The organism is Brevundimonas sp. (assembly GCF_044336875.1).
In the GTDB taxonomy this organism is placed as follows: Bacteria; Pseudomonadota; Alphaproteobacteria; order Caulobacterales; family Caulobacteraceae; genus Brevundimonas.
Window position 1 is genome coordinate 1 of record NZ_JBIIOP010000020.1, and the last position, 57,671, is coordinate 57,671.

Below are 57,671 nucleotides of genomic sequence, written 5' to 3' on the forward strand. Positions count from 1 at the left end.
GAATGGACCGGCACCCCGGCCGGGGCCAGATTATAATAGGAGACCGGCTCCATCCCCATGACGGCGAAGGCGCGGGCGATGGTCGCCAGTTCCGCCGCCGTGCCGACGCGGATGGCGCCGTGGCGTTCTTCCGACAGGCGGGCCAGTTCGCCCGAGGCGGCCAGGCGGTCGGCCCCGGCGGCGTCGGCCTTCAGGGTCTTCGCATTGATGTCGGCGACCAGGGTCAGCAGTTCGCCGTACTGGGGCACCTCGGCCCGGTACATCGCGGACAGGGCGGCCGAGAACCGGCTGCGGATCTCATCGGGATGGACGAAGGCGGACATTTTCACTCCCACTTTTCGTCGCTGCATAGGCCGGTCGGCCGCCGGGCGTAAAGCCGGCGGCCGTTTCACACCTCAGGCCGTGACGCCGACGCCGATCGGGCAGACCACGCCGGTGCCGCCGATGCCGCAATAGCCGGCCGGGTTCTTGGCCAGATAGCCCTGGTGATAGGCCTCGGCGTAATAATAGGGGCCGAGGGGTTCGATCTCGGTGGTGATGGCGCCCCGCCCGGCGGCGGTCAGGGCCGCCTGATAGGCGTCGCGCGAGGCCTCGGCCTCGACCCGCTGTTCGTCGTTCAGCGTATAGATGGCCGAGCGGTAGGTGGTGCCCACGTCATTGCCCTGGCGCATGCCCTGGGTCGGATCGTGGTTTTCCCAGAAGGCCTTCAGCAGTTCGGCGTAGGAGATTTCCTTCGGATTGAAGACGACCTGGACGACCTCGGTATGGCCGGTGCGGCCGGTGCAGGTCTCCTCATAGGTCGGGTTCGGGGTGATTCCGCCGGAATAGCCGACCGAGGTCACCCAGACGCCGGGCAGGCTCCAGAAGATCCGTTCCACGCCCCAGAAACAGCCCATGCCGAAGACGGCGGTCTGGAAGCCTTCGGGATACGGACCCTTCAGGGGGCGGCCGTTGACGAAATGGACCTCGTCGGTGGCCAGAGGCTGGGCGCGGCCGGGCAGTGCGGTTTCGGCGGTGGGCAGTTCGGCGCTCTTCTTGAACAGCATCCGGGGGGCTCCTTCACAAGGACAATGGCGTTGGCCCCTATATGGGGATGTCGGAGGCGCTTGCCGAGGGGGCGGGGCGCGCGTCGGCAGGACGGACCACGAGGCCGGAGCCGGGGCGGGGCGATCACCCGGACGTACAGCCTCTGTCGATTATGTGGAAATGCCCTGTTCAGCGGCTGTCAGGTCGGAATTTTTCGGTGAAATGCACGAAGATATCCTGACGCCTGTAACCTAGCGTGATCGGGTCGCGGGTTTGGCGCGACCAAGCAACAAGCCAGCCACAGGCCGGTCACTGGATAGGGACGACCATGGATACGCCGATCGCGGCAAACACAGCCGATTCACGCCTGGGCGGCGTGTACCGCAAGAACATGTTGCGGCTGATCCCCTTCATCTTCGTCTGCTATCTGTTCAATTATCTGGACCGGGTGAACGTCGGCTTCGCCAAGCTGCAGATGCTCGACGACCTGGGCATGAGCGAAGCCGTCTATGGTCTGGGCGCCGGCATCTTCTTCCTCGGCTACATCGCCTGCGGCGTGCCCAGCAACATGATGCTGAAGAAGATCGGCGCGCGGCGCTGGATCGCCATCATCATGGTCCTGTGGGGCGCGCTGTCGACGGCGCTGATGTTCGTGCGCACGCCCGAGGCCTTCTACGGCCTGCGTCTGCTGACCGGGGCGGCCGAGGCCGGCTTCTTCCCCGGCGTGGTCCTGTATCTGACCCAGTGGTTCCCGTCGGATCGCCGGGGCCGGGTGATGACCCTGTTCATGGCCGCCATCCCGATCTCGGGCGTGCTGGGCGGCCCCTTCTCGGGCTGGATCCTGAGCCATTTCGCGGCCGGGCAGGGCGGGCTGGCGGCCTGGCAGTGGCTGTTCCTGCTGCAGGGGCTGCCGACGGTGCTGCTGGGCGGCGCCGCCTTCTTCGTCCTGAAGGACGACCTGGACAGCGCGCCCTGGCTGGATCCCGAGGAACGGGCCGCCGTGCGCGCCGACCTGGCCGCGGACGAGGCCCGCACGCCCGGCCGCGTCGCCGGCGCCTTCGGCGAGGTGGTGCGCAATCCCATCGTCTGGATGCTGGGCGCGATCTATTTCTGCATCCAGTCGGGAGTCTATGCGGTCAATTTCTGGATGCCGTCGCTGATCAAGGCGAGCGGCTTCACCGATCCGTCGGCGATCGGCTGGCTGAGCGCCATTCCCTATACGGCGGCGGCGGTCTTCATGATCGCGATGGGCCGGTCGTCGGACGCCCGCAAGGAGCGGCGCTGGCACGTCGCCGCGCCCCTGCTGATGGGGGTGGCCGGCCTGGTGACGGCCGCGAGCTTCGCCGGTGATCCGGTGATCGTCATCGCCGGCCTGACCCTGGCCACCATGGGCGCCCTGACGGGCCTGGCCCTGTTCTGGCCCCTGTCGGCGGGCGTGATGGGCGCGGGCGCGGCGGCGGTCAGCGTGGCCCTGATCAATTCGGCCGGTCAGATGGCCGGTTTCGCCAGTCCCTATTTCATCGGCTGGATCGCGGATGCGACCCGGAGCACCGATGCGGCCCTCTATATCCTGGCCGGCGTCATGGCCCTGGGGTTCGTGCTGGTGGTCCGTTCGCGGATCGCCGGCCAGAGCCGCTGAAGCGCCGCCGATCAGTGAGAGCATAACCAGATGAAGATCGTCATCGCCCCGGATTCCTTCAAGGAAAGCCTGTCGGCCGCCGAGGCCGTCGACTGTATCCGCGCGGGCTTTCTCGCCGTCTTTCCCGACGCCGAGATCGTCGGCGTGCCCGTCGCGGACGGCGGCGAGGGTACGGTCGACGCCCTGGTGGCGGCCACGGGCGGACGACTGATCCGCCGCACCGTCACGGGGCCTCTGGGCGCGCCGGTCGAGGCCTTCTTCGGCGTGACCGGCGACGGGCGCACCGGCGTGATCGAGATGGCGGCCGCGGCCGGCCTGATGCTGATCCCGCCGGCGGACCGGGATCCCCTGGCGGCGACCAGTCGCGGGGTCGGGGAGCTGATCCTGGCGGCTCTGGACGAGGGGGTCGAGCATCTGATCGTCGGCCTGGGCGGCAGCGCCACCAACGACGGCGGCGCGGGTCTGATCCAGGCCCTGGGCGGCCGCCTGACGGACGCCGACGGCGCGGACCTGGGCGCCGGGGGCGGCGCGCTGGACCGGCTGGCGCATGTCGACGTCTCGGGGATCGATCCCCGGATCGGCGGCTGCCGGATCGACGTCGCCTGCGACGTCGACAATCCTCTGGTCGGGCCCGAGGGCGCCTCGGCCGTGTTCGGGCCGCAGAAGGGGGCGACGCCGGAAATGGTGGCGCAGCTGGACCGGAACCTGAGACGTCTCGCCGAGGTGCTGAGGCGCGACCTGGCGATCGACGTGGCGGACCATGCCGGGGGCGGGGCCGCCGGCGGCCTGGGGGCGGCCCTGTTCGGCGTGTTCGGCGGGCGGCTGAGGCCGGGCGTCGAGATCGTGACCGAGGCGGTGGGGCTGGACGCCCTGGTGCGGGACGCCGACCTGGTGGTGACCGGCGAGGGACGGATGGACGGCCAGAGCGTTCGGGGCAAGACCCCCATGGGGGTGGCCCGTGTCGCCCGGGCGAACGGCAAGCCGGTCATCGGCGTCGCCGGCTGCCTGGGCGAGGGAGCGGACCGTCTGCACGCCCACGGGGTCGAGGCGATCTTCAGCGTCCTGACCCGCGCCTGCACCGTCGAGGAGGCGCTGGCCGAGGCGCGCGACAATCTGCGGGACTGCGCCCGCAATATTGCGGCGACGCTGAAACTGGGGCTTGGTCTGTCGGGATCGGCGGTCGGCGCCGTGTCGCCGCCGGACCGCGAGAATGCTGCAGCTTGACCGTTCGATCGCCCAGTCCATCGTCGACCGGGCGATGGAGATCGTCGGCGGCAACGTCAATGTCATGGACGCCCAGGGCGTCATCGTCGCCAGCGGCGACCGCGACCGCATAGGCCAGGTCCACGCCGGCGCCCTGCTGGTGCTGTCGCGCGGCCGGTCGGTCGAGATCGACGAGACCCTGGCCGGGCAGCTGGAGGGCGTGCGTCCGGGGGTGAATCTGGTGCTGCGGGCCGAGGGGCGGATCGTCGGCTGCGTGGGGCTGAGCGGGGCGCCGGACACGATCCGGGTCTATGCCGAACTGGTTCGTCTGGCGGCCGAATCCATGCTGGAACAGTCCCAGCTGCAGCGGCGGCTGGCGCGGGACGCGCGCCAGAAGGAGGAGCTGACCCTGGCCCTGGCGCGGGCGGAGACCCTGTCGCCCGAGATCGTCAGCTGGGCCGAGAAACTGGGCGTCGACCCGCGCCTGCCGCGCGTGGCCGCCGTGATCGAGGTCGAGGGGGGCGTCCTGGAGCCCGAGGCCGTGCTGGGCGAGCTCCAGCGGCTGCACGCCCTGCTGTCGACGTCCGAGCGGGACAGTCTGGCGGCGACCCTTTCCCTGAACGAGATGGTGGTGCTGAAGCCGGCCCTGAACCGCAAGGGCGACTGGGATCCGGCGGCGCACCGGCGCCAGGCCGAGGCCCTGCTGGCGCGGATGCGCGAGAGCAGCCCGCTGCCGGTCCGGTTCGCCCTGGGCCGGTATTTCCCCGAGGCGGGCGGCCTGGCCCGATCGTTCGAGATCGCCCGCGCCACGCTCAAGGCCGGCAAGGCGAGCCAGCCGGACGGGGTCCTGTTCGTGTTCGAGGACCGGGTCCTGGCCGTGCTGCTGGACGGGCTGGGAGAGGGCTGGCAGGGGGCCGAGCTGGGCCGGCCGCTGGCGCGCCTGGCCGCCCAGGACCGTCGGGGACAGCTGCGGGCGACCCTGGCGGCCTGGTACGCCAACGGCATGCGCCTGGGGGCGACGGCGCGCGCGCTCGCCATCCACCGCAACACCCTGGACTATCGCATGCGCCGGATCGAGGAGATCTGTGCGGTCGATTTCCAGAGGAGCGAGGACTGTGTCCGCCTCTATCTGGCCCTGAACATGCGGGGGCGGGACGAGGGGGCGCCGGCGGCGCACGCCGACGACGGTGCATGAGGCGGGCAGGTGCCAAGCCGTCGCGAACAGATCAAATTTCGACGTGAGCCCTATTGGCGATCACAGACGCTTGCTCCGGCCGCCCGGGTGTTCTATCAGGCCCGCCTCCCGTCGGATCGACCTCCGGCGGCGCGCACGAGGCGGCGTGAAACGGACAGGTGGCGGAGTGGTCGATCGCGCACGCTTGGAAAGCGTGTGTAGGTGAAAGCCTACCGAGGGTTCGAATCCCTCTCTGTCCGCCACTCGCGTTGTTTAAAAGATTTTTTGATGTTTTCCGGTGGTTACCCACCAACGAACCCATCAACGGCGTTGCGCTTGAATTTGTGCTTAGCTGGCTTGTTCGGGACGCTTCACGCTTGTTAAAGCGCGGTGAGCTGACAGATGAGCTACGCGTGGCGCTTCAAGTTGACTGTGAAGCCCAAGCTTCCCGGTCGTGGAACCTGAGACCGCCTTATCCGTAGCGATAAGCCCCTGAGGGCGTTGAAAAAGCTCACCACCACCGTGGAGCCAACTAGACCGTGGTCACCATATGGTTGCCACGTCGGCGGAAATCGCGGGCGATCGTCCACGCGAGGCTTGCCGTTACTCTTGGGGAAATAGGGTTCCAGCCAAGCCATCTGCTCGTCCGTCAGCCAGTACAGGTCGCTCGCATCCAATCTCCGCGCAGAGCCTGAATCAGATCGAGCGCGTCACATCAATGGGCCCTGAGCCTAAGGCTGAGACTGTCTGATCTGAGGCTCGTGAGGACGCGTCCAGATCACGTTCAGGCGATCCGGCGTGAACGATGAAACCGGTTGAAACCGCCTGAACAGCAGTGAAACGGCCCGTCCGTGATCGGCGGATTCCGACGCATTGACGCCCTGTGGGTAATCCCGCTCGCTTGTCTCTCGTAGACAAGGAGTTCCCAATGACCACCCATTCCCTAAAGCCTTTCGAAGACCGACTGCTGAACCGCAAGGAAGCCTCTTGCGAGCTCGCCCGGCTCGGCATCCGCCGCGCGCCCTCCACTCTGGCCAAGATTTTTTGCACCCGATTGGACGGCCCGCCTTGCGTCCATCTAGGCCGGACGCCCTACTATCCGCTTAGCAAGCTGCACGAGTGGGCGAGGAGCCAGCTGACCGATCTCCGCTCGTCCTCGCGTCAGCCTCGTAAGCCTGGCGGCTGGAGCGAAAGCATCGGGCGCTGAGGTCTCGACCACGACAGCGCGAGCCCGAAAGGAAGGGCGGATGGGGCGCTCCGATTGGGAGCGGTTGGAGACCACTGCCATGAAAGCCCTGTACGACGCTCGGACGGACGCCGATGACACCCTCGCCGATCCAGTCTCTGACCCGCTCGTCGCCCTCGACGATCCCACCTTACTCGCGCGCCTGCTGCGGCGGAGCGATCCCAGCCGGGATATGCACGCGGTGGCAAAGGCCGCAGAGCATGCGTGGGCGCCCGCCACCCTCTCTTGGACGGCGTCGCCGGAGGCGCACGCCCCGACGTCCGGGGGCGAGGATGGTCGGGGCGAGGACGCGGAGGCGCCTGGTCTGGACGGCGCCTCCGCCTTCGTCGTTACGCCGGCCGGCGAGGCCGGCCTGACGCCGTCTGCAGTCTAATCTCGAACCGTGCCCGCTTCCGGCAAGGCCCGGAAGCGGGCCAGGAGGAGAGGCGGGAGGGCGGTCTTGGGTGAAGCGGGATCGGGGAGATCGGCTCTCCGGCGGCTTCGGATCATGAGGAGACTGAGATGCAGACCATGGTGTTCACCGGCCGCCTGGCGGCCGATCCCCAGATCAGCCCCGACTTCGCCAAGGCGGTGTTCCGGCTGATCGAGAAGCGGGGCGTCGATGCGGGCGGCAAGGACCGGCTCGTCGGCGTCAACTGCGTCAGCTGGTCGAAGGGCCTCAACGAGAAGGTCATCGCCCGCGGGCTGGCGCAGGGCTGCGAAGCCGTCGTCGTCGGCGCCTTCATCGACACCAAATACACGGCCAAGGACGGTGCGGAACGGATTGCCAAGGAGCTGGTGGTCAACAGGCTGACGGTCCTGGACTGGGCCGAAGACCGCGAACCCGTCGCCGACCGCGCGGCGGCCTGACCCCCAACCCTGATCAAGAAGGAGACTGACCATGCAGACCCTGACCCTCGAAGGCTATCTGAGCGCCGATCCGTCCATCCTCTTGGCCCAGGGCTCGGGCAAGAAACGGGCGAGCTTCCGTGTTCTGGAAACCACCCGGTTCCGGCGCGGCGACGGCACGCCCGGCGAGCGCACGACCGGGTTCAACTGCCTGTGCTTCAACGAGGCGACGACGGAGAAATACATCGAACCGTTCGCCAGGATGGGCAGTCGCGTCGTCATCCAGGGCCATGTCGAGAACGACAGCTGGACTGGCAAGAACGGCGTCGAACACTAAGACCTGCGAGTGGTCGTCGCCGACATCCGGCTGAAGAGCCGGCGTGAACCCAGCGGCCAGGGGGGAGGCGCCGACACGCCGCGCCAAGTGCACGAGACCGGCGGCGGCTACGATCTGAACGACGACATCCCGTTCTGACCTGAGGCTTTGGTCGAAGGCGTCCCCGGCGTTCCGCGTCGGGGCCGTCGCTGTATTTGGCCGCTGGAGGACAGGGAAGGGCGGGGAGGGGCGAGCCGATAGGGCTCGTTACTCAGGAATGATCATCATGACCTCCTCTCCCTGGACGAAGGACCGGGTTCGACGTCTGGCCCGGCATTGGCGGGACGGACGTAGCGCCGCCTGGATCGCGCGCGATCTCGGCGGCGGCGCGTCGCGCTGCAGTGTTCTCGGCAAGGTCTATCGGCTCGGGCTGAAGCGGCCGCCTTCGACGCCTTCCGTCGTCTCGGCCCCGGCGCGCCATAGGGTTTCGCCCGCGCGAACGGCTATGCCCGTGCACCCGTCGACTGCGGTCCGGCGGATCGATCGAAGTGGTCTCCCGCCTGTTCCCACGGCCACCATCCTGACCGTCGGAGCCGGCCAGTGCCGTTGGCCGTATGGCCAGCCAGACCATGCGGCGTTCGGCCTGTGCGGCAGGTCGATCGGTCGGGGCGCCTTCTGCCTCGACCATGCGGCGGTTGGTTATCAGCGCCGCACCTTTCGCGTTGAGAGCCTTTTGGATGAAGGCGTGCCGGATTGAGAGCATGGGCGCCCCGGGCGGCTGGACGACGGCGCGGCCGTCGTCGGGCGGGCTGTCGTCCGTGCTCTTCGACGGCATCGGCGCGCGGCGCCGAGACGGGTCGGCGTCGTGAAGGGCGACGCCGACAGGCCCCCACACAACGCCTTCTGATCTTGTCACGTCACCCCGGACGTCAACGGCTGCGCCGTTCCCCTGCGCGCCCCGCAAGGGGCGGACCGCTCCGGTGACGTCCGGGGACCCCGACGTGGCCAAAATCCTCGTCGTTGCGCATGGGGCGCTCGACCTCATTCAGAGGATGACTGCAATGCAAACTTCGATCACCCACACCGCCTTCGTCCAGAAGTCCGACTCCGCCTTCGACGATCTCACGGCGGCGCTGGACGACCAGCGGGCGCACCCCGCCGAGGAGGCGCTGGTCCAGCTCGGACGCGCCTTGATGACGGAACTGCTCGATGTGATCGCCGACACTGCGCTCGAGGATTACCAGACCACCCTGGGCGAGGCGCTGATCGGCGCCTTCCATTCGGCGGCCGGACGGATCGAGCGGGAGGCCGACCGGGCGCGTGACACAATGCGCAGCCTGGACCGCGACTTCGACGGCTCCGAAGCAGCGGACGCCGAGCTGCAGGAGGCCACGGCGAGGGCCCGGGCCGGCGATGCGGCGACGCAGGCCTGCGAGTTGGTGCGCGACGCGGCGGCGCAGACCTGGACCGTTTCGACCGGCGAGGTCTGGACGGCCTGGCGCGGGTCGCGACGCGGCACGCATCTGACGGCGGCGCAGCTGGAGGCGAAACAGGCGATCCGCACGATCCGGGCGCGACGCGCGAGCGACGGTGATCCGGGCGGTCCGGTCATCGCCTTTCGGGGGGCGCCGACGGCCGACGCGGCGGTCGATGCGGGTCGCATCTTCGACGCGCTCAATTGGGCGAAACAGGAGTGGCCCGACATGGTCCTGGCGACGACCGGGGCGAAAGGGGCGGAGAAGCTGGCGATCAAATGGGCCCAGCAGAAGGGCGTCAAACTGATCCTCGCTCGCGCCGACTTCGACGCCCACGGCAAGGCCGCCCCGTTCAGGGCGAACGACGACCTGATCGCCCTGGAACCGAGCTGCTGCCTCACCCTGGTCCATTCGGTGGATCGGGATCGGTCGGGCGATCAACGGCCGTTCGGACCGGCGCTGAACTTCGGACAGAAGGCGATGGAGCACGGATTGCGGCATGTGCCGATCCGCGCACGGCCAGCCTGAGAGATATCGCAAGTAAGATCAAACCCCGCTCGGCTTTGGCCGGGCGGGTTTTCTTGTGTCGATTGGAGGCGGTGGGGCGGTCGGCTCCGCGGCAGGGGCGGCAAAAGGGGCGACCCTTGTGTGATCGCCAAGGATGAGGACCGGACGACGGTGATCGCCCAACATGAGGCCTGGCTACGGGATCAGCATGACTGCGCCCGTGCGGCCGACCTGAGAATTTGCTGGTGAGATTGGCCTATGGATTGCGCGACGCGATGATCGCGTGGTCGCGCGCCCGTCCGGGATCAGTCGCGACTGCGCTCGTCTGGCGAGTTCTGCGGCGGCGGTTTCGGAATACGGGGAGGGCATTGATCGGTTTTGATAGGGGCGGGCCACATATGATCGGCGTGGCTTGGAATCTGCTCTGAAGGGGGGAGGGCAAGATAAAAGGAGGCGATCGGCGCTCCGCTTTTCGGGTATCTTCCCGGCAGCTTAGCGGGTCCGGGGACGATGCTGAACGACTTGCTCCAAGTCGCGGCGATTATCCTCCGGGGAACGGTCCGAGTGGAGGTGTCGATGCTGGTGCGTGACCGCGTGTCAGAACAGATCGAGGCATGGCGCGAGCGCGGCGGCGGCGACGGTCTGGTGCGTCTTCCGAACACCCTCAAACGCGACGCCGCCGATGTCCGAACGGCGATGTTTATCCGACTTGCGGCTTCGCGGACCTTCGCTCTCGGGGATCGGTCCGGCGTCCTGCGGACGGCGCAGAACCGGTCCGGGCGCCCATTTCGGCTCGATGTGCGTCAGCGTGTGATCATCAAGGCGATGGTGGTGCGTCATGCCGGAAAATTCGCGGCGCGAGGCGCGGCCCTCGCGGCGCACGTCGGGTATCTGGGTCGGTCCGGCGCAGGCGACGACGGCACGCGGCCCAAGTTCTTTGATCGAGACTTCGACGATGTGGACGCCCCGGCGGCGACGCAGCCGTGGGCGGCCGACCGGCATCATTTCCGGTTCATCGTCTCGCCGGAGCATGGGGATCGGATCGCCGATCTTCGGGACTATGTCCGCGATGTGATGGGGCGTGTCGCGAGCGATCTGGGCGAGCCGGCCCTCAACTGGCTGGCGACCTGTCACTACGACACCGACCAGCCGCATGCCCATGTTCTCGTTCAAGGCAAGCGCGCCGACGGCCGCGACCTCGTTATTCCCCGCGACTATGTCGCGTACGGATTCAGGGCGCGGGCGCAGGAAGCAGCCCAGGAACGGCTCGGCGATCTGGCGCGGATCGATGCAGAGCGCAGGGTCTGGAGGGAGACCCAGGCGGAGCGGTTCACAGCCCTGGACCGAAGGCTGATCGCGGCGACGGATGGCGCTGGACTGGTGGAGGACGGGGTCGGGGGGACAGACGCCTGGGCGGCCTTGACACGTGGTCGGTTGCGCACGCTGGAAGGTCTGGGATTGGCGACCCGGGCAGGGCGGAAATATAGGCTGAATGATGAGATCGAGCTTCGTCTGCGTCAGCTTCAGATTCGGCGGGACATCATCCGCACGCTCAACCAGAGGCGCCTGCAGGGTGTTCGCGCCGTGCGTATGGCGAGACCGGGACGCGTGCAGGGTGTCGCGGTGAAGGCGGGGTTCCATGACGAGTTGGGCGCGCAGCCCTATGTCATCGTCAGGGGAGCGGACGGCGCGGAGTCCTATGTTCGCCTCCGGCCCGGTTCAGCGGTGCGAGCCGGACAAGATGTTGCTTTGGAGGTGGGGGCGAACGGGATGGGGCAGGTGATGAGGGGGAGGGCGCGCGGCGTCGAGCGGTGACAGGAGCGCAGATGACGGGCCGCTTCGATCACACCCGACCGCGTCGATGGGGGGCGCGGAGCCGCGACGGGTTCAGGTGCTCGAACCTCCGGCTCAGGTCTTGGTCGGGATCGCCGTCACCAGGGTGAAGCCCGCCGTAAACAAACCGACCAGGAGCATGAGCGGATGCTGGGCGAAAACGCGATGAGGCGGAGGGCCGCCAATGTGGCGCAGAAGCCGAGCAACATGCTCCTGAAGGGCAGCAAGCCTCTATGATCTGCGACCATCAATCGATTGAGCGATTTTTTGGGCGGAGCGCTGATCATTCATGTTTTGTGATCATAAGTCTATGCCGGGTAGTCGTCCTACTGCGTTCCTTCGACAGGGCGTAATTGCACAGGACGGCGTTCAACCTCACGCCGGATCATTGTCGCCAAGGAGAGCGGATTATGGAAGTCGTTGTCGTTATAGGCGCCGGATCGATCGGCCAGGCGATCGCCCGACGGGTGAGCGTTGGCAAGCATGTAGTGTTGGCGGACCTGTATGCCGCCAACGCCGAGGCTGCGGCCAAGGTCCTGAATGATGCGGGTTTCGAGGTCAGCACGGCTGAGGTCGATGTCGCGTCGCGAGCTTCGGTCGAGGCGCTGGTGGCGACCGCCACCGCGATCGGTCCGGTGTCGGGCCTGATCCACGCCGCCGGCGTTTCGCCCAGTCAGGCCCCGCCGGAGCTGATCCTGAAGGTCGATCTATACGGCACGGCCCTGGTGCTGGAGGCCTTCGGCGCGGTGATCGCCGAGGGTGGTTCCGGCGTGGTCATCGCTTCCCAGTCCGGTCACCGTCTCGGGGCGTTGACGGCCGAGCAGGACAAGGCCCTGGCGACGACGCCGGTCGAGGACCTGCTGTCGCTGCCGATGCTTCAGCCCGACAAGGTCACAGATCCGTTGAACGCCTACCAGCTGTCCAAGCGCGGCAACGCTCTGCGCGTCATGGCCGAAGCGGTGCGCTGGGCCAAGCGCGGCGCACGGATCAACACTATCAGCCCCGGCATCATCATGACGCCGCTGGCCAACGACGAGCTGAGCGGACCGCGGGGCGAGGGTTATCGTCGCATGTTGTCCCTGTCGCCCGCCGGACGGGCCGGCACGCCGGACGAAGTCGGCGTGCTCGGCGCCCTTTTGATGGGGCGCGACGGCGCCTTTATCACGGGCAGCGATTTCCTGATGGATGGCGGCGTCACCGCCTCCTACTTCTACGGCGAACTGGCTCCCAACTAGGGAACGCCCGCCGGACGGATCACGACCGTCCCTGCGCCTGGCTTTGGGCGGCGGGGGCGGCGATTCGAACTTCCTGGCCCGTCGTGATGGCGCTGGAGGGGTTGTCGATGATCCGCTCCTGCCCTGTCAGTCCGCTCGCGATCACCAGTTCCCGACCATTGTCGCGCGCGATGACGATCGGGCGGATGGCGACCCGATTGTTTGCCGCAAGGATCGCCACCGCCGGCCCCTCCTTGCGGAAAAGAAGGGCGCTGACCGGTATACGCAGTTCCCGCGTAGCGTTTTGGGGGTTCGCCGTCTGGAGAGAGACTCGGGCGTAGCCGCCGGGACGCAAGGTCCCCTCGGTGTTGTCCACGCCGAGTTGCACGGTCATGGTCCCGGTTTGCGGATTGACCGCATCGGCCGAGGCCGCGAGACGGGCGGTGAACTCCCGACCCGGTTGATCGGGCACGGTAAAGCGCGCCGTGGCGCCCGGTTGCAGCAGGGCGCTCTGGTTTTCGGGAAGGCTCACATAGAGGCGCAGACGCCGGTCGTCGGCGATGGTGAACAGAGGTTCGGCGGTTGCTGAGCCGGCGACGACCAGACCGCCGATGTCCGCCGTGCGGCCGGTCACCACGCCGTCAAAGGGCGCCACGACACGTTTGAACCCGGTCAAGGCGCGCAGGCGGCGAACCTCGGCCGACGATTGATCGCGCAAGGCCCGGCTGGCTTCATAGGCGCCGATCCGTTCTTCTGCCGCCTGCTGGGAGACGGTGCCCATCTCCAGCAGCCGGCGCCAGCGGTCTGCGGTCGTCTGGGCCAAATCCATCTGCGACTGGGCGACGCCCAGCGCCGCCTGGGCGGCCGCCAGTTGCTGGTCGACCTCAGGCGCGTCGATGTCCGCCAGGACCTGACCTGCCCGGACATGGGCGCCGATGTCGACATGCCAGGCGCGGATGTAGCCGCTGGTGCGCGCATAGACCGGGGCCTCGGCCCAGGGTTGCAGACGACCGGGTAGGGAAACCCCTGCGCCGGCGCCCTGTTCGGGCCGGATCAGAACCACGCTCGGCACGGCCATGACCTGGGTGTCGGCGTCGAGCGCGCGTGCGGACAGGGCGCGGGTCGTCGCCCCGGCGACGAGCACGACCGCCAGAAGGGCTGCGCCGATCATGGCCGCGCGTTTCAAATGGGCGGGATTGGCGGCGGGCAGATCGACGTCATTGTGGGGGGCGGACATCATTCAGCTCCTTGGGGAACGGCGGCGACGGGCGAAGGGGATCGGCTTTCGCGGCGGTGGTGGGCCATGGCGAAGACCACGGGCACGAACAGCAGCGAGGCGCAGGTGGCGAAGATCAGGCCGCCAATGACGGCCCGTCCGAGCGGGGCGTTCTGTTCCGCGCCGGCGCCGAGCGCCAGGGCCATGGGCGCCATGCCGATAATCATGGCCAGGGCGGTCATGATCACCGGCCGGAAGCGCGCAACGCCGGCCTCGAAGGCGGCCTGGACCGGATCGCCGACAAGGGCGAGACGTTCACGCGCGAAACTGACCACGAGGATGGAGTTGGCGGTCGCCACCCCCATGCAGAGGATGGCGCCAGTCAGAGCCGGGACGGACAGGGGCGTACCTGTGGCGAACAACATCCAGACGATGCCAGCGAGCGCTGAAGGCAGGGCGGAGATGATGACCAGCGGATCGGTCCAGGACTGGAAGTTCACCACGACCAATAAATAGATCATCAGCACGGCGCCGAGCAGACCGAAGCCCATGCCGCTGAATGCGGTGTTCATGGTCTGATACTGGCCCCGCAGGGCCACCCGCACCGTTTCGGGCTTGCCGGTCTCCAGCCTTTTGAGGATTCGTTCGACGTCGGTGGCGACAGCGCCCAGATCGCGGCCCTGGGTGGCGGCATAGACATTGATGGTCGACTGGATGTCGTACTGGCTGATCACGGCCGGCGCGGCCGTGCGCGAAAAGGTCCCCAGCGCGCCAAGAACCTGGCTCTGGCCGTTGGCGCCAGTCACCGGCAGGTTGGCCAGCTTTTCCAGATCGTCGACCAGATATTCCGGCGCCTGGGCCACGACAGGATAGGAGACGCCGTTGTCGGGGTTCAGCCAGAAGACCGGCGCGGTCTGCGACGATCCGGCAATCGAGCCCGCAACGGCGTTGGTGACGTCCGCCTCGGTCAGGCCTAGGGCGCTCATCCGGGTTCGGTCGGCCTCGAAGCGAAGCTCCGGCGTCCCCAGCGGCTGCTGGATGCGGGCGTCGACCAGACCGTCCACGCCGCGTACGGCGGCCAGGATGCGCTGGGCATAAGCCATATTCTCGGCCGCCTTGCCCCCGGTCACCTGAATGTCGATCGGCGACGGCGATCCAAAGTTGAGGATCTGGCTGGTGACGTCGGCGGGCAGGAAGGAGAAGGTGGCTTGCGGGAAGGCCTGAGGCAGCCGACGCCGCAACTCTCGGACATAATCGGCGGTCGGCGCATGGCCGTCTTTCAAGCCGATCAGGATGTCGCCGTCCTGCGGTCCGATGGTGCCGGACGCATTGTAGATGCTGTTGATGGACGAAACCGGCAGGCCGATGTTGTCTACCATCGTCTCGATGTCCTCGGCGGGGATGACCTGACGGATCTGTTGTTGGACCTGGTCCATCAGGGCAGCGCTTTCCTCAATGCGCAGGCCGGTCGGTCCGCGGACGTGCAGGGCGATGGAGCCGGCGTCGACCTCGGGGAAAAAGTTTCGCCCCAGGAAGGGGGTGAGGCCCAGGCTGGCCACGGCGAAGATCAAGACGCCTGCGGCGAAGGCGGGCCTACGCCGCATGAAGAAGCCCAACACGCTCGCATAGCCGTCGCGAAGCCGATTGAAGCGGCGCTCGAAGCCGCGCTGGAACCGCACCAGCGGGTTGCGCGACACAGGCCGTTCGCCGTCGTGATGCGTGTGCGGCCGCAGCAGGTACAGGGCCACGGTCGGCACGAAGGTGCGCGACAGGATGAAGGAGGCGACCATGGCGAAGATGACCGACAGGGCCATGGGCACGAACAGGAAACCGGACACGCCGGGCAGGAAGAACATGGGCACGAAAACGATGCAGATGCAGAGCAGGCTGACGAAGGCCGGCGCGACGATCTGCGACGCGCCGTCCAGAATGGCGGTGCGGACGTCCTTGCCCTGCTCAAGGTGTGACTCGATGTTCTCGATGGTGACTGTGGCGTCGTCGACGAGAATGCCTACGGCGAGCGCCAAACCGCCCAGCGTCATAAGGTTCAGGGTCTGGCCGAAGGCCGACAGGGCTGCGATCGCGGCCATGACCGCTAGGGGGATCGAGGCGGCGATGATCACCGTTGAGCGCCACGAGCCCAGAAACAGAAGGATCATCAACGAGGTCAGGCCGGCGGCCAGCACACCTTCGTGCATGACCGCTTCGACCGCGTGGCGGACGAAGACCGACTGATCGTTCAAGGGGCGGACGGTCATGCCGTCAGGCAGGTTGGGTTGAAGCTCGGGCAGCATGGCGCGCACGCCGTCGACCACGGCGATGGTCGAGGTCGCGCCGTTCTTGAACACCGTCAGCAGGGCCGATCGAGCGCCGTCGACGTGGACGACGTTCTGCTGGGGCGCCGAGCCATCGCGGACATGGGCGACGTCGCCGATACGGATGGTGGTTCCGTCGACGGTGCGCACCGGCAGGTCGTTGAGGCTCTCGACTGAGCCGGGAGCGTTGTTGAGGCGCAGGCTGTACTGAAATTCGCCGATCTTTGCGAAACCGCCGGGGGTGATCTGGGTCTGGGCGGCGATGGCGGCCGAGACGGTGGCGGCGGACAGACCTCGCGCGGCCAGGGCCTCGGGATTGAGGTCGATCTGGATTTGGCGGCTGCGGCCGCCAAAGGGCAGGGGGATGGCGGCGCCGGATACAGTGACCAGGCGCGAGCGGATGATGTTGGTGCCGGCATCGAGCAATTGCTGCTCGCTGAGTCCCTGACCGGCCAGAGCCAACTGCAGCACCGGCACGGTCGAGGCGCTGTAGTTGATGATCAGGGGCGGGGTGACGCCCGGCGGCATCTGCCGCAGGAGGGTCTGGGACACGGCTGTAATCTGCGCGTTGGCCAGACGGATGTCCGCGCCGGGATGGAAGAAGATCTTGACCACCCCGACGCCGGGATAGGAGGTCGCCTCGATATGTTCGATATCATTGACCGAGGTGGTCAGGGCCCGCTGATAGGGGGTGATGATCCGGCCGGACATGTCTTCCGGCGGCAGGCCGGTATAGCTGAAGGCCACGGCCACGACGGGCACGCCGATGTTCGGGAAGACATCCGTGGGCGTACGCACGGCGGCGATCGCGCCGATGATCAGGATGGCCAAGGCCATCACGATGAAGGTGTAGGGCTTGGCGAGTGCGATCCGGACGATAGCGAGCATTGAGGTCTCCGGGCCGCCGCGAGCGCGACGCCGATCTGGTCGATAAATTAGAGCGTGTTCGAACCGTCGAGCGGTTGCGGATAGTCATCGGAAGACCGACGACGAGGCCAGAGATTGAGCAGATGGGCGACGGCCAGGGCCGATCCGCCCGACAGGGTCAGCAAGGTCTCGCCCGCACGTGTCAGGGGGCGCACGGCTGCGTCAAACAGGAGGAAGAGGCCGATGATCGCCAGGCCGGCGACCAGCGGCCGCGCCTCTCCGCTGAACAGCCCCGCGGCGGCGGCGAGAGCGGCGACCGCAAACGCCCAGTGCACCCAGGCGGCTTCCCCGGCCGAAAAGGCCGGCAGAAAGCTCGCGATGATCGGCAGGAGCAGGCAATGCAGCGCGCACAGGGCTGACAGGCCGACACCGGCGGCGTCCGCCAGACCCGCCGTCCGGGTCGCCGGAACGGTCTCGCAACTCATCGCGCTGCTTCGTCCCGACGCCTATAGACAACGTCGACGGCGTTGACGGCGGACATGGCGCGTGGCCAGCCGGCGTAAAAGGCGAGATGGGTGAGGGTCTCTCCGACTTCGACCCGGGTCAGGCCGTTGTCGAGCGCGCGGTCGAGGTGGAAACCGATCTGCTCCGCCTGGCCGTTGGCGGTCAGGGCGACGAGAGTCGCCAGACTGCGGTCCCGTGGGCTCAGGTCGGTTCGCAGCCACAGATCTTCGAACAGCACCTCATTGGTGTAGGCTGCGAGGGCCGGCGCGACGGGGCCGACGCCGCCGGTCACCGCATGGGCGCGGGGCGCGTCGGCGACCCGGTCGAAGGCAAGGCGGGCGTCGGGGGTCTGAACCGGCGTCAAACCTCGTTTCTCGAGAATGCGATTGGCGACGCCGACAGCCGACATGGCGCGGGGCCACCCCGCGTAAAAGGCCAGATGGGTGATGACGCCGGACAGTTCGGACGGGGTCACGCCGTTGTCGATTGCGCGATCAAAATGACCGGGCATCTGTTCGACGCCGCCCGTCGCAATGAGGGCGGCGATGGTGACGAAGCTGCGATCACGCTTGTTCAGTTGCGGGCGTTCCCAGACGTCGCCGAAGAGGACGTCGTCCGTATAGGTCGCCAGGGGCGGCGCCACGGCGTGGACGGCGGGAGGGGCGACGCTTTCGCGGCGAGCGGAGCCTCGGTCGTCCTGCGGCGCAGAGACCGAGACGGCGGCGAGGGCGGCGGCGAACAGTTTCATTGCGGATATCCAGGCGTCGGGAAAGCGCCGTGTCGCGAAGCGATCGGCGCGAGCGGACGTCCGGCGCCGCCGGGAAGGGCGCGGCGCCGAACTAAGGCGAGCATGACCGTTCATGAGGAGGTCGGGGTGAACCGCCATCCTCGCCGAGCCGGAACTCTAAGGCAGGGCGGCCCGGTCGATTAGCGGGCCGAGCCCGCATGTCCCTATGGCGAGGATTCATGAATGCGGCGTCGCCGTTCGCGGAAAGGGCAGTTCGTCAGGCGGATGCTGGTGACGTCGGCCGTCCACGAGCAGGACGAAGGCTGGCGCGGCGGCCTGGTCCTTGGGATCGGCCGGGCGCTTCACTCATAAAGCCCTCGCATAGGCCCATTTTGATCTTGGCGGCAACTGAAGCCGCAGCGATCCGCTCAAATCTCCTCCTCGCGTGCGCGCCGTTTTACCGCTCGGACGGCGAGCGCCGGCAGGACCAGGAGGGTCAGGGCCGTGGCCGTCAGCAGACCGCCGATGACTACGGTGGCCAGAGGCTTCTGAACCTCGGCCCCGGCCCCATGCGCCAAGGCCATGGGAATGAAGCCGACAATGGCCACCAGGGCCGTGGTCAGGACGGCGCGAAGACGGCTGGATGCTCCCTCGATCGCCGCCCGCACCGGCCCGTACCCGGCCTGGAGCCGGTCGCGGATCGCCTGCATCAGCACCAGACCGTTCAAGGTCGCTACGCCGGAGACGGCGATGAAGCCGACCGCCGCCGAGACCGAAAAGGGCATGCCCCGCAACAGCAGGGCCAGCACCCCGCCCACCAGGGCCAGCGGCACGCAGGCGAAGACCAGGCCGGCCTCGGCGAATGAACCCAGAGCCACGAACAGCAGGATCCCGATCAGGACGAAGACGACCGGGATAACCAACCCCAGTCGCTGCTCCGCCCGTCTCAGGTTCTCGAACTGGCCCCCCCAGGTCAGGGAGTAGCCGGTCGGCAGCTTGACCTGCTCCACAACCCTGGCCTGGGCGTCGGCGACGAAGCCGCCCAAATCGCGGCCCCGCACATTGGCCTGGACCACCATGCGGCGGCTGCCGTCGTTGCGGCTGATCTGGTTCTGGCCTTCCGCTACCTGGATCCGAGCGACAGACGACAGGGGCACGGTCATGCCGGCCGCCGTGGTGATCGGCAGGGCCGCCAAGGCCGCCGGATCATTGCGAGCGGCGTCGGGCAGGCGAACGACCACATCGTAACGCCGGTCACCCTCGAAGATCTGCCCGGCTGCCTGACCGCCGATGGCGGCCGAAACGGCTTCGGAGACATCGGCCGCCGACAGGCCGTAGTTGGCCGCCGCAAACCGGTCGACGCGGACTGTCAGGGTCGGCAGGCCTGTGGCCTGTTCCACACGCACATCGGCGGCGCCTTGCGTCCGGCGCAGGACCTCGGCGACCTGGTCTGCCGTCGCCTGCAACTGACCGAAGTCGTCGCCATAGACCATGACGGCGAGATCGGTGCGAACGCCCGAGATCAACTCGTTGAAGCGCAGTTCGATCGGTTGGCTGAACTCGAAACTGTTGCCGATCTGCTTGGACGAGACCTGCTCGAGCCGCTCCAAAAGGTCTTGTTTCGACAGCTTGGGGTCGGGCCAGTCCTTGCGGTCCTTCAGCACGATCACCGCATCGGAGATGTTGGGCGGCATCGGGTCGACCGCCGCCTCCGCCGTCCCCGTTCGTGAAAACATCGTCTTCACCTCGGGCTGCGCCTTGATGGCCCGCTCCAGCGCCATCTGCATCGCCAGGGATTGCTCCAGCGAGGCGGAGGGCACGCGCAGCGCCTGCATGGCGATGTCGCCCTCGTCCAGGGTCGGAATGAACTCGCGGCCCAGGGTGGTGACACCGGCCACGCCCACGGCCAGGGCGCCGAGCGCCGAGATCAGGACGATCTTCGGGCGCGCCACAGCGGCGCAGATCGCCGGTTCGATCCATTGGCGCGCAAAGCGCAGGAGGAGGGTCTCGTGCTCTTCGGCCTCGCCCTTCTTATTGACGTGAACCGTCTTCGGATCGCGCACGATCAGGGCGGTCATCGCCGGCACGAAGGTGAAGGAGAAGATGAAAGCGCCGACCAGGGCCAGCATCACTGTCGCCCCCATGGGAATGAAGGTCTTGCCCTCGACGCCTTCCAGCATCAGCAACGGGGTGAAGACCAGCAGGATGATCAACTGACCGAAGGCGGCCGGCTTGACCATCTGCCGCGCCGCCGCACCCGCAACCTCGAGACGTTCGCGACGGGTCAGCATCCGGCCCAGATCGGCGCGACGCTGACTCAGCATCAGAAGCGTGTTCTCGACCACGACCACGGCGCCGTCGACCAGCAGGCCGAAATCCAGCGCCCCCAGGCTCATCAGGTTTCCGCTGATGCCGAACCGGTTCATGCCGATGATGGCGAACAGAAAGCTGATCGGAATCATCAGGGCGGTGATGGTCGCGGCCCGGATATTCCCCAGCAGCAGGAACAGGATCACGATCACCAGCAGGGCGCCTTCGATCAGGTTGCGAGCCACAGTGGCGATGGTCTTGTTGACCAGGGCGCTGCGGTTCAGCACCGGCTCGGCGACCACGCTGGGCGGCAGACTGGCGGAGACCTCTTCAAGGCGAGCAGCCGCAGCCTGAGCCACGGTGCGGCTGTTGCCGCCGGCCAGCATCAGGGCCGTGCCGACGACCGCCTCATGGCCGTCGCGGCTGGCGCCGCCCAGACGCGGGGCCTGACCGATCTCGACCGTGGCCACATCCGCCACCCGCACGACCAGGCCGTTGCGGTTTCTCACAGGGGCCTGGGCCAGATCCGGAAGGGTTTGGGCCAGGGCTTCTGTGCGCACTGTCAGGGCCTCGCCCGCCCGCTGGACATAGCCGGCGCCGGCCTGGGTGTTGGCCCGCTCCAGAGCGACGATCAGGTCGTTCAGGCTGAGGCCGTAGCCGGCCAGTTTCGCCGCGTCGGGGCGCACGGCGTATTCCTTCACATAGCCGCCGTTGACGTCGACGCCGGCGAGCCCATTGGCCGTGCGCATGCGCGGGGCGATGATCCAGTCCTGGACGGTGCGCAGATAGGTGGCGCGCGCCTGGGGCGTGGTCAGCAGCTCGCCTTCGGGCGTCAGATAGGCGCCGCCCGGCTGCCAACCGGGCTGGCCCGCCGTGACGATATTGGCGCTGTTGAACGGTTTGAAATCCACCGTCCACATCAGCACCTCGCCCAGACCTGTCGTGATCGGGGCTAGGCCCGGCTCCACGCCGTCAGGCAGGTTTTTCCGCGCCTGGGCCATCCGTTCGGCCACCTGCTGGCGCGCGAAATAGATGTCTGTCGGATCGGTGAAGATGACCGTGACCTGGCTGAATCCGTTGCGGCTCAGCGAGCGGGTCGACTGCAGGCCGGGAATACCCGCCATCGCGGTTTCCAGCGGATAGGTGACCTGGCGCTCCATCTGCTCCGGCGCCAGGGCCGGGGCGACGGTGTTGATCTGGACCTGCCGGTTGGTGATGTCCGGCACGGCGTCGATGGGCAGTCTGGTCAGTTCGAACAGGCCGACGGACGCCACCAGCGCCGTGGCCAGGACGATGAACCAGCGGAAGCGGACCGACGCCTCGATGATGAGTTTGAACATGATCGCCCCCTAGTGACCGTGCTCGGCTTCGCCCTTGGCCATTTCGGCCTTGAGCAGGAAGGCGTTGGCTGCGGCGATCCGTTCGGATCCGTTCAGGCCGTTGACGATCTCGATGCGCCCCCCGGCCTGACGGCCTGGCAGGACCTGGGCAGCGCGGAATCCGCCCTCGATCTGAACAAAGACGACCGTCTTGCCGTCGACGGTCTGGACCGCCTCGCTGGGCACGGAGAGCCCCTGGTCGCCGTCCCCCGTGACGAGCGATCCGCTCACGAGCGAACCGGCCGGCGGCAGCCTCGCGCTTTCCGGCCGCGCGCGGATGACCGCAGCGCCGCTGTTCTGCTGACCGGCGTCGGCGGCGACGCCGGTGATGATCGCGTCGAACTCCCCGTTCGGCCCGGCCACCCGCATCCGGGCGCCCGCGTGGGCTTCGGCGGCCAGTTGCGGCGGCGCGTTGAACACCAGTTCGATCCTCGACGGATTGGTCACTTCGGCGACCACCCCGCCTTGGGGCACGAAGCCGCCCGGTCCGACCTGCACGCTGGTCACCACGCCGGAGATCGGGCTGACGACGCTCAGGCGACCCGCACCATCGGGAGCGCCGGCGGCGGACACCCGTGCCCTGGCGGCGCGGGCCGACGCCTGGGCGCTCAGGGCCTGAGCGTGCGAGACCTCGGCCTCGCGCCGCGCGACGACGCCCTGGTTCGCCAACTCCTCGTCGCGACCGTGGGCCTGTTCCGCGGCCACATAGGCGGCCTCGGCCGCGTCGGCGTCGGCGCGCAGGGCCGCCGCGTCCCCGCTCACCAGGTTGACCAGAGCTTGGCCCGCCCGCACGGTCTGTCCCGGCGTCACCAAAATCCGCTCGACACGGCCGCCGACCGTCGCGCCTACGGAGGCCCGCCCATCGATCATGGTCTCGACCCGACCTGACAGACGGGTTTCCCCACCCCCGCCTCGCGAGACGGCCGCCACTTGGATTCCCGTCGCTCGCAGTTGCTCGGGCGTCAGCAGCACGACGCCTTCTGCGGCCGCAGCGGCTTCAGAGTCCGCATGACCGCCCTCTTTTGCGTGCTCTCCTTCGGCTTTCGCCGTCGCGGTCGTTTCCGTCGGCGGGCTAAGCTGACCCTTGGCGACATAGAGCCCGCCCGCGCCGATCATCACAAGGGCGGCGACGCCGACGAACAGCAGCGTCTTGGTGGACCTGGATTCACGCATCAGAGATGTCCTTCGAACGGGGCGCGGCCTTCCAGGCGCGCGAGGTCGATTTCCGCGCGGACCCGCGCAAGGCGGGCGTCCACGGCGGCGTTGCGGGCGTTGATCAGGGCGGCGCGGCTGGTGCGCAGCTCCAGTTGCGAGATGCGGCCGGCGTCGAAGCCGATCCGGGACAGGCGATAGGCCTCCTCAGCCGCCATCACTCCGGCGTCTGCAGCCGAAACACGACTGGTCGATGCGCCGAGGCGTGCGTTGGCGGCGGCCCGGTCGGCCCTCGCATCCTGTCTGGCCTGGGCCAATCGGGCGTCGGCCGCGCGGTATTCGGCCCGGGCCGCGTCGATATTGCCGCGGTTTCGATCGAACAGCGGCAAGGGCAGGCTGACGCCGAAGGTCAGGGCCGTCGCGTCCTCCGCCTCGAAGCGGCGAAGTCCGATACTGGCCGTGACGTCGGGACGAGCGTTGATCCGTTCCACGTCGATGCGCCGTTCCGCCGCCGCCAGACCGGCCTCGGCCACGCGCACGGTCGGGACCCTATCCGTGGCTGTGATGATCGATGCAGGGGCCTGATCCAGCAAACTGTCTGCGATCGTCGTAACCGGCGCGGGCAGGAGGGCGACCGCCGTCAGCCGCGCGAACGCCGCATCACGTTCGGCGACGGCCTCGTCCAGTGTCGCCCGGGCCGAGGACGCCTCGCTCTCGGCCTGAATGCCCCGCAAGACCGGTTCGCGTCCTTCCTCAACGAGGGCCAATGCGGCCCGTGCGTCGGCGACGGCGAGGGTCAGGGCTTCGCTCGCGAGACTCGCCCGCCGCTCGGCGGCCTCTGCCTCGGCATAGATGAGAGCGAGACGTCCGGCCGTATCAATAACGGCGAGGTCGCGTTCGACCACGGAGGTCTTCGCCTCGGCCGTGGCGACGGCGACGCGGGCGCGGCGGCGTCCCCACAGCTCGAGATTCTGGGAAACAGCCAGACTCGTTTCCGCATTGGCGTAGCCGCCGAAGGGCTGGCCGCCGAAGGCGTTTTCCGCCTCCAGCGAGGCGACGGGGTTGGGACGGACGCGCGCCTGGCGAACGCGCCCTTCGGCGGCGTCGACGCGGGCGTCGGCCTCGAGCGAGGCCGGGGTCTGGCCGAGCTGCGAGAGGAGAGCGGCATAGGTGGGGGCCGGCTCAGCCCAAACAGGACTGGCCAGGATCGCCGCGATCGCGGCGAGCGCACAGCCGACCGCGAGACGCGGTCGCCGGCGTGATGAGGCGAGCATGATTCATATCCAAGGTTTCGAACGGGACGAGTGCGCACGCGGGCGCGGGTCTCCGTTCAGACCTTGGGCGGTCGCTTCAGTCCGTCGGGCGTGATCGAGGTTCGGAAATCATCATGACGGCGGCCTTCGAGCGGCGGACGGCCGAACTCGAGCGCGATGACGATATGGCTTTCGGGCCTGGGCGAGCCCGCATGGTGACAATGGCCATGCGAACACAGGCCGTGAGTGTCGCCGCTGTCGCCATGGTCGCCGTCCTGTGGCCGATGATCCGCCGTTGCATGGGCGGCGGGCGCCTCTGGCGTGCAGGCGGCGGCGTCCACGGCAGGCGTTAGAAAGAAGCCGGCGAAGACCAATGTCATCGCCGCCAGCATTTTCGCCCATGTCGCCATCGACCAGGTCATGCGGCGTTGGTTACGTGCGATCGGCAAACTCGGCAATGTGTTACAAGGTTCGCACGCCTACCTCTTCCTTTTTGCGTGTCTGGGCGATGAGGCCCGTCACAGCGTCGCCAAGGCGCTCGAAGCTGCGGGGCTGGCGGTGAAGCGTGCGATCAGGATGAAGGGTTCAGTCATGCGGCGCCTGTCCGGCTGATTGAGGACCGATGAGCTTTGGATGCTGGCGCAAAGCCGTATCGGCGAGCCGCCCAGACAACGAGGAGGGTTGGAATGAGCAGGGCGATCAGGGCCGGAGCGAAGGCGCGGACGCCAAAGGCGTCCAGCAGGAGCCCTCCGATGACGCCGCCGCCGGCGATCGAGGCGTTCCAGGCGGTGACCAGCATCGACTGCGCCAGGTCGGCTGCATCGCCGGATGTCTTGGCGATCGCCGTCTGGAAGAGCGTCGCGGCGCCGCCGAAGGCCAGGCCCCAGACGCCGATGGAGATGTAGACGACCGCCTCGCTATCGCTCCAGAAGACCAGGGCGGCCGCCGCGAGGCCGAACAGGACAGTGCTGACGAGGGTCAGTTCGCGCAGAAGATGATCGATCAGAACGCCGGTCACCCAGATCCCGGCCAGGGCGGCGACGCCGAAAACGAGCAGGACAAGATCGATCCGCTCGCCCAACCCGACATCGACGAGGAACGGGGCGATGTAGGTGTAGAGGATGTTGTGAGCGAGAACGAAGGCGGCCACGACGAACAACACTGCCCGGACGCCCGGAATCTTCGCCACCTGGATGAGCGACAGGCGCTTGTCCGTCGCTTGACCCGGGAAAGCCGGAATCTTGGCGAGCACCCAGATGATGAGGATCAGGGTCAGCACGCTCATGACGCCAAAACAGGCGCGCCAGCCGATGGCTCCACCGACGAAGGTCCCGGCCGGAATGCCGAGCGACAGGGCCAGGGGCGTGCCGACCATGGCCACCGCGATGGCGCGCCCCCTCATGGCTTCCGGGACCATCCGCGCCGCATAACCGGCGAGCAACGACCACAGGAGGCCCGCCGCGACGCCCGCGAAAAAACGGAAGGCGAGGGTCAATCCGTAGGCGCTCGACAGGGCGGTGACCGTATTGGCGACGGCGAAAACGGCGATGGAGGCCAGAAGGACCTGACGGCGCGGCAGATGCTGGGTCGCCGCAGTCAGGGGGATTGCGGCCAGGACCGCCCCGGCCGCGTAGACGGTGACGAGCTGGCCCACGAGCGATTCCGACACCGACAGACTGGCGCCGATCTCCAGGAGAAGACCGGCGGGCAGGGCCTCTGTCAGGATGCAGATGAAGCCTGCCATCGCCAGCGCGAGGAGCCCCGGCCAGGGCATGCCGGGTGTTTGATCCCGCCCTCTGTCATCAAACTGATCCGTCATTGCAAGCTCCCGGTTTCGAAGGGAGACACCTCCCAGTCCGGCGAGAAGGTGGGGGCTTGCCGGCCGGACCATAATGGGTGCAGATCGCCTTACAGTCTGAACCTCTGGTTCGTAATGACTCTTGGTTTGCGGAGTGCGCGATGGCCCGGTCGAGCATGCTGAGCGATCTCACAATGCGGGAGCTGCAGACACAGCTGCCCGGCCTGCTGACGTTTCGGTGCGTTGCTGCGCATTTGAATTTCGCACGCGCCGCAGAAGATCTGAAAATCAGTCCGACGGCGGTCTCGAAATCGATCAAAGGGCTGGAAGAACAACTCGGCGTGCGATTGTTCAATCGCAATACCCGCAGCACGGCGCTCACCGAGGCCGGAGCCAAACTTCTGACCAATCTCAAGCCGGCCCTGGAGCAGATCAGGCTCGCGGTCGAATCCGCGACGAGCGATACGGACAGGCCCGCCGGCCTTCTGAGGCTCAACTGTCCCTATGTGGCCTACGCCACTCTGATCGAGCCGCATCTGCAGGGGTTTCTGTCCGACCATCCGGAGATCAATCTCGAGATTTCGGTCGACAATCGCCTCGCCGACATCATCGACGGAGGCTTCGATGCCGGAATCCGTCTTGGCCACGCGGTGCAACGGGACATGATCGCCACCCGCCTGGGACTGGCGCAGCAACAGATCGCCGTGGCGTCTCCCGACTATCTGGCCCGATACGGTGCGCCAGCGGACCCGCAGGCCCTGCTGGCGCATAACTGCATTCGACAGCGTCTGGCGGTGCAGGGCCGCTTTCTGGACTGGACCTTCAAGGTCGGCGGCAAGCCGGCCGTCGTCGATGTCGCTGGCCAGTTGGTTGTCGACGAGATGCGGCTGGCCGCGACGGCGGCGCGCAACGGTGTCGGCATCGCCTATGTGTTTCGGCAGTTCGTGGAGGCCGAACTCGCGGGCGGGGCGCTGAGCCCCGTACTCGAGACGTTCAGCGTCGATCGTGGGGTGTTCCACATCTACTATCCCAGCAATCGCCAGATGCCGGGGAAGCTTCGGGCCTTCATTGATCACATCCGTGCGGAAAACCGGACAAGGCTGCGGTGATCCCTGATGCAAGACGTTGGGACTTTCTGGTGTCCACCCAGGTCGTCGTCAGGCTGCTTGGTCCTGATCGCGACCAAGCCCAATCTGAAGGTCGCGATCGAGTAAGCTTCACCCTTTGGCCTCAGTTTCGCAGAGTGTCGGATTCCGGGCGTGACGCCAATGGCCGCTTGTGGCGCGTTGCAGCCTACCTGGTCGGGCGAGAGAAAGGGCTTTGCGATTAGGCGGCAGTCATCACTTTTAGGGCGGAGCCTAACCATACTCGCCCGCCATACGAGTTCTCAGGATCGCCCTTCGGCAAACTGACACGAAACTTCGGGGTTCTCGTTACGCAAGGCTTCTAGAGGGAGGCCTTGTTTTCGGGGAAGACGCGCGTGGTCAGTCATGAGCAGGAGGTTGGGCGCGCGCTCGTCGCGCATAACCGCACGCTCCTCGCCTATGTGCGACGCCGCCTGCGCTCTGCTGTCGATGCGGAAGACGTCGTTCAGGAAGCGATGACCAGGGTGCTCACGCGTGCGCGGGTCTCGCTGATCGCGGACCCTCTTTCCTATGCGATGCGGGCGGCTAGGAACATCCTGATTGACAAGAGCCGCGCGACACGCCCGCCGGTCTCGTTGGATGATCTGGACAGCGGAGATACGCCGATCGATGCGGCGGCGACGCCCCTGGAGGCGCTGGACATGACTGAACGTCTTCACCTCTTCCAGGCGGCGCTGGAGGCGATGCCCAGGCTTCGTCGGGAGGTTTTCATCCGGCGAAGGGTCGAGGAACAGGCCTATGACGTCATTGCACGAGACCTGAAGTTGTCGACCGAGGCGGTCCAGAAACACTACAGCCGCGCCGCGCTGATGCTGCGGCAAGCCGTTGAGGACCGCCATGTCGACTGAACGGAGCCATCGGACGGATGACCGCGCGGCGGCCCTGTGGGCTGATGCGCGTCTAGCAGGAGGGTTGGCGCCTTCACAGCAGGCGGCGTTGGAGGCCTGGCTGTCCGGTCGGCCGGATCGTCAGGCCCTGCTTGAGCGCCACGAGCGACTGCTTGCCGATCCCGCCATGCTGTTGGCCGCCAAGCGCGTGTCGAGACAAGGTGAAGCCGGGCGCCCGGCCAGGCGCGCTCCGCTCTTTCCTTGGGTCACCGCCTCGGGCCTTGTCGCGGCGAGTCTGGCGTGCCTGGTCCTTGTCGACTCCATGCCTCGGGGAGAACGGATTAGGGGCGAGCAGGGCCGCGTCGAGGCGATCACCCTCGGCGACGGGTCAACCGTTCGCCTGAACGGGACCAGTGAGGTTCGCGCCGATCTGCGCCGGCGCGCACGGGCCCTGCATCTCAAGGGCGAAGGATTCTTCGAGGTGGCGGCGGACAAGAACCGTCCGTTCACCGTCGATGCAGGCGATGTCCGCGTCACCGCTGTCGGCACCCGCTTCAACGTCGAGCAGCATGACACGCCGGACGGTCCCCTGGTCGAGGTCGCCGTGCTCGAAGGCGTGGTCGAGGTGGTCCCGAAAAAGGGATCGGTCACACGCGTCAAGGCCGGTGAGAGGGTGCGGGTTCTCAAGGGCGCCGTTCAGCACGCCGTGCTCGACCGGGCTGAGGACGAAACGGCGCTGCCGGCCTGGACGCAGGGGTGGCTGGAATTGGACGAAGCTAGCATGCTCAGCGTGATCGACGATCTGAATCGTGCGACCGGCGTCAAGGTCGAACTGACCAGCAGGGCCATGGGACAGGCGTTGGTCAGCGGGCGTTTCGCCTATGGCCAGCCTGAAAACGCCCTGGCCGCGATCGCGCGCCTGCATGGCTACAAGCTGACGCGTCAGGGCCCTGATCGCTACGTCATGTCGGAAGGTTAGGCGACGATAAGAGCAAGTTTTTGCGACGGCTGTCAGGTTGGGCGACAGCGTCGTCTTCCTCCTTGACGGTCATTTTCGGCCTCGGGGGATGTTTCAATGTCGTATCGTAAAACCGGGCTGCTCGCCGCAGCGGCCGTGGCCGTTCTCGCGTCTGCAGCAGCGCCGGCCCAGGCCTGGCAGGCCACGTCAGCGGTCGAGGCCCGCGTCGCCATCAATGTTCCGGCCCAGGATCTGGATCAGGCCGTCCGCGCTCTGTCGCGGCAGACCGGGCTGCAGATCGTGCACGATCCCAGCGTCACCCGCGGGCTGAACTCCCGGCCAGTTTCAGGGTCGATGACGCCGCGCGAGGCCTTACGCCGCATGATCGCCAACTCCGGCGTCGAAGTTAGAGATATTCGAGGCGTTCTGACTCTGGTTCGCCCGTCGGCGGCTCTCTCGACCGCGAGCCAGGACGCGGTCGTCGTCGATGACGTGGTCGTCGTCGGCTACGCCGCCGGCCTGCGCCGTTCGCTGGACGCCAAGCGCGACGCCGACTTCATCTCGGACGTGGTCAGCGCCGACGACATGGGCAATCTGCCCGCCAACAACGTGGCGGAATCCTTGTCGCGTCTGCCGGGCGTCAACGCCGTGCGCAACCACACGACGGGCGAGGGCGACCGGATCACCATCCGCGGCCTGTCGACCGAGCTGAACAACTATACGATGAACGGCGTCCGCATCGGCGGCACGGGTTCGCCGGGCGACAGCTTCTATCGCGGCGTCCGCCTCAGCTTTCTGCCGCCCGACGGCATCGACTCCATCACGGTCATCAAGAGCCTGACCCCGGATCGCGACGGCGACGCCCTGGGCGGTTCGATCGACATCAAGACCCCGACCGCCTTCGATCACGATCCGACCTACGCCGTTCTGTCGGCCTCGGCCGGGATGCTGGACAAGTTCGACGACCGCAAGTCGGGCGAGCTGTCCGCCTCGTTCGGGCGTCAGTTCAATGACAACTGGGGCGTCTTCGTCACCGCCAGCTGGTCGCGCCGCAAGTCGCAGTTCGAACAGAACGGCGTCGACGGCGATAATCAGCCCCCGGTCTGGTACGACGACAGCGAGAGCCTGGGCTGGGACACCGAGAGCTTCGTCCTGCGCGGCATGGATCTGGCCTTCGGCGAGACCGAGGTGGAGCGCAAGGGACTGAACGCCAGCCTGGATTATCGCGGCGCCGACCACGACTTCCACTTTCGCGGCAACTACAACGAATACACCCAGGACGAATTCGGCAACCGCCTGAACTTCCGTAACGACACGGCCCGGAACTCGACCCGCCTGACCCAGGTCGACACCAGCCAGACCGGCCTGGCCAGTCCCGACGACGCCATCATCGGCTCGGGCGCCAAGGGGAATATCTACTCCTATACGACGGCGCAGATCGTCGACCGCGACGGCGACGGGATCATCACTGACGCCGATCGTTCAGCCCGGTCGTATTATACGCTGAACGGCGCCTCGGGGACCTGGGACCCGCAGGGCTTCCGCCTGCGCCGCTTCTGGGAAGGCTCGCGCGAGACTGGTACGGTCCTTCAACTGAACCTGGGCGGCGTCAGCCGGCTCGGCGACTTCACCGCCGACTACGACCTGTCCTACGCCCAGTCCGAGGACAATACCGACGACAGCTATGAGATGGAGTTCCGCAGCGACAAATACGGCTGGCTGGGCAACGAGGGCGTCGATGTCGTCAACTTCGGCGACAGCCGTTTCCCGAAATGGGTGCTGAACGACGCCGGCATGGCGGCGGTGCAGGATCCCAACGAATACGACTACGCCGGCCTGTCCGGCGAGGTCGGGGGCGCCCAGGAAGACCTGTGGCAGGGGCAGTTCAACGTCGAGTGGAGACCGGCCTCGCCCTGGCTGGAGTCGGTCAAGGCGGGGGCGAAATTCTATTCGTCCGAACGCTCGACCTATAATGGCGAGTTCCTGGATCTGGACGCCGACGGCACCCTGGCCGATTTCTCGTCCTTCTACGGGAAAGAGGTCACCGACCTGTTCGACGGCGAATACACCGGCCTGTATCGGCTGGGCGTGACGATCGACAACCAGGCCATGCTGGCCGAGCTGCAGCGCGCCATGGCGGGGAACAGCGCCTTCTTCGAAGGCTTCGCCACCGATCCGTCGCAGGCGCAGCTGAGCGGCGAGGACAGTTTCACCTTCAAGGAAGACATCCTGGCCGCCTATCTGATGGGCACGGCCCGGTTCGGGAACGCTCAGGTCATCGGCGGCGTCCGCGTCGAGAGCACCCGCAACGACATCGCCGCCTATGCGCTGGATCCGGTGCAGGGCGAGGGCTACGCCAACGACAAGAGCGACTTCGTCAACGTCCTGCCGTCGATCCATCTGAACTATGCGCTGGATCGCAGCACCAAGGTCCGGGCCGCGATCTGGACCAGTTTCGCCCGCCCAGATATCGCCCGGATGTCGTCATCGCGTGAATACGGCTACGATGCCGATCCGGACGGCGACGGCGTCGAGAACCCGACCTCGGACTGGGTGCTGATCGCCATCGAACAGGGCAACCCCGACCTGAAGCCGATGCGGGCGGTCAACTACGACCTGTCGATCGAACGCTACAACGGCAATACGGGCGCCTATTCGATGGGGTTGTTCTACAAGGACATCCGCAACTTCCTGTTCCGCTCCTCGTCCAGCAACATCCGCGACGGGACGGCGGGCGTGAACGTCAGCCCGGACGGCGTGACCATCTCGATGCCGAACAACGGCAAATGGGCGAAGGTCTATGGCGTCGAGATGAGCGCCCAACAGGTCTTCCACTGGTTACCGGGCGCCCTGTCGGGCCTGGGCGCCAGCGTGAACCTGACGCTGCAGAAGTCGGAGGCCGAGACCGGCATCTCCTGGCACCCCGCCGGTTACACCCTGCCGCTGATGGAGACGCCGGAAGCGATCGCCAACGTCCAGCTGTTCTGGGAATATTCGGGCTGGGAAGCCTATGCGGCCTACAGCTACCAGTCGGAATTCCTGGAGGGGATCCAGGACTTCGGCAACAACCCGTATGAGCAGGACTATGAGTTTGTCGACCTGAACGTGCGACGCAAGCTGTGGGGCGGGGCCACCGCCTCGCTGCAGGTGCAGAACCTGTTCGACAACCACACCTACTGGTACACGGCCGGGTCCGGCACCAGCTCCAGCCGCGCCTATATCAAGAACGGCCGGTCGATCTCGCTGGGGGTCAACTATGTCTTCTAAGGTCGTGAAGACGCTGATGCTCGGGGCCGCGTTCGCGGCCCTAAGCGGCGGACCGGTGCTGGCCCAGGCCGAGCAACGTCCCGAGCCGGCGCCGGTCCAGGCCTCGGACCGGCCCATCCCGCCGGCGACGGTTCAGCCGGAACGGATCATCCTGAACCTGACCGCCGATCCGGCGCACCAGATGGCCGTGACCTGGCGCACCGCGCCGGGCCAGACCGGGCAGGTGCAGTACGCCGAGGCGCTGGACGGGCCGGATTTCATCGCCACGGCGACGCGCCTGGACGCCGTGACCGACGACGCCGTCCTGACCGTGCGCGAGGCGGACCAGTTCCGCGCCGCCTATCATTCGGCGGTGATGACCGACCTGAAGCCGGCGACCACCTATGTCTATCGGGTGGGGGCGGGCCAGACCTGGTCGGAGTGGCTGCAGTTCCGCACGGCGGCGGAAACGGCCGAGCCCTTCACCTTCCTCTATATGGGGGACATGCAGAACAACATTCTCAGCGAGGCCTCGCGCACGCTGAGAATGGGCTTTCGCAAGGCCGGGGACGCCGCCTTCGTCATCCACGCCGGCGACCTGATCAACCGGCACGACAGCGACAACGAATGGGGCGAATGGTTCGCCTCGGGCGGCTTCCTCTATGGGCAGACGCCGCAGATGCCGACGCCGGGCAATCACGAATACGGCCGCGGCCCGGTGCTGAACCCGCAGTGGCGGCGCCAGTTCACCCTGCCGGAGACCGGACCGGAGGGCGTGGAGAAGCTGAAGGAGACGGCCTGGACCGTCGATTATCAGGGGATGCGGCTGATCTCGATCGACGCCCCCCTGTTCCACGGCGACGCGGCGATGCGGGACGAGATGGTGCGCTGGCTCGACGGCCTGCTGGCCGACAATCCCAATCGCTGGACGGTGATGTTCCTACACTTCCCGCTGTTCTCGATCGATCCTGATCGCGACAATTCGCGGGTTCGCGACGCCTTGAAGCCGCTGATCGACAAATACGGCGTCGACCTGGTGCTGCAGGCCCATGATCACGGCTATGCACGCGGCGCCATCGGCGCGGGCGCGATGGACAACAAGGGGCCGGGCCATGTCTCGGATCACGGCTCGACCTATGTGGTCTCGGTCGCTGGTCCCAAGATGTATCCGATGGCCGCACTGACCTGGGCCGACCGCACGGCCGAACGGACCCAGACCTTCCAGACTCTGGACGTGTCGCCGGAGGCGGTGATCTATCGCGCCTTCACCGCCACCGGTCGCGAACTCGACGCCTTCCGTCTGACCAAGGGCGAGGACGGCGTGTCGCGACAAGAGGCCTTGCCGATCGGAGCTGAATAGGTCGAACTGAGGCTTAGCCCCGGTTCCCAAACGGTCTTGCCGTCGTCTGGAGCATTTTGCTTCAGGCGACGGCGAGCGACGACAGCCCGTTCCGAACTTTTCTAGCTACGGGGCGGGCTGTCGGATGCGGCCAGTCGTCTGCTTGCAAGACCTCCAAATTCCATCGCCCCGTGTCGCATTGTCGGTGCAGCCGAGATGACCGGTTTTGGCGCTTCTCAGACTTGCCGCCAACGGCTGCGGGTGACTCATGTCCGCCTTCTGGAACGTTCGCTTTGCGCTTGAATCCTGGCTTTGAAGTCAGGCGCGCCGTCTCGCCCTTGTCGCATCCCTGTCGCGAGCGCGGAGGCAGGGTGTCATGCGGCTGTGGCATGGGCGGCCCATGCAGCCCCCCTCGCTAGATCGCAATCGTTGGCTGGCGGCCGAGGTGCTGCCGCATGAGGAGGCGCTGCGAGCGTGGCTGAAGGGCTTTGGCGGCGCCGCATCGGCCGAGGTCGACGACCTGATCCAGGAAACCTATGCGGTCCTGGCCATGCGGTCGACGGTGACGGATATCGTCGACGGTCGGGCCTATGCCTTTCAGGTGGCCCGTTCACTGCTTCTGCGGTCGGTTCGCCGCGCCAAGATCGTCTCCATCCACGCGGTGGCCGACATCGGTGAGTTGGAGACGCCGGACATGGCGCCGTCGCCCTTTCAGCATGTCGCCGGGCGTGAAGATCTGCGACAGGTGATGGAGGTCATCGCCGCCATGCCGCCCCAGACGCGGCGGGCGTTCGAACTGCGCCGGCTACACGGCCTGTCGCAAAGGGACATCGCCCGGCGCATCGGCGTTTCAGAGAACACAGTGGAAAAACACATCGGACGCGGTATTCGGCTGCTGATGGAAAAATTCGGACGTGGCGGAAAACACCCGCGCGCTGCATCTACTCATCAGGAGACGGATCGAACCGTCTCGACGTCCACCGAGGAAGGCTCACTGAATAATGCCGCAACGCGAGACAGCCGACGCTATAGCTGAGGCGGCGTCCGACTGGGCGGCGCGGCTGGATCGTGGATTGTCGCAGGCGGAGCAGGTCGAACTCGAAGACTGGCTGGACGGCGACAATCGTCGTGTCGGCGCCCTGGCGCGGGCTCGGGCGCTTATGCATCACGCCGAGACCGCCCTGACGGAAAGCGCGCCAATGCAGGCGTCCACCAGGCGGCTTCTGACGACCCGGCGCGGTCTTCTGGCGGGCGGGGGCGCCCTGGCAGCCAGTCTGTCGGCGGGTCTGTGGGTCGCGACGCGACCGAAGGTTGTCGCCAGCGAGATCGGCGAAATTCGACGTGTCTCTTTGGAAGAGGGTTCGTCCGTGACCCTGGGGGCCGATACGCGGATCATCCCCCGTTTTTCGCCGGCTGAACGCCTGGTCGAACTGATCGCCGGCGAGGCCTTTTTCGACATTACGCCGGACGTGGCGCGACCCTTCGTGGTTCTGGCGCAGGGGCTGCGTGTGCAGACCGAGGCGGCGGCCTTCGGGCTTCGCGTGATCGCCGGGGTCGCCCCTTCGGTCCTGGTGGAGCGAGGCAGGGCGCAGGTGCGGACCCGCGACGGCCAAGACGTCTTACTGCAAGCCAGCGAGCGCCTGGCCCAAGTCGATGCTTCGGCGCCGCTGGTGGAGCGACTGACGCCCGACGCCGTACAGCGTGGTCTGGCTTGGCGCGTCGGTCAGCTGGCGTTTGAAAGCGAACCCTTGGCGCGGGTGGCGGACAGTTTCCGCCGCTACGGCCCGGTGCGGATTGAAATCGACGACCCGGCCTTGGCGCGCGAGCCTGTGACGGGGCTGTTTTCCGCGTCCGACCCCAAGGGATTTGCGACCGCCATCGCCGCCAGCCTGGGCGTGCGGGCGCGGATCGAAGGGGATGTGGTCCACCTCGAACGCGCCGGCTGAGATTTCTTTTCGGCCGGAAGGGCGGAAGCGACCGCGTCCTGCATCTAGTCCGTGAAGCCGACGATCGTCGGTCTCCGCAGGGGTGTAAAATGCAGTTCAAGATGATGTGCGGCACGGCGATCGCCGTGGTGATGGCGTGCGCCTGGCAACCGGCCCAGGCCCAGGTGCGGTCCTTCGATGTGCCCGAGCAGTCGGCGTCGACCGGCGTCCTGGCGTTCGGACGTCAGGCCGGCCTGCAGATCGTGGCTCCGGCCGCCGATCTGGCGGGCAAGCGGACGCGCGCGGTTAAGGGCGAGATGAGCGTGGATGCGGCGCTGGCGCGTCTGATCGACGGCGTGGGTCTTCAGGTCGTGGCGCGCAACGGCGCGATCGTCAGCCTTGCCGCCGCTCGACCGGCTGCGGCGAACGAGACGGCCGACATCGGCGATGTGGTGGTGACAGGTTCGCGCCTGGGGCAGAGCGCCCGTGACGCCGCCACCCCGGTCGCCGTCGTCAGCGCCGAGGAAATCCGCCAGTCGGGTGCGCTGAACATCGAGGAGTTGTTCAACGACTCGCCGCAGTTCGTGCCGTCCACCAACGGCGGGGCTTATGGCAATGTGGTGCCGGGAGGCGCGGCGGACGCCAATCTGCGCGGCTTCGGCGCGACGCGGAACCTGGTCCTGGTCAACGGCCGTCGTTTCACCCTGTCCGGTGCGGAGCAGGTCACGGATCTGAACACCATCCCCTCGACCCTGATCAGGCGGACCGAGATCGTCACCGGCGGTTCGTCGGCGGTCTATGGTTCTGACGCCATCACCGGCGTCATCAACTTCGTGATGCGCGACGATTTCGACGGCGTGGAGTTGAACGCCCAGGTCAATGTCGACAGCCCGACGACCACCCCGACCTATAACCTGGACCTGACAGCCGGCCGGAACTTCGCTGGCGGACGGGGCAATATCACCCTGGCCGCCAACTATCTGGATCGCGGCGCGGTGACGCGGGCGATGCGGGGCGACTTCGCGCCTCAATGGCTGGTCAACGGCTGCGTGACCCCGGAAACCCATGACCCGCGTGGGGCCGGAACGCCTGTGACTGTTCCGGGCAATCAGACCTGCCGCGAGGCCGGCGGCGTGCCTGGCCTGGTCGCCAGCGGCAGCGGCGATATTCCCAACGGCCGTTTCACCGGCGTGCCCACGGTCGGCTCCTCAGGCTCCAACGCGGGTCTGGACGCCGCCCTTGTCGCAGCGGGCCTGGGTGGACTGGGTTCGCGCGGTTTCACCTTCGATGACGCCGGGGCCAGCGCGCGGCCGGCGCTGAATCCTGAGGACAATTACAATCTTCAGCCGCCCAACTATCTGATCCTGCCGCAGAAGCGCTGGATGCTGAACGGCTTCGGCCACTACGCCGTCAACGACCGCACGACCGCCTACGCCGAACTGCACTTCAGCCGCAACGAGGTGGACGTCCAGATCGCGCCCGCCAGCATCGGCGGCACGGCGCTGTTCGACGTGAACAACCCGTACCTCAGCCCGGCCATGCAGGAGGTCCTGCGCCAGCTGGACCTGAAGGAGACCGCGACCACAGCGACGAACCGGCCCGGCGATGGTCTGGCCAGCCTGACCTACGCCCGCCGCCTGGAGGAGGTCGGTCCCCGGATCAACCGCGGCCGTCGCGACGTGGCGCGGGTTCTGGGCGGCGTGCGCGGGGAACTGGGAGACGTATCCACCTCGTACCTTCGCAACCTGTCCTATGACGCCTACTACAGCTATGCGCGCACCGAACAGGTCGACACCCAGCACGGCAATATCTCCCGCAGCCGGTTCAATGCGGGCCTGCGCTCGCAGAACGGTCAGGCGCCGCTGATCAACATCTTCGGTCAGAACATGTCGGACGAGGCGGTCGCCGCTATCATCGGCGACGCCACCAACCGCACCGAGAGCAGCCTGCATGTCGCCTCGGCCGTGCTGAAGGGCGACCTGTTCGACCTGCCGGCCGGAACGGTTCCGTTCTCGCTGGGCGTGGAATGGCGCAGGTCGGAGGTTGAATACACCCCGGACGACTTTCTGGCCTCGGGCGATGCTGTCGGCTTCCCCGCTACCCTGCCGACCCAGGGCGAGGTTTCCGCGCGCGAAATCTTCGGCGAGGTGAAACTGCCGATCCTGGCCGATCTGCCGATGGTCCAGCGCCTGGGTCTGAACGCAGCCTTCCGTTACTCGGACTATGACCTGGAAGGCGTCGGCGGGGTCTGGACCTATTTGGGCGGCGCCGAGTGGCGCCTGAACGACGATCTGGCCTTGCGCGGCCAGTATCAGCGGGCGGTGCGGGCGCCCAACGTCGGCGAACTGTTCGGCGGCCTGCGCCAGAGCGGCGAAGCGGCGGTCGATCCCTGCGGCCCGCAGCAGCCCGTCGCCGGTCGCACCGCAACGGTTCGCGCCCTGTGTGTCGCCAGCGGGGTTCCGGCCGATGTCGTCTTCACCGACGTGGTCCAGCCGAACAACACGGTCACGGCCGTCTATGGCGGCAATCCGGATGTCGGGGTCGAACAGTCGGACACCTACACTTTCGGCGCCGTGTTCACGCCTAGCGCTGTGCCGAACCTGTTCCTGTCAGCCGACTATTTCGACATCACCCTGGACGGCGCCATCGCGGCCCTGGGCGGCGGTCTGAACAACACCCTGAACCTCTGCTATAATGTCGTTCAGGATCTGGGCAGCGAGTTCTGCCGCGCGGTTACCCGCAATCCCACAACCGGCGAGATCGGCAATGGTTATTCGGCCCAGGTGCTGATGGCCAACACCGGCGCGCTGGAAACCTCGGGCGTGGATCTGGCCGGCCGCTACGGTCTGGACCTGCCGTTCGGTCTGCCGGGGCAGGGTCGTTCCAGCCGTCTCAGCCTGTCGTCGAACTGGACCTGGACGCAGGACCTGACCACCACGCCGGTGGCCGCCATGCCGAACATCCGCAACGAATGCGCCGGCGCCTATGGCAACACCTGCGGCGAGCCGATCCCCAAATGGCGCGGCGTGACCCGTCTGACCTGGAGCGACGGTCCGCTCGATCTCAGCCTGCGCGCCCGCTACATCGGCGCGGTCACGGTGGACACCTATCTGCTGCCTGTCCGCAGCGGAGCGGCGGCGCCGGCCATGGCTGATCTGGTCAATCCCCGCATCGGCTCTCAGACCTATTTCGACCTGTCCTTCGCCTATCAGACGCCGAACGGCATGCGTCTGTACGGCGGGATGAACAACCTGCTGGATCGCGATCCGCCGATCGTGGCCAACCCGCGCGCCAATACCTATCCCACCACCTATGACGCCATGGGCATGGGCTTCTTCCTTGGCGTGACCGCCGCCTTCTGATCCCCACAGACGGTCACGCCGGACCGCCGGACGGATGATCTCCGTCCGGCGGTATTGACGCCTGATGTGGCTGGCGGCGAATAGCGTCGGATCCTGAAATCCGTTCCGCTCCAATCCCACCGCGCGCTCTGAGGACGCTGCAGGGGCGGCTGTCTTGCTGAGGCCTGTCAGCCAGGCCAGTCGAATGCGATCCGAGTTTCGCCGTTCGGTTCCGCTTCCGAAGTAAAGCGTCGTTCGACGATCAGTCCGACGCCCTGGGCGTCGATGGCGATGACCGTGCTGCAACGGGAGCCGTATATCCGGTTGCGGATGAATAGGGGGGCGGCGGCAGGATTTTGCGGGTCGAGCACGCCCCTACCGTCGGCCAAGACCTCCAGCAGCGTGTCTGGCTCCGCTTCATCCTGGCGCAGCCAGGCGGCGACGGCTGTTTTCAGCCGCTCGGTCTTGGTCCAGGGCGTGTCCAGCGTCGCATTCGACAGGCCGTAGAGACCGGGCGACAGGTCGCGAACCTCGGCCTGAGGATGGTTGCTGGAGAAGACCGCTTGGTCTTCAGCGATCGTGATCAGATTGAACGGATTATAGTTCGACAGGATATCGGGCGGCGGATGGCCGGACCCGAGCGGATCGGTCAGCAGGTCGGTCAGCAGCAGGCCGCGCGAGGGGGCCGCCGGATCGGCCGGGCCGCCGGTGTGCCGATTGGTGACGACGGCCAGACGCCCGCGCTCGGACACGCCAAGCCAGGTCCCTCCGGACGCCAGGTCTCGCCCGGCCAGGAGTTGCGGGTCTTCGGTCCAGCGCGCCAGAGCGGCGGCTGGCCGGGTATGGAGTTCGTCGCGATTGGCGGCCAGCACCAGTCGCCAACGGGGATGGGCTCGCCAGGCCAGGGCCAGAACGCACATTGGGTCGGTCGCTTTTCTTGAAGGAGAGGCCGGCCGCGCGAATTGGGGATGCTCGGCCGGGACGGCAAGACCGCCTAGCGTGTCACCGCGCGGGCTTGGGCCAGTTCCCGGCGCGCCACGACGAAGTCGGCCTGGAAAGTCGGATCGGCCTTCAGCGCCGTCACCAGGGCGGCGCCGACGATCCGGCCGGCCTCGACGTCGCTGGCGTAGTGGACGCCGCAGATCATCCGGCTGTCGCCATAGGCCAGGCCACGCGCCAGGATCTGGTCCGCACGGTCCGGCGCCATCTCGGCCAGCACCAGGGCCCAGGCCCAGCCCAGGGCCGAATGGCCGGACGGATAGGAACCGCTGGCCGCCAGCCAGGGCTCGGGCGGGAAGCAGGTTTCGGCCGGTTCGGCCACGAAGGGGCGGGGGCGGGTGAAACCGCGCTTGGCCGGCGTCTGGATGGTTTCCAGGTCGCCCAGCATCCGGCCCAGCAGGCGGGTCAGGGTCGGCATCTTCTCGGGGGTGAAGTCGACGCCCAGCGCCTCGTCGAAGACGCGCGGGGCGGACGGGGTCTCGATCTCATTGTCGGTGCGGGCCTGGTCCCAGCGCGATGCGCCCTTCAGGGCGCGGGTGGCGCGATAGATGGCGATGTCGTCCTGTTCGCGCAGTGATCCGGCCGGCGGCGGGGGCGGCAGGAAGGCGGCGGCGTTAGGCGCGTGCGCCTTGTCCAGATACCCGTGTGGATGGTCGCGGAAACCTGTCCAGAAGGTCGGCGTCGAAGCGGGGGCGGAGACGCAGCCGAAGAGGGCGAAGGCCAGGGCGGCGGCCGTCAGGCGGCGACCGAGAGGGAAGATGCTCATGAAAACTCTGGAACTGGGGTGGTGTTAGGCCAACTGGGCGCCGGGACGGCCGTCCTCGACGACCCAGGTGTTCAGGGTGGACAGGCTCGCCTTCGGATCGCGCACGTCGCTGATGGCCTGATAGCGGGTCGTCATTCGGTCAGGGGTGATGTCCATGGTGAAATAGCCCCGCACGCGGCTGTCGAAGAACTTAATGTGGGGGTTGGCGGGCATGGCCGACATCAGCCCCTCGTAGGGCGGGCCGCCCGAGGTGATGGAGGTGCCGACGAACTCGGTCGCCACGACGGGCGAGGTCTCGTCTTCGCTGTCCAGCAGGACGTCGTTGGTCCAGAAGGAGTGGTAGTCGCCGGCCAGCACCACCGGATTGCGCGGCTTCAGCCTGTGCAGGGCCTGGGTCATCCGGTCGCGCGCGGCGGGGAAGCCGTCCCAGGTGTCGGTCCAGTAACGGGTCTCGTCGCCCCGGTTTTCGAACCGCAGTCCGGCCATGACCAGATCCTGGCCCAGGATGTTCCATTGCGCCTCGGTACGGGCCAGGCCGTCGTACAGCCAGCGCTCCTGCTCGAAGCCCAGGAAGGTCCGTGACGGATCCAGCCGGTCCGCGCACTGGGCGTCGGTGACGATCTGGCCCTTGGCGCCGCCCTCATCGATGCAGGCGCCGCGCGAGCGATATTGGCGGCCGTCCAGCATATAGAACTCGGCCAGCTTGCCGTAGCGGATGCGCTTGTGGATCGGCATCTGCAGCCGGGCGTCGACGCGGGTGCGACGGATCGGCATGGCCTCGTAGAAGGCCTGATAGCCGGCGGCGCGACGCTGCACGAAGTCGATCGGCTTGCCCTGCCGGTCGGGCCAGACGCCGGAGTAGTTGTTCAGCACCTCGTGGTCGTCCCAGGTGACCAGGCAGGGGGCGGCGGCGTGCAGGCGCTGCAGGTCGGCGTCGGTGCGGTGCAGGGCGTAGCGGTTGCGGTAACCGGCCAGGGTGGTGGCCTCCTCGAAACCGTAGTTCCGCACATTGGTCGCCGCCCGCTCGCCGGTACGGCTGTATTCGTAGATGTAGTCGCCCAGGAACAGGGTCAGATCCGGCGCCTCGTCGGCCATATGGCCATAGGCGCTGAAATAGCCGACCTCCCAGTTCGAGCAGGAGGCGACGGCCAGTTTCAGCCGATCGACTTCGGCATTGGCGGCAGGCGCGGTGCGGGCCAGGCCGACCGGGCTCTGCTGCCCGGCGGCGGTGAAACGATACCAATAGGGACGGCCAGGGTTCAGGCCCTGGACCTCGACATGGACGGCGTGGGCGCTCGAGGCGTCGGCGGCGACGCGTCCGGCGGCGGCGATGCGGGAGAAGCGCTCGTCGGCCGCGACTTCCCAGCGGACCTCAACCGGACCGTTCAGGCCGCCCAGGCCGTCGGGCGCGATCGGATCGGCGGCGAGGCGGGTCCACAGGACGAACCCATCGGGCCAGGGATCGCCGCTGGCGACGCCGAGGGGAAACAGATAGGCCCCGCCCGCCCCGGTATGGGCGTGGGCGCGGCCGAAGTTCAGCACCGCCGGGGCGGCGACCAGACCGCCGATCAGGGCGCGGCGGCTCATCGGCGTCGAGGGTTTCAACAGGGTCATCGGCGGCGTCCGGGAAGCGAAACAACAGGAAGAAACCGGCGGGTCGGAGGAACCGGCCCGCCGGGGGGGCTTCTCTTAGAAGTCCATCGTCAAGCGCGCGCCGATCGTGCGGCCTTCGTTCGGCGAACTGGTCGGGCGAGCGCCGCCGTTGAAGTTGTTGCGGGTCTCCTCGTATTCAGTGTTGAAGAGATTGCGCGCCCACAGGCCGACGCGCCAGTTGGCGTCTTCCGGCCCCATGCTGAAGTTGGCGTTCCACAGCCAGTAGCCTGGCAGGACCGAGGCCGAGGCGGCGTTGTAGATGCCGTCACGCTGGTTGTAGTTGGTCTCGGCGCGCCAGGCGAAGCCGCCCATTGACCAATCATAGGCGATGGAGCCGCCGTAGTTGAACTTCGGGAACTGCAGCGGTTCGCCCGAACGGTCGTTCGAGATGATGACGTCCCAGGGGCCGTCGACCGGATTGGCGGCGTTGGTGGCGGCGGCGTCGATAGCGAAATATTCGCTGTATTCGCCCTCCTTGTAGCCGAAGTTCTGGCTGATCGTCAGGCCGGAGATGGGCGTCCAGGTCAGCTCGATCTCGCCGCCGTAGATTTCCGACTTGGGCACATTGGTGATCTTGCCCAGCTGGCCCGTCTCGCGGCTGTATTCGGTCCCTTGAATCTGCTGGTTCTCGTAGTCGTAGAAGAAGACGGCGCCGTTGACCCGCAGGCTGTTGTCGAACAGGTCCGACTTGATGCCGGTCTCATAGGCGATGACGACTTCCGGCTTGAACGGGGTCTGGGACTGGCCGTTGTAGGTGGTGAAGCCGCCCGATTTCACCCCGCGCGCCACGCTGGCGTAGAGCAGGGCGCTGTCGGCCAGATCGTATTCCAGGCCGAAGCGGCCGGTCCATTCCGACAGCGAGGTCTCATAGGTCGTCTCCGGCCCGACCGCGACGTTCAGCCGGCGCGTGCCGGTCGTGGTCAGGGTGCGGTCTTCGTTTTCGTAACGCAGGCCGGCGATCAGGCTCAGACGGTCCGTCAGGGCGAAGCTGTTGTGGGTGAAGACGCCGATGGCCTCGACCGACTGGTCATAAGGGGTGTTGATCAGGTTGCGGTTGGCGCCGCGGAACTCGGTGTAGAAACCGCCGTCGATGCTTTCGTCGGCATAGTGGGCTCCGACCATCCAGTTCAGGCGACCCGCCTCGTTCGACAGCCGGGCCTCCTGCGAGAAGGCTTTGATGTCATTGTAGAAGTAGACGTCCGATTCCGCCGCCGGCGTGCCGTCCCAGTCGTTGTATTCCGAGCGGCTGAAGGTCTGGTAGGCGGTGATGGTGTTCAGGGTGGCCCAGCCCAGGTCGGCGCGGACGCGGGCGCTCAGGTCCAGGCCGTCGTTGTCGCGGCCGGGCTTGGCGTCCAGGCTGCGGCCGGACACTCCGGCCAGGGCTTCGGAAATCCGCCAGCCGGTGATGCGGCGGGCGGTGTCGGCCGGATAGGTGACGCTGCCGTCGAACACCGGATAGGCGCTGCGCAGCCGGAAGCCCAGGCCGTCCGACTTGTCGAGCGAATAGGTGGCGGACAGGTCGACGGTCACGTCCTGGGCGGCGTCCCAGGTCAGGCGGCCGCGCACGGCGGTCTTGTCGCGATCGCCCAGCTTCTCGCCGGTCGTGCGGTGATACTGCCAGGCGCCGCCCTGTTCGGTGACGGCGGCGAGGCGACCCCGCAGCCCTTCGACAATCTGGCCCGAGACATAGCCCTCGACCTTGTAGCGGTCGTAGGAGCCGTATTCGGCGGTGACCCCGGCGCGCAAATCGGCGGTCGGGGCGTTGGTGATGATGTTGACCGCGCCGCCCGTGGTGTTGCGCCCGTACAGGGTGCCCTGAGGTCCGCGCAGAACCTCCAGTCGGGCGATGTCGAACATCGCGCCCTGGGTGGTCACCGTATAGGGGTGGGCGACCTCGTCGACATAGACGCCGACGGTTGAGGCGTTGTTCGACGAATATTCGCGCGTGCCGATGCCGCGGATGCGGAAGGCGGGCTGACCGCTGCCGAACTGGCTGTCGACCTCCAGGTTCGGCACGACATTCTCGATGTCGTTGATGACGTTGACGCCCTTCTCGTCCAGGTCCTGGCCGCCGATCACGGACAGGGCGACGCCGACGTCCTGGCTGGACTGTTCACGGCGCTGGGCGGTGACGACGATGTCCTGGACCGTCGCGGTATGGGCTTCGGAAGCGGTTTGGGCCGCAGCGGGCAGGGCCGCCAGGGCGAGGACGGCGCTGGACGCGCCGAGCAGAAGACGTTGCATGTCGATCATCCATCGGGCGACGCGCGGGGACACCCCCTCCCTCGCACGCCGATGCGTTTCGGGACGTTGTCGAACAGCCGTTCCCTCCGGCCGTTGGTCGAGGCGTCTCACGCAGTGGGGAGGACGGGCAAAACCGCCTTCGTCGCGCCGGAAAAACAACTGTTCGACAACGGTTCGGCAATAGGTCGGGCGAGCTATGCTTTTGTGACGCTTGTCTGAAGTGTTTCTGTCAGTCTTGGGCGGGCGTTCGCATGCTTGCGGATAACGCGCGTTCTGTCAGGTGTGGCGCGCAACCAGCTGGCGTGCGGCGGTTTGAAGATCCATCGGCGAGAGCATGGTTCCGGTCGCACAGGCCGTCAGGGCGGCGGCCTTGATCCAGAGGGCGAACCGGGTCGCCGCCAGCCGGCTCAGGTCGAAGTCGGCGGGCCAGACCCCCGCGCTGTTGTAATAGGTGCCGCCGCCCTCGGGACCGCGCAGCAGCATGACCAGATCCCGCAGCGATGGATCGCGCCGGGCCTCCATACAGGCGCTGGCGATCAGCCTGACATATCGGACGTAGAAGCCTTCGGCTTCTGGCTGAGTCGAGACGGTCGGCGCCATGATCCGCGCCCAGCTGTCCAGGTCGGCGGCGGCCGGATCTCCCGCAGGACGCTGCCCGGCCAGGTAGCGGGGCATGTCGCGAAACACGCTGTGCCAGACGGCGTCGAGCACGAAACGCCGCATATCCGGCCAGTGATAGGCGATGGTCGAGGTGGAGGTGCCGGCGACGGCGCTGACCGAGCGGTTGGTCAGAGCGGTCACGCCGCGCGCCAGAATCTGATCCGCAGCTATGTCCAGCAGCTTGACCTGCATTGAGTCCGGCTCGAGTCCGGCGGCCGGCGCCTGGGGCAGGGTCAGGTTCTCACGATACCAGAAGGTCGCTGTCGCCGGTCCGTCAGCCTGGTCGAACGCGCGGTTGATCAATCCGCCCAGCCCCTCGTTTGCGATGACCTCATAATCCACTCGCGCCTGAAGCGCCCCCGCGTAAAATTGCTCGATCGTCGTAAAGTCGACCAGGACGGGGGAAAAGGCGGCCAGCCGGGGATCGGCGGAAAGATGATCGCGCCAGGCCGCCTTGCGCATGGCGTCCCATCGTCGGATCAGGTCCTGGCGTTCTGCGGAGTTTTCGCCTTCGACCAAAAGGGCTTCCCATATCCGCGCGAAGCCGGCCTCGTCGGAAGCGCGCCGACGCAGATAGTGCCGAACCAGCGCCAGAAGGCTATCCCGGCCAATGGGCAGGCCTGAGACCGATTGGAAAAACTCGGCATGGAACTCCGCGTCCAGCCGCAAGGCCTCTTCGCCCACGGACTGGATCAGTCCGGACTTGGCGCCAAACAGATTGACGATGACGGTCGTGCTCTTGCCGACCGCTTGGGCCAGATCGCGCATGGTCAGGCTGTGCAACCCGCTCGACGCGGCATGGGCGATCGCCGCGTCCACGATCTGTTGAGCGTCGGCGATACGGCTTGTCGCGTGGGCTTGGGGCATGGGTCTAGATGCGGCCCAAAGCGACAACTGTCGAGGGAGCGAATGCGGTGATTGGGCGAGGGACCCAAATGCCATCTTTGCGAAAACATGCCAATGCCCGTTGCTGGCGCGCCGACGACATTGGCGTGCATGGACGACTCTGATCCGAGGCGACGGTTTCGAATGTCGGCTCCGGTCGCGCCGCCGCCTGAAGCGGCTATCGGCCTTGATCTGTGATCTTCCTACGGCGGACGAATTGGGCTGCGACCGAGAAATCTCATTCCGCGTTGGCGTGGTGGCCGATGTCCACCTCAGCCGACGCCGCAGTTCACTCAGGGGTCGGGAGCTTGCCCGCGCGCATGGCGGCGACCACGCCGCCATCGATCAGCAGGTCGCTGCCGGTGATGAAGCCGGCGTCGGGACCGAGCAGGAAGCCGGCGGCGACGGCGATTTCTTCAGGCGGCGCCATGCGGTTGGCGGGTGATGCGGCGATCATGGCGCGGTAGCCGTCGCCGATCGGCGAGTTCAGTTCGTGCTGAGCCAGAGGCGTCGATACAATCCCGGGGCTGATCGCGTTCACCCGCGCGCCTCTGGCGCCCCAGGTGACGGCGGCCGCCTGGACCCGCAGGTTGTTGGCGCGCTTAGCCATCATATAGGCGATCATCGAGTTGGGCACGGCGTCCGCCGTCAGGAACGGAAGGGCGAGCAGATCGTCGGCCGGGGAGTAGGCGAGGGCGTGGTCCTCTTCAGGCGTCAGGGCGGGCAGCATATGCCCGGCCATGCTGGAAATGATCAGGCCGGCGCCGCCCTCGGCGATCACGCGCTCGAATTCCTCGAACACCACGGCCGAGCCGTAGAGATCGACCTCCATGACCCGCTCGGGCGAGGCCATGTTGGGCGACAGGCCGGCGGTGTTGATGACCTGCATCACGCGACCGAGCGCAGCAGCCTTGTCCGCCAGCGCCCCGACGGAGGCGCGCGAGGAGACGTCGACGATCTGGGTCTCGACGCTGTAGCTGGCGTCCGCCAGGGCCGTCGCGGCCCCTTGCAGCGTCTCGTCTTTGAAGTCGGCCAGCAGGATCGTCTTGCCGAAACCTTGCCGGCGCGCGATCGCCTGGCCGATGCCGCCCGCGCCGATCACCACAACAACATCAGCCATCCGACAATCTCCCCGGCCGCTGGCCGTTCCGGCGAGGCGCAGAAGCGCGCCCCAAATCTGAGAGCGCTTTACGGCAGGAGTGATTGGGTGATTATCCGGCTAGATCGGCATGACGTGATAAGTTGAAAGACTGAATGGCGGTCTTGCAGGTCAGCGTGGTCGGTAGCGCAGGGCGTCGACGATCAGGGCGAAGGCCGGCGAAAGCTGACGGCGGCTGGGGTAGTAGAGGTGATAGCCCGCAAACGGCGGAGACCAGTCCTCCAGCACGCGGACCAGCTTGCCGGCCTTGACCGGGGCCAGCACCTCTTCCTCCAGCACGCAGGCCAGGCCGACGCCGTCGAGCGCCGCCTGAACCACTACGGCCATGTTGTTGAAGGTCGTTCGACCCTCGACGCGGACGTTCAGTTCACGGCCGTCCTTACCGAACTCCCAGGCATAGAGCCCGCCCAGGGTCGGCATGCGCAGATTGATGCAGTCGTGCCCGGTCAGATCGTGGGGTGTCTCCGGGCGGGGATGCTGCGAGAAATAGGCGGGAGAGCCAACCACGGCCATTCGCATGTCGGGGCCGATCCGAACGGCGATCATGTCCTTGTCGACCTGCTCCCCCAACCGAACGCCCGCGTCGAAACGATCGGCGACGATATCCGTGAGCGTCCCGTCGATGGACAGTTCGACGCCGATGTCGGGATAGGCCGCCATCACCCGGCGGATGGCGGGCCACAGCACATGCTCCGCCGCGTGCTGACCGGAGGTGATGCGGATCGTCCCGGCGGGCTTCTCGCGAAGGTCGCTGATGGCGGACAGTTCGCTGTCGATTTCGTCGAACGCGGGCCGCAAGGTGCGCATCAACCGCTCGCCGGGATCGGTCAGGGAGACGCTGCGCGTCGTCCGGGTCAGCAGGCGAACGCCAAGACGGGTCTCGAGTTTGCGCACGGTCTGGCTCAGCGCAGACTGGGAGGTGCCCAGGCGCGCCGCCGCGCGGGTGAAGCTGCGCTCCTCCGCCACTGCCAGAAAGGCGGACAGGTCGCCGAGTTCCTCACGCCGCATCCATAAGTTCCGGATATAGGTTCATGGCGACCATGACGTCTAATCCACCGGATGGCGACGCGCTATCTCGATGGCGCATCAGGGGATCAGGCGAGCCGTCGCTCGCGCCCTGGCCGCCGCATTCAGGAGCAGACATGAAGACCCGCACACTCGGCGCCCTCGACGTCTCGGAGATCGGCTTCGGCACGATGAGTTTCGCCTCTACCTATGGCGAGGCGCCCGACACGACTGAGGCTGTCCGCGTCATCCGTGGCGCCCACGCCAGGGGCGTCACCCTGTTCGATACGGCGGAGGCCTATGGGCCTTTCACCAACGAGGTGCTGGTCGGTCTGGCGCTCGCGCCGATCCGGAACGAGGTGGTCATCGCCTCCAAGTTCGGGTTCAACATTGATCCCGAGACCGGGGTGCGCCAGCCAGGCCTGAACAGCCGCCCCGACCACATCAAGCGCGCCGTGGAGGGCATGCTGACCCGGCTTGGGACAGACCGGATCGACATCCTCTACCAGCATCGGGTGGACCCGGACGTCGCCATCGAAGAGGTCGCCGGCACGGTTCGGGATCTGATCGCCGAGGGCAAGGTGAAGGCCTTCGGCCTGTCGGAAGCCGCCGCCTCGACGATCCGCCGGGCGCACGCCGTTCAGCCCGTCACCGCCATCCAGAGCGAATATTCGCTGTGGACGCGGGAGCCGGAACCCGAGATCCTGCCGCTGTGTGAGGAACTGGGCATCGGCTTCGTGCCGTGGAGCCCGCTGGGCGCCGGCTTCCTGACCGGCAAGATCGACAAGGCGACCAAGATCGACGCCACAGACTTCCGGGCCCAGTCGCCGCGGTTCACCCCGGAAGCGATTGAGGCCAACACCGCCCTGGTGACGCTGCTCGAGTCGGTCGCCGAGTCCAAGGACGCGACCCCCGCCCAGATCGCCCTGGCCTGGCTGCTGGCGCAGAAGCCCTGGATCGTGCCGATTCCCGGCACACGTCGTCTGGACCGTGTCGAGGAGAACCTCGGCGCCACAAACCTGCGCCTGACGGCCGCCGACCTGGCCGATATCGAGGCCGCCGCCTCGAAAATCGAGGTGCGCGGGGAACGCTTGCCCGAGGCCGTGCTCAAGATGTCCTACAAGTAGGCGCGGGGAGTATGACCAAGGTCCTCATCCTCGGCGGCGCAGGCCAGATCGCGCGCGTCGCCACGCGCCTGTTCCTGGATCGGACTGATGCCGACCTCACCCTCTATCTGCGCAAGGCGGAGAGGCTGTCCAAGCTGGCGAGTACGCCGCGTGTCCGCCTCGTCGAAGGCGACGTGCTCGACGCAACGGTCCTGACGGCGGCAGTCGCTGGACAGGACGTCGTCTACGCCAATCTTGACGGCCAGATGGAGGCGCAGGCGCGAGCCATTGTTTCCGCCATGACCGCGGCCGGCGTCCGCCGTCTGATCTTCATCAGCTCGATGGGGGTGCATGACGAGATCCCCGGTGAGCGGACCGGCGCGATCCTCGATCCCTATCGCAGGGCGACGGCGCTGATCGAGGCGTCCGACCTCGACTACGCCATCATCCGTCCCGCTTGGCTCAATGACCGGGACGAGATCGCCTATGCCACTACGGTGAAGGGCGAGCCGTTCAAGAACGCGAGCGCGACTGTGTCCCGCAAGAGCGTCGCCGACCTCGTCGTCAGACTGGCGACATCGCCGGGTGAAGGCGTCCGGCAAAGCCTTGGAGTCCACGCGGAATGAGACGCTCCCGGGTGAATCAGGCCAACCCTCTTGGCTGCAGCCGGCGAATGACCGGTTTGCGGCGCGGGGGAATGTCGGCGCTTGGCGCGAAGGCGACCACCGACGAGCTTGGCCGCCTCAATCGTCAGGATGGAGTCAGCGCCGCCAGACCTAGCGGGGCGCTCCCCGCCGCTCCAAGATTTCGGCGATGGGGTCGAAATGGTCTGGACGATGGGCGCGCACGAAGGGGGTGATAGCCCGGGATGCGCTTGTCGCCTATGAATGATAGCTTTAACAATAAAAAAAATAATCACGGGCGGACGGTATGCAAGCGGCGGGACTGAGCGGTTTTGTGTTGGCGGCGACGTTGGCCTTTGGCGGCCCGCCTGGTGGTTCCCAGGCCCAGGCCCAGGCCCAGGCCCAGGACCGGCCGACGACAAGGGCGCTGGTGATCGACGTCACTGCGCCTTTCAGGCCCCGCGACCGCATGGCCGAGTTCTCTATCGGCGCCGACTATCCGGGCACGACGATCCGCGAGGACGCCTTGGCGCAGTTGAAGGCGGCGCGCGAGGAGTTGGGGTTTCGCTACATCCGCTTCCACGACATCTTCCACGACGACATGGGCGTCTACCGCGAGGTGGACGGACGCCCGGTCTATGACTGGACCAAGATCGACCAGCTCTACGACCGATTCTTGGCCATGGGGATCAAGCCTTTTGTCGAGCTGGGCTTTACGCCGGACGCGATGAAGACCTCGGACCAGACCCTCTTCTACTGGAGGGGCAACACCTCCCACCCGCACCCCGAGAAATGGACAGGGCTGATCGACGCCTTCGTGCGTCATCTGATCGACCGCTACGGCGCCGCAGAGGTGCAGAGCTGGTATTTCGAGTTCTGGAACGAGCCAAACCTGGACGGCTTCTGGGAGCGGGCGGATCAGGCGGCCTATTTTGATTACTATGTCCGCACGGCGGCGGCGATCAAGGCGGTCGATCCGATGCTGCGTGTAGGCGGTCCGTCCACGGCCGGCGCAGCCTGGGTTCCCGAGTTCCTGGCCTATGCAGATCAGCACGGCGCGCCGGTCGACTTCGTCACCACCCACACCTACGGGGTCGAGGGCGGTTTCCTGGACGAGAAGGGCGAGGGCGATAACAAGCTGTCGCGCAATCCCGACGCCGTCGTGTCCGACGTGCGCAAAGTGCGGGCCGAGATCGAGGCGTCAACGCGGCCGGGCCTGCCGCTATTCTTCACCGAGTGGAGCACCAGCTACAACCCGCGCGATCCGATCCACGATGACTATTTCGGCGCCGCCTATGTTCTGACCAAGTTGCGCGAGAGCGAGGGCCTGGTTCAGGGCATGAGTTATTGGGCCTTCAGCGACCTGTTCGAGGAGCCCGGGCCGCAGACCAGACCGTTCGATGGCGGGTTCGGCCTGATGACGCCCCAGAGCGTGCGCAAGCCAACCTGGTTCGCCTACAAATATCTGAACAGCCTGGGCGACCGTGAACTGTCCACCGGCGACGATCAGAGCATCGCCACATTGAAGGGGGAGACGGTGCAGGTGCTGGCCTGGCGCTATGAACTGCCGGATCAGCCGATCAGCAACCGGCCCTTTTTCCGCCAGGTGCGGGAGCCGGCGACGGCTGCGCCCTTGCGGATCGAGGTGCGAGGCCTGCGCCCCGGTGTTCACGCCGCCAGCGTCCGCCGCGTCGGGTTCAAGGCCAACGACGCCTATACCGCCTATCTGGAGATGGGGGCGCCGGCGGCGCTGACCGACGCCCAACTGAGCGATTTGCAGGCTCTGACGCGGGATGAGCCGGAGCCCCATGTCGTGATGGTCGGCGCTGATGGGCGCGGCCGGATGGAGGTGCCGATGCGGGTCCATGACGTGGTGATGGTGGAGATCGAACCGCAGACGCAGGTCGCGCGATGAGCCTGATCCGACGCAACCTCTTCAAGGGCGCCCTGTCCGGCGCGGCGTCTGCGACCTGATCCATTCGGTGGAGGTGCAGTCGCCGGGCCCGTTCGTGACCCTCAACGATAACCTAGACGCCCCCCCGTTGGCGGCGACCCGGGAGATCGAGCTTGCGCGTTTGGAGGGAGACTGAGCGGATCCTGACGGCGCCGCCGCACACGTCGTGCCCGGACTGGGCCGCGTCTATCGGCGGGCAAGGCTACGCCTGGTCGCCTCTCCGGAGGGGTCGATCAAAGCTGTCCGGGCGGAAGCCGGACGTGACTGGACGGATCGGTCAGTTCGAGTGCTCGCCAGGAGGATGACCCGAAACTCGGCGATCAGCCGGAACTTAGGCCCTGGTCTTCCGCTGAACGTCGCGTTCTCGGTGTGCGGCGGATGTCTGCCCCTGCCGCCGAGCAGCCTTCTTGCGCGCCGAACTGGGTCGGCTATCGATCAATAGCGCCAGCGCCCGGGAGGCGAACTTGAGGCGCGTAACTATATATGTCGCCGAAAAAACGACGCCGTCTCACTGACGCGCGCGCCAGGCAGCCACATCCTCCGCCGTCACATCCCCCGCATAACAGAGCGGGGTATAACCCCCGGCACGATTATAGGCGCTGCGTCCCCCGCAGCGGCTGCCGTTGCGCGCCGTATTGTAAGGGCAGGGGCAGTTACCCGGATAGTTGTCGATCGAGGCGCGGATGATCTGACGTTTGATCGCCGCCGTCGAAAGCCCGCTTGAGCGTCGCGGTTCCTCCTCTCGGCGTGGCCGTTCAGGCTTGGGCGCGGGGGGGCTCTCTTGCAGATAGCTCGACTTGGCCCAGCACAGGACGTCGCCCTTGATCTGCGACCAGCCGCCATCAGTGCGAAGCACGCCGACATTCTCACCCCGCTTGAGAGATCGCAGCGACAGGCTCTGCGCGGTGGGCCCGGCGCGGCAATTGAGCGTGTCGGGTTGCACATAGCGCCATGTGGCCGGAACTGAAGCGCTGGGCGCGCTCAACAGCGTAGACGGCGACGGGGTGGCGGCGTCCTCCTTTCCGCACTGGCTGAGCGCGGCGATGCCTAAGGCGCCCAAGATCACCCAGCCCAAACAGCCGGAAGCCTTTTGATCGGCCATCTGTTTCCCCCTGGAGAGATCAGATAGCGGCAACCAAGGCGGGTGTCGATGCCACCTCAAACGGCCGGTAGGCCGCGAGCATAAGAATCGTCTGGCGGCGGAGGGCTATGACGCAGAACAAGGCGAAGTACTTGCTCTGCAAAATGTCCATATCGGCCGAATACTGATCTTTCTTCTTAATAAACAACAGATTAACCGCATCTTGGCGGGTAACCGGAGGCAACAGCGACTTTGGCTATGATGATCCGCGCGGCCGCTTTCGAATGTCCGCTTGATGCCCATGCGCCAATGACTGCAGTTGGCGCTTCTGCGACAACGCTCCCGCCGTATGTTCATAACCCAAGGCGGCGGCGGGCGAGGCCTGTTATACTTGGCGGTTCTTCGGCCCGATGGCGCCGTTGAAGACGTTGAGTCGTTTCACGTCATCAATCGTCGGCTAAGAAGCGCAATGGCGATTGCGACCAGAATAGCCGATGCAAGACCTAGGTAACCGGTCCCGAGCAGCCAAATGCGCAATCCGACGTGGCTTGATCCCGCCAGCTTCAGTCGTGTTGCGTAGATCATCGCCCCCGTCGCAGACAGAATGGACAGGGCGGCTCCGAAGACGAACCAGATCAGTTTTGTGGTCAGTCCGCCCCAGGTTCCGAAATGCAGAGGATCGGCGGCTTCGGACAGGCGTTGGTGCGCGGTCATGTCCTGGGCCCGAGAGACCTGGGCGGGCGCGCCGGCAGCCAGATCCCACCAGACGGCGTTGGCGTCGTCGCGGACCAGAAGTGCCTCGGCCTGACCCACCACGATCACGCCGCCGTCCTCGGGGAAACGCAGGCCGGTGACGTGCAGGGCCGGATAGGCGCGGTGCGTCTCGGCGATGATCCTGTCGACCTGGGCGCCGGTCGGAGGCGCGGCGGCGGCAAGCGTGGGCTCGTCAATCTCCGGCGCCTCGCCTCCGCCCCATTCGATAAGATACCAGAGACCGGTCAACGCCATCAGCAACAGGAAGGGCAGGGACCACAGGCCCAACAGCCGGTGCAGGTCGCCCGAGAAACGGCGCAGGTCGCCGCGTCGTCCCGTCATCGGCTTGGGCAGGCGGCGGAAGCCGCGCCACCATTTCTTGTAGACCCAGAAGGAGGTGACGAAGATCGCCAGCAGCGGGAGCGACAGCACCGTCACGAACGGCAGGCCGACGTCGGTCGGCAGCATCAGATGCCGGTGGGTTTCGCGGAGCGCTCGCTGGATGGTGTAATAGCCGGTGGTCCCTGTGACCCGTGCGGTCCAGGGATCCACCTGGATGCGAAAGTCCTCGCCCCGTCCGTCGACGGCCAGGACGTCGACGGCGAAGCCTCTCATTCCGGGGCGATCGAATTCGTCGAGTCGACCTCCCGGCCCCAGTCTGGCTTGCGCCGCCTCGACCCAGTCGCCCCAGGAGGCGTAGGCCTGATCGCGGACGGGCACGCGCATCGATGGCCGCACCAGCCAGTCCAGTTCGTGGGCCACCGTGGCCAGGGTTCCGGTGGCCATGACAAAGGTCATCAGCAGGCTGAGCTTCAACCCCGCCCAGTGATGCACCGTCCACCAGGCCGACCGCTTGGGCGGGGCCTTCTTCGGTCGTCCCGTCGTGGAAGTCTGGCCCGTCGTCACGATCAGAAGCGCGCCCGGACCAGAATGGAGAAGGCGCGGGGCGAGCCTGGATACAGGTTGTTGTCGCCCTGGACCCCCTCGACGTAGAATTCGTCGGTCAGGTTGCGGGCATGGATCGACACCTCGACCCGATCGGTCAGGTCGAACTGCGCCGTGGCGTCCAGTGTTGCGTAGCCGTCGACCTCGAAACTGTTATCCAGATCGACCTGGCGACCGCCGACCACAGTGACGCCGCCGCCGAGGGTCAGGTTGCGGAACTCCGGGCCGAAGTCACGGCTGGTCCACAGGCGACCGCTGTATTCCGGCACGCCGTTGAGGCGATTGCCGACGGCGAAGACGTTGTCGCGCGTGATCTCGGCGTCCAGCAGGGACAGATTGCCCATCAGACGCCAACCCTCGGCGAGCTCGCCCGAAACGTCGATCTCGAAGCCGCGGACCCGCTGCTCGCCGGTCAGGATGGAAACGTCCGGATCGGTCGGATCTTCGGTCGCTACATCCTGTTTGGTGATTTCGAAAGCGGCGGTGGTCAGAGAAAGGCGGCCGTCGAGAAGATCAAACTTGGCGCCGAGCTCGAACTGCTGGCCGCGTTCGGGCGTCAGGGGCGAGCCGTCGATCGTCTGTCCCGACTGCGGCTGGAAGCTCTCGGTGTAGCTGCCGTACAGCGAGGCCCAGTCGGTCGGCTGGTAGATCAGACCGGCGCGGAAGGTCAGTTCGCTGTCGTCCGTGCGGGTATTCTCGTCGTTGAGGCGGTCGTACTCCTCCGTCTCGACCGCGTCATGGCGCAGGCTGAACAGGGCCTTCCACCGAGACGACAACCGGACCTGATCCTGCAGGAACAGGCTGATCATCTCGACGTCATAGACGTAGCTGTTGTTGGTCGTGGTGACCGGGATCGGCGTCACGCCATAGACTGGGTTGAGCATGTCGATCGAACCGATGTTGGCGCGGCCCGAATGGAAGTCCATCTGCGCCCTGCTGCTTTCGACGCCGGCCAGGATCTGGTGCTCGACTGGACCGGTTGTCACGTCGATCAGGGCGTCGGCGCGCAGGTTCAGGTCGTTGGAGTCCTCTCTCCGATCTGTGATGCGACGGCGGACCGTGCGGTTGTCGTCCTCGACGCCCTGCAAGTCGACGGCGTTGTCGTCCTGGACCAGGGCCTCGGAATAGCGCCCGGTGGCGCGAAGCTGCAGCCAGGGCGCGACCTGGCGCTGGGCGACCAGACCGGCGACGGTCTTACGGGCCTCGGTGATCGACCAGGCCTCGCCCAGATAATGGTCGGCGGCCTCGACGACGTGACCGTCGTTGTCGGCGATCAGGCCGCGGTCGAACGGCTGGGACTGATCGACGTGATCCAGGGTGAAGTCGACTTGGGTCAGGTCGTCGGGGCGCCAGCGCAGGGCGGCGGCGGCGAAGCCGCGCTCGCTGATGGCGGCGCCGTCGCGGAAGCCGGCGTCGCTCTGCACCGCGCCGGTCAGTCGCCCGGTCAGGCTGCCCGATTCGTTCAGCGCGCCGGAAAGCGAACCCTCAGTGCGATAGAAGTCGTAGCTGCCGACCTGGACGGCGACGTCGGCGGCGAAGTCGGCGGTCGGGGCGCGGGTGACGATGTTGATGACCCCGCCCGGCTCGCTGAGACCGAACATGACGGAGGAGGGGCCCTTCAGCACCTCGACCTGCTGGACATTGGCCAGGTCGAAGAAGGCCTCGGGCCGGTCCATGGCGCTGGTCAGCTGGAAGCCATTGATGGCGTAGCGCGGCGTGACGAAGCCGCGGATATTGTAGGTCTCGCCACGGTTTCCGCCCGTGCCGTTCAACTGGACGCCGGAGACATTGGTCAGGGCGTCGGTCAAGCGGACGGCTTGTTGGTCCTCCAGCACTTCACGCGATACGATCTGTATCGACTGGGGCACGTCTCGCAGAGGGGTGTTGGTGCGCGTGGCGGTCGCCGACTGATCGACGCGATAGCCGGCGCTCGGGCCGGCGCCGATCACAAGAATATCCGAAAGCTGGGTCGATGCCGGCTGGGTCGAGGCCAACTGGGGCGCTACGGCCGGGTGGGGCGTCGTGGCTGACGGCGCGGCGGGCGCAGAAGCTGGCGCGACGATCTGCACCGTCGCGCCATTGTAGCGGAAGGTCAGGCCGCTGCCCTGGAGCAGTTGCGTCAGGGCGGCCCGGGGCGACAGGGCGCCGCGCACCGCCGCCGAGCGGCGCTCTCGGACCAAGGCGCTGGGCGCCGCCAGCTGGACGCCGGCCTGGCGGCCATAGGCCATCAGGGCGCCGGACAGGCTTTGGGCCGGAATGTCGAAGGTCCGGGTCTGACCGGCCTGGATCGGTTCCAGGGCCAGGGCGGCGGACGGCGCGGCGAGCGCGAGCAAGGAGGCGCAGGACAGCGCCCGGATTTTGATGATCATCTCTGTATCCCATGGCATGCAAGAGCTTCGCAATTGCACTGTCGGGACTAGGACGAACGAGACGCGACGATCTTCACGCCGGGATGATTTTATTTTTCGACGACGGTCCGCAGCACCCAGGGCGACAGGCGTTCGACACGGGCGCCGAATGGAGAGACGGCGCCGTCCAGGGCGGCGACCGGGTCCTTCAGGCTGAACACCCCTGTGACCCGCTGCCGGGCCAGGGCCGGCGGCGGATCCAGGATCACGCCTCGGAAGTGGGGTCGCAGAGCGGCGATCACCTCATCGACTGTGGCGTCCTCTACCGCCAGTTCGCCGAAACGCCAGGCGCCGACGACAGCCGGCGAGACGGCCTCGCGCCGGATCGCGCCGGATCGATCGACGATCAGTCGCTCGCCGGGGGACAGTCTTTCGGCGCGGCCCGCCGTGTGAACCGCAACCGAGCCTTCGGCGAGGTCGACGGTTACGACGCCGTCCGACCTGCCCACCGAGAAGCCTGTGCCGGTGACCTCGACGTCCACAGCATCGGCCTTGATATGGAAGGGCCGGCTTCGGTCATGGGCGACGGCGAAATAGGCGCGTCCCTTGCTCAGGGTCGCGCCCCGGTTCGGCCCCGGGTTCGGGATCACGACCGCTCCGGCGTCCAGCGTCACCTGACTGCCGTCCGCCAGGGCGACCTGACGGGTCTCGCCGACGCCGGTGCGGA

Annotated in this window: 47 protein-coding genes and 1 tRNA gene (1 of these 48 running past the window's edge); 26 read left to right on the forward strand and 22 right to left on the reverse strand. The window is 66.9% G+C overall.

The window, feature by feature from the left end; genetic code table 11:
- The coding region (locus ACIQ1T_RS16525; protein ID WP_395945651.1) for a 2-oxoadipate dioxygenase/decarboxylase family protein at positions 1-323 on the reverse strand (323 nt) is incomplete at its 3' end.
- A gap of 72 nt (positions 324-395) precedes the next feature.
- Entirely contained in the window at positions 396-1,046 is a 651-nt protein-coding gene (gene msrA, locus ACIQ1T_RS16530; protein ID WP_395945652.1) for a peptide-methionine (S)-S-oxide reductase MsrA, read from the reverse strand.
- Positions 1,047-1,354: 308 nt separating this feature from the next.
- On the opposite strand from msrA, the gene ACIQ1T_RS16535 reads away from it, so the two are divergent.
- The 13 genes from ACIQ1T_RS16535 (at position 1,355) to ACIQ1T_RS16595 (ending at position 12,482) form a co-directional block, all read left to right on the forward strand.
- Positions 1,355-2,665, forward strand: a complete 1,311-nt coding sequence (locus tag ACIQ1T_RS16535; protein ID WP_395945653.1) for an MFS transporter — start codon at positions 1,355-1,357, stop codon at positions 2,663-2,665.
- A gap of 30 nt (positions 2,666-2,695) precedes the next feature.
- Positions 2,696-3,889: a glycerate kinase gene (locus ACIQ1T_RS16540; RefSeq protein ID WP_395945654.1), complete on the forward strand. Its 1,194-nt coding sequence runs from the start codon at positions 2,696-2,698 to the stop codon at positions 3,887-3,889.
- On the forward strand, positions 3,876-5,063 hold the full coding sequence (locus tag ACIQ1T_RS16545) for a sugar diacid recognition domain-containing protein (protein WP_395945655.1): 1,188 nt from the start codon (positions 3,876-3,878) through the stop codon (positions 5,061-5,063). Before ACIQ1T_RS16540 ends, ACIQ1T_RS16545 begins: the two co-directional genes overlap by 14 nt.
- A gap of 152 nt (positions 5,064-5,215) precedes the next feature.
- Positions 5,216-5,305: transfer RNA gene (locus ACIQ1T_RS16550), tRNA-Ser, on the forward strand.
- A 665-nt stretch (positions 5,306-5,970) separates the two neighbouring features.
- Entirely contained in the window at positions 5,971-6,249 is a 279-nt protein-coding gene (locus ACIQ1T_RS16555) for a hypothetical protein (RefSeq protein WP_395945656.1), read from the forward strand.
- Positions 6,250-6,328: 79 nt separating this feature from the next.
- A complete protein-coding gene (locus tag ACIQ1T_RS16560) occupies positions 6,329-6,661 on the forward strand; it encodes a hypothetical protein (RefSeq protein ID WP_395945657.1) in 333 nt (110 codons plus the stop codon).
- A gap of 128 nt (positions 6,662-6,789) precedes the next feature.
- Entirely contained in the window at positions 6,790-7,137 is a 348-nt protein-coding gene (locus tag ACIQ1T_RS16565; RefSeq protein ID WP_395945658.1) for a single-stranded DNA-binding protein, read from the forward strand.
- A 31-nt stretch (positions 7,138-7,168) separates the two neighbouring features.
- On the forward strand, positions 7,169-7,453 hold the full coding sequence (locus tag ACIQ1T_RS16570) for a single-stranded DNA-binding protein (protein WP_395945659.1): 285 nt from the start codon (positions 7,169-7,171) through the stop codon (positions 7,451-7,453).
- Positions 7,454-7,462: 9 nt separating this feature from the next.
- A complete protein-coding gene (locus tag ACIQ1T_RS16575; protein WP_395945660.1) occupies positions 7,463-7,591 on the forward strand; it encodes a hypothetical protein in 129 nt (42 codons plus the stop codon).
- A 127-nt stretch (positions 7,592-7,718) separates the two neighbouring features.
- Positions 7,719-8,189: a GcrA family cell cycle regulator gene (locus ACIQ1T_RS16580; RefSeq protein WP_395945661.1), complete on the forward strand. Its 471-nt coding sequence runs from the start codon at positions 7,719-7,721 to the stop codon at positions 8,187-8,189.
- Positions 8,190-8,484: 295 nt separating this feature from the next.
- Entirely contained in the window at positions 8,485-9,435 is a 951-nt protein-coding gene (locus tag ACIQ1T_RS16585; RefSeq protein WP_395945698.1) for a DUF2493 domain-containing protein, read from the forward strand.
- A gap of 555 nt (positions 9,436-9,990) precedes the next feature.
- A complete protein-coding gene (locus ACIQ1T_RS16590; protein WP_395945662.1) occupies positions 9,991-11,229 on the forward strand; it encodes a DUF3363 domain-containing protein in 1,239 nt (412 codons plus the stop codon).
- A 428-nt stretch (positions 11,230-11,657) separates the two neighbouring features.
- Complete coding sequence (locus ACIQ1T_RS16595) at positions 11,658-12,482, forward strand: SDR family oxidoreductase (RefSeq protein ID WP_395945663.1); 825 nt, start codon at positions 11,658-11,660, stop codon at positions 12,480-12,482.
- 19 nt (positions 12,483-12,501) lie between these two features.
- Here ACIQ1T_RS16595 and ACIQ1T_RS16600 read toward each other — a convergent pair whose 3' ends face one another.
- Genes ACIQ1T_RS16600 through ACIQ1T_RS16615 form a run of 4 tightly spaced genes read right to left on the reverse strand, consistent with a single transcriptional unit; the run spans position 12,502 to position 18,111 of the window.
- Positions 12,502-13,701 carry an efflux RND transporter periplasmic adaptor subunit gene (locus ACIQ1T_RS16600; RefSeq protein WP_395945664.1) on the reverse strand — a complete coding sequence of 400 codons (1,200 nt, stop codon included), beginning with the start codon at positions 13,699-13,701 and terminating at the stop codon, positions 12,502-12,504.
- Complete coding sequence (locus ACIQ1T_RS16605; RefSeq protein ID WP_395945665.1) at positions 13,698-16,880, reverse strand: efflux RND transporter permease subunit; 3,183 nt, start codon at positions 16,878-16,880, stop codon at positions 13,698-13,700. Before ACIQ1T_RS16605 ends, ACIQ1T_RS16600 begins: the two co-directional genes overlap by 4 nt.
- 47 nt (positions 16,881-16,927) lie before the next feature.
- Positions 16,928-17,344 carry a MerC domain-containing protein gene (locus ACIQ1T_RS16610; protein ID WP_395945666.1) on the reverse strand — a complete coding sequence of 139 codons (417 nt, stop codon included), beginning with the start codon at positions 17,342-17,344 and terminating at the stop codon, positions 16,928-16,930.
- Positions 17,341-18,111: a carboxymuconolactone decarboxylase family protein gene (locus ACIQ1T_RS16615; protein ID WP_395945667.1), complete on the reverse strand. Its 771-nt coding sequence runs from the start codon at positions 18,109-18,111 to the stop codon at positions 17,341-17,343. Before ACIQ1T_RS16615 ends, ACIQ1T_RS16610 begins: the two co-directional genes overlap by 4 nt.
- 222 nt (positions 18,112-18,333) lie before the next feature.
- Here ACIQ1T_RS16615 and ACIQ1T_RS16620 point away from each other — a divergent pair, with 222 nt between their 5' ends.
- Positions 18,334-18,462, forward strand: a complete 129-nt coding sequence (locus tag ACIQ1T_RS16620) for a hypothetical protein (protein WP_395945668.1) — start codon at positions 18,334-18,336, stop codon at positions 18,460-18,462.
- Positions 18,463-18,518: 56 nt separating this feature from the next.
- On the opposite strand, the gene ACIQ1T_RS16625 is transcribed toward ACIQ1T_RS16620, so the two are convergent.
- Genes ACIQ1T_RS16625 through ACIQ1T_RS16635 form a run of 3 tightly spaced genes read right to left on the reverse strand, consistent with a single transcriptional unit; the run spans position 18,519 to position 24,205 of the window.
- Positions 18,519-21,740 carry an efflux RND transporter permease subunit gene (locus ACIQ1T_RS16625; RefSeq protein WP_395945669.1) on the reverse strand — a complete coding sequence of 1,074 codons (3,222 nt, stop codon included), beginning with the start codon at positions 21,738-21,740 and terminating at the stop codon, positions 18,519-18,521.
- Positions 21,741-21,749: 9 nt separating this feature from the next.
- On the reverse strand, positions 21,750-22,952 hold the full coding sequence (locus tag ACIQ1T_RS16630) for an efflux RND transporter periplasmic adaptor subunit (protein WP_395945670.1): 1,203 nt from the start codon (positions 22,950-22,952) through the stop codon (positions 21,750-21,752).
- Complete coding sequence (locus tag ACIQ1T_RS16635; protein WP_395945671.1) at positions 22,952-24,205, reverse strand: TolC family protein; 1,254 nt, start codon at positions 24,203-24,205, stop codon at positions 22,952-22,954. The genes ACIQ1T_RS16630 and ACIQ1T_RS16635 overlap by 1 nt, the downstream gene beginning before the upstream one ends.
- A gap of 300 nt (positions 24,206-24,505) precedes the next feature.
- Here ACIQ1T_RS16635 and ACIQ1T_RS16640 point away from each other — a divergent pair, with 300 nt between their 5' ends.
- Positions 24,506-24,796: a hypothetical protein gene (locus ACIQ1T_RS16640; protein WP_395945672.1), complete on the forward strand. Its 291-nt coding sequence runs from the start codon at positions 24,506-24,508 to the stop codon at positions 24,794-24,796.
- Here the strand turns inward: ACIQ1T_RS16640 and ACIQ1T_RS16645 are convergent.
- Complete coding sequence (locus ACIQ1T_RS16645) at positions 24,774-25,958, reverse strand: MFS transporter (protein ID WP_395945673.1); 1,185 nt, start codon at positions 25,956-25,958, stop codon at positions 24,774-24,776. The two genes, ACIQ1T_RS16640 and ACIQ1T_RS16645, sit on opposite strands and share 23 nt — an antisense overlap.
- Positions 25,959-26,143: 185 nt before the next feature.
- On the opposite strand from ACIQ1T_RS16645, the gene ACIQ1T_RS16650 reads away from it, so the two are divergent.
- The 8 genes from ACIQ1T_RS16650 (at position 26,144) to ACIQ1T_RS16685 (ending at position 38,784) form a co-directional block, all read left to right on the forward strand.
- Positions 26,144-27,091: a LysR substrate-binding domain-containing protein gene (locus tag ACIQ1T_RS16650; RefSeq protein ID WP_395945674.1), complete on the forward strand. Its 948-nt coding sequence runs from the start codon at positions 26,144-26,146 to the stop codon at positions 27,089-27,091.
- A gap of 350 nt (positions 27,092-27,441) precedes the next feature.
- Positions 27,442-27,975 (forward strand): RNA polymerase sigma factor, encoded by a 534-nt coding sequence (locus ACIQ1T_RS16655; protein ID WP_395945675.1) that lies wholly within the window; start codon positions 27,442-27,444, stop codon positions 27,973-27,975.
- A complete protein-coding gene (locus tag ACIQ1T_RS16660) occupies positions 27,965-28,933 on the forward strand; it encodes a FecR family protein (RefSeq protein WP_395945676.1) in 969 nt (322 codons plus the stop codon). Before ACIQ1T_RS16655 ends, ACIQ1T_RS16660 begins: the two co-directional genes overlap by 11 nt.
- 96 nt (positions 28,934-29,029) lie before the next feature.
- Entirely contained in the window at positions 29,030-32,179 is a 3,150-nt protein-coding gene (locus ACIQ1T_RS16665) for a TonB-dependent receptor (protein ID WP_395945677.1), read from the forward strand.
- A gap of 16 nt (positions 32,180-32,195) precedes the next feature.
- Positions 32,196-33,518 carry a fibronectin type III domain-containing protein gene (locus ACIQ1T_RS16670; RefSeq protein ID WP_395945678.1) on the forward strand — a complete coding sequence of 441 codons (1,323 nt, stop codon included), beginning with the start codon at positions 32,196-32,198 and terminating at the stop codon, positions 33,516-33,518.
- Positions 33,519-33,897: 379 nt separating this feature from the next.
- The gene (locus ACIQ1T_RS16675) at positions 33,898-34,533 is read left to right on the forward strand and encodes an RNA polymerase sigma factor (RefSeq protein WP_395945679.1); all 636 of its coding nucleotides are present in this window, start codon (positions 33,898-33,900) and stop codon (positions 34,531-34,533) included.
- A complete protein-coding gene (locus ACIQ1T_RS16680; protein WP_395945680.1) occupies positions 34,499-35,443 on the forward strand; it encodes a FecR family protein in 945 nt (314 codons plus the stop codon). The genes ACIQ1T_RS16675 and ACIQ1T_RS16680 overlap by 35 nt, the downstream gene beginning before the upstream one ends.
- Positions 35,444-35,532: 89 nt before the next feature.
- The gene (locus tag ACIQ1T_RS16685) at positions 35,533-38,784 is read left to right on the forward strand and encodes a TonB-dependent receptor (protein WP_395945681.1); all 3,252 of its coding nucleotides are present in this window, start codon (positions 35,533-35,535) and stop codon (positions 38,782-38,784) included.
- A 167-nt stretch (positions 38,785-38,951) separates the two neighbouring features.
- Here ACIQ1T_RS16685 and ACIQ1T_RS16690 read toward each other — a convergent pair whose 3' ends face one another.
- From ACIQ1T_RS16690 to ACIQ1T_RS16720, 7 genes are all read right to left on the reverse strand, one after another.
- Positions 38,952-39,683, reverse strand: coding sequence for an NRDE family protein (locus ACIQ1T_RS16690; protein WP_395945682.1), 732 nt, complete (start codon positions 39,681-39,683; stop codon positions 38,952-38,954).
- 74 nt (positions 39,684-39,757) lie between these two features.
- Positions 39,758-40,528, reverse strand: a complete 771-nt coding sequence (locus tag ACIQ1T_RS16695) for a phosphatase PAP2 family protein (protein WP_395945683.1) — start codon at positions 40,526-40,528, stop codon at positions 39,758-39,760.
- A gap of 24 nt (positions 40,529-40,552) precedes the next feature.
- Complete coding sequence (locus tag ACIQ1T_RS16700) at positions 40,553-42,142, reverse strand: alkaline phosphatase D family protein (RefSeq protein ID WP_395945684.1); 1,590 nt, start codon at positions 42,140-42,142, stop codon at positions 40,553-40,555.
- Between the two features lie 75 nt (positions 42,143-42,217).
- Positions 42,218-44,425 carry a TonB-dependent receptor gene (locus tag ACIQ1T_RS16705; protein WP_395945685.1) on the reverse strand — a complete coding sequence of 736 codons (2,208 nt, stop codon included), beginning with the start codon at positions 44,423-44,425 and terminating at the stop codon, positions 42,218-42,220.
- A gap of 276 nt (positions 44,426-44,701) precedes the next feature.
- On the reverse strand, positions 44,702-45,952 hold the full coding sequence (locus tag ACIQ1T_RS16710; RefSeq protein WP_395945686.1) for a TetR/AcrR family transcriptional regulator: 1,251 nt from the start codon (positions 45,950-45,952) through the stop codon (positions 44,702-44,704).
- A gap of 307 nt (positions 45,953-46,259) precedes the next feature.
- Positions 46,260-47,090, reverse strand: a complete 831-nt coding sequence (locus tag ACIQ1T_RS16715) for an SDR family oxidoreductase (protein WP_395945687.1) — start codon at positions 47,088-47,090, stop codon at positions 46,260-46,262.
- A 150-nt stretch (positions 47,091-47,240) separates the two neighbouring features.
- Positions 47,241-48,137, reverse strand: a complete 897-nt coding sequence (locus ACIQ1T_RS16720; protein ID WP_395945688.1) for a LysR family transcriptional regulator — start codon at positions 48,135-48,137, stop codon at positions 47,241-47,243.
- 134 nt (positions 48,138-48,271) lie between these two features.
- Here ACIQ1T_RS16720 and ACIQ1T_RS16725 point away from each other — a divergent pair, with 134 nt between their 5' ends.
- From ACIQ1T_RS16725 to ACIQ1T_RS16735, 3 genes are all read left to right on the forward strand, one after another.
- Entirely contained in the window at positions 48,272-49,261 is a 990-nt protein-coding gene (locus ACIQ1T_RS16725; RefSeq protein ID WP_395945689.1) for an aldo/keto reductase, read from the forward strand.
- 11 nt (positions 49,262-49,272) lie between these two features.
- Entirely contained in the window at positions 49,273-49,866 is a 594-nt protein-coding gene (locus tag ACIQ1T_RS16730) for an NAD(P)H-binding protein (protein WP_395945690.1), read from the forward strand.
- Positions 49,867-50,197: 331 nt separating this feature from the next.
- The gene (locus ACIQ1T_RS16735) at positions 50,198-51,778 is read left to right on the forward strand and encodes a cellulase family glycosylhydrolase (RefSeq protein ID WP_395945699.1); all 1,581 of its coding nucleotides are present in this window, start codon (positions 50,198-50,200) and stop codon (positions 51,776-51,778) included.
- A 547-nt stretch (positions 51,779-52,325) separates the two neighbouring features.
- Here ACIQ1T_RS16735 and ACIQ1T_RS16740 read toward each other — a convergent pair.
- The 5 genes from ACIQ1T_RS16740 to ACIQ1T_RS16760 all read right to left on the reverse strand — a co-directional run.
- Positions 52,326-52,919 carry an SH3 domain-containing protein gene (locus tag ACIQ1T_RS16740; protein ID WP_395945691.1) on the reverse strand — a complete coding sequence of 198 codons (594 nt, stop codon included), beginning with the start codon at positions 52,917-52,919 and terminating at the stop codon, positions 52,326-52,328.
- 19 nt (positions 52,920-52,938) lie between these two features.
- Positions 52,939-53,142 (reverse strand): hypothetical protein, encoded by a 204-nt coding sequence (locus tag ACIQ1T_RS16745; protein WP_395945692.1) that lies wholly within the window; start codon positions 53,140-53,142, stop codon positions 52,939-52,941.
- Positions 53,143-53,336: 194 nt separating this feature from the next.
- Positions 53,337-54,557 carry a PepSY-associated TM helix domain-containing protein gene (locus ACIQ1T_RS16750; protein WP_395945693.1) on the reverse strand — a complete coding sequence of 407 codons (1,221 nt, stop codon included), beginning with the start codon at positions 54,555-54,557 and terminating at the stop codon, positions 53,337-53,339.
- Positions 54,558-54,559: 2 nt separating this feature from the next.
- Positions 54,560-56,965: a TonB-dependent siderophore receptor gene (locus ACIQ1T_RS16755; RefSeq protein WP_395945694.1), complete on the reverse strand. Its 2,406-nt coding sequence runs from the start codon at positions 56,963-56,965 to the stop codon at positions 54,560-54,562.
- 89 nt (positions 56,966-57,054) lie between these two features.
- Positions 57,055-57,671, reverse strand: partial view of a FecR family protein gene (locus ACIQ1T_RS16760; protein WP_395945695.1) — the 3' portion only. The gene runs 319 nt beyond the window's last position; the window shows 617 of its 936 coding nt (coding positions 320-936); the start codon falls outside the window, past its right edge — the gene reads right to left on this strand; it ends in the stop codon at positions 57,055-57,057.

Coding starts and splice junctions, on each gene's coding strand:
- msrA (WP_395945652.1), bottom strand. CDS start 1,046: ATGCTGTTCAAGAAGAGCGCCGAACTGCCCACCGCCGAAACCGCACTG.
- ACIQ1T_RS16535 (WP_395945653.1), top strand. CDS start 1,355: ATGGATACGCCGATCGCGGCAAACACAGCCGATTCACGCCTGGGCGGC.
- ACIQ1T_RS16540 (WP_395945654.1), top strand. CDS start 2,696: ATGAAGATCGTCATCGCCCCGGATTCCTTCAAGGAAAGCCTGTCGGCC.
- ACIQ1T_RS16545 (WP_395945655.1), top strand. CDS start 3,876: ATGCTGCAGCTTGACCGTTCGATCGCCCAGTCCATCGTCGACCGGGCG.
- ACIQ1T_RS16555 (WP_395945656.1), top strand. CDS start 5,971: ATGACCACCCATTCCCTAAAGCCTTTCGAAGACCGACTGCTGAACCGC.
- ACIQ1T_RS16560 (WP_395945657.1), top strand. CDS start 6,329: ATGAAAGCCCTGTACGACGCTCGGACGGACGCCGATGACACCCTCGCC.
- ACIQ1T_RS16565 (WP_395945658.1), top strand. CDS start 6,790: ATGCAGACCATGGTGTTCACCGGCCGCCTGGCGGCCGATCCCCAGATC.
- ACIQ1T_RS16570 (WP_395945659.1), top strand. CDS start 7,169: ATGCAGACCCTGACCCTCGAAGGCTATCTGAGCGCCGATCCGTCCATC.
- ACIQ1T_RS16580 (WP_395945661.1), top strand. CDS start 7,719: ATGACCTCCTCTCCCTGGACGAAGGACCGGGTTCGACGTCTGGCCCGG.
- ACIQ1T_RS16585 (WP_395945698.1), top strand. CDS start 8,485: ATGACTGCAATGCAAACTTCGATCACCCACACCGCCTTCGTCCAGAAG.
- ACIQ1T_RS16590 (WP_395945662.1), top strand. CDS start 9,991: ATGCTGGTGCGTGACCGCGTGTCAGAACAGATCGAGGCATGGCGCGAG.
- ACIQ1T_RS16595 (WP_395945663.1), top strand. CDS start 11,658: ATGGAAGTCGTTGTCGTTATAGGCGCCGGATCGATCGGCCAGGCGATC.
- ACIQ1T_RS16600 (WP_395945664.1), bottom strand. CDS start 13,701: ATGATGTCCGCCCCCCACAATGACGTCGATCTGCCCGCCGCCAATCCC.
- ACIQ1T_RS16605 (WP_395945665.1), bottom strand. CDS start 16,880: ATGCTCGCTATCGTCCGGATCGCACTCGCCAAGCCCTACACCTTCATC.
- ACIQ1T_RS16610 (WP_395945666.1), bottom strand. CDS start 17,344: ATGAGTTGCGAGACCGTTCCGGCGACCCGGACGGCGGGTCTGGCGGAC.
- ACIQ1T_RS16615 (WP_395945667.1), bottom strand. CDS start 18,111: ATGAAACTGTTCGCCGCCGCCCTCGCCGCCGTCTCGGTCTCTGCGCCG.
- ACIQ1T_RS16620 (WP_395945668.1), top strand. CDS start 18,334: ATGCGGCGTCGCCGTTCGCGGAAAGGGCAGTTCGTCAGGCGGATGCTG.
- ACIQ1T_RS16625 (WP_395945669.1), bottom strand. CDS start 21,740: ATGTTCAAACTCATCATCGAGGCGTCGGTCCGCTTCCGCTGGTTCATC.
- ACIQ1T_RS16630 (WP_395945670.1), bottom strand. CDS start 22,952: ATGCGTGAATCCAGGTCCACCAAGACGCTGCTGTTCGTCGGCGTCGCC.
- ACIQ1T_RS16635 (WP_395945671.1), bottom strand. CDS start 24,205: ATGCTCGCCTCATCACGCCGGCGACCGCGTCTCGCGGTCGGCTGTGCG.
- ACIQ1T_RS16645 (WP_395945673.1), bottom strand. CDS start 25,958: ATGCCCTGGCCGGGGCTCCTCGCGCTGGCGATGGCAGGCTTCATCTGC.
- ACIQ1T_RS16650 (WP_395945674.1), top strand. CDS start 26,144: ATGGCCCGGTCGAGCATGCTGAGCGATCTCACAATGCGGGAGCTGCAG.
- ACIQ1T_RS16660 (WP_395945676.1), top strand. CDS start 27,965: ATGTCGACTGAACGGAGCCATCGGACGGATGACCGCGCGGCGGCCCTG.
- ACIQ1T_RS16665 (WP_395945677.1), top strand. CDS start 29,030: ATGTCGTATCGTAAAACCGGGCTGCTCGCCGCAGCGGCCGTGGCCGTT.
- ACIQ1T_RS16670 (WP_395945678.1), top strand. CDS start 32,196: ATGCTCGGGGCCGCGTTCGCGGCCCTAAGCGGCGGACCGGTGCTGGCC.
- ACIQ1T_RS16675 (WP_395945679.1), top strand. CDS start 33,898: ATGCAGCCCCCCTCGCTAGATCGCAATCGTTGGCTGGCGGCCGAGGTG.
- ACIQ1T_RS16680 (WP_395945680.1), top strand. CDS start 34,499: ATGCCGCAACGCGAGACAGCCGACGCTATAGCTGAGGCGGCGTCCGAC.
- ACIQ1T_RS16685 (WP_395945681.1), top strand. CDS start 35,533: ATGCAGTTCAAGATGATGTGCGGCACGGCGATCGCCGTGGTGATGGCG.
- ACIQ1T_RS16690 (WP_395945682.1), bottom strand. CDS start 39,683: ATGTGCGTTCTGGCCCTGGCCTGGCGAGCCCATCCCCGTTGGCGACTG.
- ACIQ1T_RS16695 (WP_395945683.1), bottom strand. CDS start 40,528: ATGAGCATCTTCCCTCTCGGTCGCCGCCTGACGGCCGCCGCCCTGGCC.
- ACIQ1T_RS16700 (WP_395945684.1), bottom strand. CDS start 42,142: ATGACCCTGTTGAAACCCTCGACGCCGATGAGCCGCCGCGCCCTGATC.
- ACIQ1T_RS16705 (WP_395945685.1), bottom strand. CDS start 44,425: ATGCAACGTCTTCTGCTCGGCGCGTCCAGCGCCGTCCTCGCCCTGGCG.
- ACIQ1T_RS16710 (WP_395945686.1), bottom strand. CDS start 45,952: ATGCCCCAAGCCCACGCGACAAGCCGTATCGCCGACGCTCAACAGATC.
- ACIQ1T_RS16715 (WP_395945687.1), bottom strand. CDS start 47,090: ATGGCTGATGTTGTTGTGGTGATCGGCGCGGGCGGCATCGGCCAGGCG.
- ACIQ1T_RS16720 (WP_395945688.1), bottom strand. CDS start 48,137: ATGCGGCGTGAGGAACTCGGCGACCTGTCCGCCTTTCTGGCAGTGGCG.
- ACIQ1T_RS16725 (WP_395945689.1), top strand. CDS start 48,272: ATGAAGACCCGCACACTCGGCGCCCTCGACGTCTCGGAGATCGGCTTC.
- ACIQ1T_RS16730 (WP_395945690.1), top strand. CDS start 49,273: ATGACCAAGGTCCTCATCCTCGGCGGCGCAGGCCAGATCGCGCGCGTC.
- ACIQ1T_RS16740 (WP_395945691.1), bottom strand. CDS start 52,919: ATGGCCGATCAAAAGGCTTCCGGCTGTTTGGGCTGGGTGATCTTGGGC.
- ACIQ1T_RS16755 (WP_395945694.1), bottom strand. CDS start 56,965: ATGATCATCAAAATCCGGGCGCTGTCCTGCGCCTCCTTGCTCGCGCTC.